The sequence below is a fragment of the Desulfurivibrio modestus genome (assembly GCF_044068625.1).
Classification (GTDB): Bacteria; Desulfobacterota; Desulfobulbia; order Desulfobulbales; family Desulfurivibrionaceae; genus Desulfurivibrio.
In genome coordinates this window covers 170,874-227,236 of record NZ_JBIPKH010000002.1, presented here as the reverse complement: position 1 = coordinate 227,236, position 56,363 = coordinate 170,874, and the positions used below count along the sequence as shown (strand labels likewise).

Sequence of the window (56,363 nt, the reverse complement as noted above, 5' to 3'; positions counted from 1 at the left end):
CCGGTCGGTGAACTGTTCCCAGCCCTTGCCCTGGTGGGAGCCGGCCATCCCCGCCTGGACGCTCAGAATGGCGTTGAGCAGCAGCACCCCCTGCTCGGCCCAACTTTGCAGGAAACCGTGTTTGGGGATGACGAAACCGACATCATCCCGGAGTTCCTTGTAGATATTGAGCAGGGAGGGGGGAATGGCGGTGCCGGGCCGGACCGAGAAACAGAGGCCATGGGCCTGGTTGGGGCCGTGGTAGGGGTCCTGGCCCAGGATCACCACCTTGACCTCTTCAAACGGGATCAGGTTGAGGGCGGCAAACATCTGGGGCCCTTTGGGATAGATGGTCTTGCCGACCGCCAGTTCCGCCAGCAGAAAGCTCTTCAGGTTGAGCATGTAGGGTTGGGAAAACTCGGGCAGCAACCGCTGTTTCCAGGAATCTTCCAGTTGAATTTGGTTGGCTTGGCTCATCTTGACCCTCCGGCTAAACCCTGCCGGGGGGAAAGAGGGCAGCGGCCTCGCGGACCCGGCCGTGCAGTTTATGGTCGATGAATTCCGCCGCCAGAGGGATCATATCATCGAGATAGTTCTCGATCTCTTTAGGGGTGGCGGTGGTCAGGGTTTGACAGAATAGACACTTGCGCTCCCCTCCCCCCGTGGAGGGCAGACCGAAATCTTCCAGCACGTGTCGAGTGATCTGCTGGTCGTCGAAATCGTCAAAGACCGGGAAGATGGTGCGGATGCCGAAACGGGATGAGAGTTCGGCGATCTTCTCCATGAAGATTGGAGTCTGTTCGGGATAGTAGTCCTGCCGCCGGGCGTAACCGGTGGCCAGCAGCGGCACCAGGTGCTCGACGCAATAGAGGATCGCCTTGGTGTGCATCCCGATCTTGCAGGCCACGCAGACCAGGTTTTTGCCATTGTAGCGCGGCATCAGCTCCTCAAAACGGTCCAGCCAGAGTCCCTGGAAAAGCCGGCCCATATCCAGCTCCACCATTTCGGTGTCCGGCATGGTTTCGGGTCGGCTGACCTTGGTGGCGAGAATCCGGCGGGCGGTGTCGAAGCGTTCGCGGGGAAAATCGTGAAAACGGCTCATGCCGTTGAGCATATGCAGCAGATGGATCTTGATCGGCCGGGGCAGCTCCGGGTGACGGCCGGCCGCGGCCAGGGCGTAAACGGCCAGGGAATCGGTGCCGCCGGAAAAAAGAATCGCCAGCTCCTGCTTGTTCATGCCTGCTCCTTTCCTGGTGGGTTCAGACCATTACTGGTCGGGATTTTTCTTGTAAAACTCCGGGTACAATTTACTGGCGCAGTCCGGGCAGATTCCATGACTCAGATCCGCCCGGGTATGTTTGCGGATAAACTGTTCAATCTGATTCCAGTAACCCCGGTCGTCGCGGATTTTCTTGCAGCTGGCGCAAATGGGGATGATTCCCTTTAGGGTTTTGATCTCAGCCAGGGCCTGTTGCAGTTCGTCGATCAGACCTTCCTTCTCCTTTTCCACCTGGCCGCGCTTTTCGATCATTCGGTCAAATGCCTGGCCTAAAATGCCTATTTCGTCGGAAGATCTAAGGTTTGCTCGTTTATCCATCTCCCCGCGCTCCACCGCTCGGACTGCCTCCACCAGGGTTAGAATCGGTCTGGTCATGATCAGGTCGAAGATTGTCACCGCCGCGCTGCCGACCACCAGTACCCCGATGATCATCCAGACCAGCAGCCGGATAATCGCATCCACATCTTTGCCAACCCGGGCCTCGGAGAGCCCGATCCGCACTTCGCCCAGGGTCCCTTGGAGCAAAGGGGCCGCTGTGTCGATAATTTTGCCCTGTTCGGTAAAAAGTTCCCGGGTGCTGGTTCGACCATCATCCGGGGAGAACCGGTTGGCCGGGAGCAGTTCCGTGGGGAAGCCGCCCGTGAAGGTATGGGCCAGTACGTTGCCCGAAGGGTCCAGAACAAAGATGTAGACAATATCGGCATCGCTGCTCTTCAGTTGGTGGAGCATCAGTTTCAGTTGAAAGTATTTTTCGGTCAGCACCGGATCGACGGCATTGGCGGCAATCTGTTGAGCGATGAGGGCTCCTTGCTGTTGCAGGGTCAGGATCAGCCTGCTGCGTACCGAGGTGTTGACCACCGCGAGCATGGCCAGACCCAGCAGCAGCACGGTGCTGAACATGGCGACAAAGAATTTTCCCCTAAGACCCAGATTCAGGTGCAGTTGCAACTTGGCTACCTCTCGGGTTCCGCTTGCGATTCCACCCAGGAGATCATCTCCCGGATCGAGTCGTAGGACCGGTCTTCCGTGGGGACAAACTGTTCAATCATCATCTTGTCCAGGATCGGCTTGCCTTGGGGGTCAAGGTGCGCCTCCTCGAAAACCAGGCGCAAGCGCTCACGAAGTTGGGGAGTGATGTTGGCCCGCACCACCACCGGGGGAATGCCGTAGGGTGTTGATTTAAGCAGAACCCTGGTGCGGGAGGTCAACTCCGGGTTGATCAGCAGCAGATATTCCCAGATCAGGCTGTCCACTGCGGCTCCGTCGGCCAGGCCCAGGGCCACGGCCCGGATCGACTTGTCATGGCTGCCGGAGTAGTGGTATTCCCGGAAAAAGGTTTCCGGGTCTTCACCCAGGCGGGCCAGCATATAGGTCGGCACCAGCCGGCCGGTGTTGGAGAGGGGGTCGGTGAAAACAAAGCTTTTGTCGCGCAGATCCCCGAAACTTTGAGCTGAACTTGCCTGGGGCACGATGAGGTAGGAGTAATATACCGTGTCTCCGTAAGCCTTGGGGGCCACCAGCAGATCCATGCCGAACCGGTCATGGCCGATCACGTAGGGACCGCCGCAGACAAAGGCCAGATCAACCTTTTCCTCCTGGATCAGTTGATTGATCTCGGCGTAATCTTCCCGGTCGATAAACTGGACCCGCAGGTCCAGTTGTTGGCCGAGATAATCGAGGAACTGTCGATAGTAGGCAAAGCCCTCCTTGGGCGTTATCATGCCACCGATGGCAACCCGGAGAACTTCCCGCTCCTCCGCCGCCGAATCAACCCCGGCGGGGCCCCTTTTTTCCAGGCTGATTTGGGTGGGCTCCTCCCGCTGGCCGCAGCCGAGCAAAAGCAGAAAAACCAAAACTATTCCGGCCAGGGTTGCGATGGAGCGCGGCACCACCCCTCCTCTTGCTGTGGTTGATCTCAAGGTTTGAGCACCCGATAATGGCAGAACAGCTCACCGCCGGCGGTTGGCCGGCAGTTCAGCAATTCCAGGTCCAGAAATGGTGTCCCCAGGGGCTGGGGGCCGCCGGCCAGGGTGGTGGCGCTTCGATCACCCGAAAGTTTGGGGGTGATGGTGATCAACAGTTCATCCACCAAACCCTGGCTCAGAGCCTGGTAGTTAAGCCCAGCCCCTCCCTCGACCAACAGTTGTTCCACCCCACGCCCGGCCAGAATATCCCAGGCTACCGCCAGGGATAAAACGCCATCTTTTTCCGGAATAATAATAATTTCGGCGTTAATATCGCTTAATTCCTTGAGGTTTTCGGCCCCCCGCGCCCCGGTGAAGATCAAGGGGGGCGGGCCGGTGTGAAAGATTTTCCGGCGGGATACCGGTGGTCTGCCCGAAGCGGTGATCAAGGCCCTGATCCGCCCTGTTGGCAATTGGCCCCGTGGGCCGCGCATCTCCACATCCTCGGCCCGCAGGGTCCCGGCCCCCATAACTCCGGCCTGGCTTTTTCCCCGCATCTCCTCGAGAAATTTCCGATCTTCCGGGCTGCCCAGGCCGGCGGGGCTGATCCGCCCGCAGAGGGTCATGGCCGCGATCAGCAGGGTTTTCATCGGCCAGGCTCGGCCGGCCGGTTACGGTGGTGGTAAAACATGGTTTCTCCCGGGCTTTCTTGGCTGTTGTTGCTTTTAGGCGCGCGTCCCGGTATCCTGCAAGGCGATATGATCGCCCCTGTAGTTTTGGGGCCCCGGTAGATGCCGCTTAGTGTCACTGCCAAGAAGATAGCAAGAGCCCCCATGACCCCGCAAGCCCAAATCCAGCAGATTTTGCTGCTCCAGATCGATCAGGATGATCTGGAGTTCCGCTTTTCCCCTCTGGCTCCGGTCTTGGAGGAGGATTCCGCGCTCGCGGACAGTGTGCGCCGGGTGGGAATTCTCCACCCACCCATCCTCAGGAAAAGGTTGGATGATCGCTATTTGATGATCTCCGGTCACACCCGGGTCCTGCTGGCTGGCCGTATTCTGGGCCTGGGCTCATTACCTTGCCTGGTGCTGCCGGCCACCTGCGATGATGCCCTGGCCCTGGAGGTGGCCTTTGAGGCCCTCTGCGCCCGCAAGGTGCCGACTCCCATGGAAGTGGCTTTTTTTTGTCAACGGATGGCGGCGCATTTGGGCATCGAGGAGATCGCGGCCCGTTTTTTCCCCCGGCTGGGTTTACCCCCCACCCCCTTTCTGGTAAGGCAGGCCATTGGTCTGGCCGGGATTGAGGAACCCTTTGCGGTGGCAATCCATCAGGGTCGTTTGCACGAAGCGGTGGGCCGGGAACTCATGGATCTGCCCCTGCCCGACCGCTTGGCCCTCTTTGAACTGATCGATCTGTTACAGTTGAGTGTCGGTAACCAGAAGAAGCTGGTCGCCGGTTGCCGGGAGTTGTCGGGGCGGGAAAACGTCTCCCTGCGTTCGATTTTGGGCAGTGCCGAAATCCGCGACATTTTAGATCATCAGGAGATGAATATTCCCCAGAAGGGCGCCGCTCTGATGCGCTATCTCACGGCCCGGCGTTTTCCGCAACTGACGGCGGCCGCAGCCGAGTTTGAGCAATTCCGCCGGGGGCTGGCCCTGCCCGACAACTTTAGTCTGGAGGCGACGCCATCCTTCGAAGATGACCGGCTGCGGCTGACCATCACCTTTGCCGGTCGCCAGGAGCTGAACCGGCGCCTCCCCGCCCTGCTGGCCGACGGCCATTAATCTTTGTCAACCCATCCCTTCACCGACAGGTAACTTTGATGAATGAACTGACCTTGATCCAGAAAATCGCGGTTTGGGCCCTGCCCCTGCTCTTTGCCATCACCGTCCACGAGGTGGCCCACGGTTGGATGGCCCGTCGCCTGGGCGACCCCACCGCCCACCTGCTGGGCCGCCTCACCTTGAATCCCGCCAAGCATATCGACCCGGTGGGGACCATCCTGGTTCCGGGAATTTTGCTGCTGCTGGGGGGCTTTATCTTCGGTTGGGCCAAGCCGGTGCCAGTGGATTGGCGCAATCTCCGCGATCCCCGCCGGGACATGATGCTGGTGGCCGCCGCCGGTCCCCTTTCCAATCTGGTGATGGCCGTTGGCTGGGGAATCGTCATGAAGATCGGGCTGGTGCTGGTGGAGGGGACGCCGATGCTGGGGATGCCGCTGGTTTACATGGGGGGGGCGGGGATCTTCATCAATTTAATCCTGATGGTGCTCAACCTCCTGCCCATCCCCCCCCTGGATGGCAGTAAGATCCTTTCGGGCCTGCTCCCGCCCCAGTTGGCCATGCAGTACAATCGCCTGGAGGGGATCGGATTTTTTATCCTGCTGGCCCTGCTGGCCACCGGCGTGCTGGGCAGCATCCTCGGGCCGCCCATCTATGCCTTGCGCCGCTTGATCTTCGCTCTGCTTGGCCTGTAAGCATTTCAAATGCGGGCCACCGCCAGAAAGATGCTGTGCAGGGAGATCACCAGGACCAGGAAGACCTTCCGGGCGGTGGCCGGGGTCAGGCCCGGCAGCTGGTAATGGATGATTTTTTGGGGGCAGCGGCCCAGGCAGTCGCCGCAGAGGGTGCAGGAGAGACCGGGTTGCCGACGCTCAAGGTCGGTGGGGGTGAGGGCGTCGTAGCGGCAGGTTCGGGTGCAGCTGGAGCAGTTGTTGCAGCCGGCGTCGATTTTTAGTCGGAAAGGTGAGATTTTCCCCAGGGTTCCAGCCAGCAGACCGATGGGGCAGTAGCTGACGCAATGGGTCATCATTCCGTTGCGGCGGGAGACCAGGAGCATGATCCCCACCCCCACCAGGCCGAAAGCGGCGGCGGTCAGCAGGGCCGGCAGCCAGCTGATTCCCAGCAGCCGCATCCCCAGGGCGGCGGCAACCACCAGGAGCAGGAGAGCTACCCGCAAGGTTCGCCGCCAGGGGGGAAGCGGGGTGGGTTTTTTCTGGGCCCTGCTGCTCCAACCTTCCCAGGCCCCGATGTAGCAAAGATAGCTGCACCAGGCCGGTCCCACCAGCACCACGGTGGAGAGAAAGAGGATGGGCATAAAGAATTCGGCCCCCCGGTAAAGGGGGCCGGCGATGATCAGGGCCGGCACCGGCAGATGGAGTTTGCCGGTCATCAACATCTCTTCGATCCCGGCCAGGCCCAGCAGCAGTTGGCCGAAAAACACCAGGGAAAAGAGCCCCCAGATCCGCAGGCGCCAGCGGTTGCTCCGGGCCGGATCGGTGAATTTACCGGTCAGCCAGGCGGCATAGAGGGCCATGAGCAACAGCTGGAGCCAGCCGGCGCCGGGCCAAAAACGTTCGGCCAGCAGGATGGGAAAGTCAAGACGATACTGGAGGTGCCCCAGAACGGCGGCGGTGATCAGGAAGGCGGCAATTGGCATGGCTTGGGGATCAGCGGCTAGGCCAGATAGCCCAGCACGCTTTCGCCGGCCTTGACCTTGTGGCCGACCTTGACTTCAAGTTGGGTGGCCAGGGGCAGGTAGAGATCGACCCGGGAGCCGAAGCGGATCAAGCCAAAACGCTGGCCCCGGCCCAACTGGTCGCCCGTTTCGGCCCAGCAGACGATGCGGCGGGCGATCAGGCCGGCCACCTGGACCACCGCCAGTTTCCGCCCGTTGCCGGCATCGGCCACCACTCCGCAGGATTCATTCTTCAGAGCCCCCCGCACGCTGTCGGCGGAGTAGAAGGCGCCGGGGGTATAAACGATCCGTTCCACCCGACCGGGAAAGGGGAAGCGGTTGACATGGACATTGAAGATGTTCATGAAGATGCTGACCTTATAAACGTGATCCTTAACGAAACGCTCATCAAAGATCCGTTCGATCAGGATAACCTTGCCGTCGGCCGGGGAGACCAGCACATCATCCTCGGGGGGGGAGACCCGCTCCGGGTCACGAAAAAACCAGAGGATGAAGATGGTAACGGCCAGCAGTAACAGGGTGGGCAAGCGAAAGCCCAGGATCGCCGCCAACAGGGTGGCAAATCCGGCCAGCAAGATAAAGGGCCAACCCTCCAGGGCGACGGGAATCCTGGGCTTGAGCATTACTGGGATTTCTTGGCGCGGGTGATGGCGATGCCGCCGGTGCGCACGATCTCCTGGATGCCGATGGGGCGCAGGATATCGATGATCGCCTGTACCTTGGTCTTGGACCCGGTCACTTCCACCACGTAGCTCTTGGGAGAGACATCCACCACCTTGCCCCGGAAGATATCGATCACCCGCAATACCTCGGCCCGGGTGCCGGCCTCGGCCTTGACCCGGATCAGAGCCATCTCCCGTTCGACATGGTCATGCTCCGCCATGTCGGTGACCTTGATTACGTCGATCAGCTTATGGAGCTGCTTGGTGATCTGCTCGATGATCGCCTCATCCCCGTGGGTGACCAGGGTCAGGCAGGAGACGTCCTTCTCCAGGGTTTCGGCCACGGCCAAACTGTCGATATTGAAACCGCGGCCACTGAACAGCCCGGTGACCCGGGAGAGTACCCCCGGCTTGTTCTGCAGAAGTACGGAAATGGTATGTTTCATGGTGATCTTCCTGTTCGTTTAAACTAAGAGCATTTCGGTGGTGGCTTTACCGGCCGGAACCATGGGGTAAACCCCCTCTTCGCGGGAGATAACAAAATCCATCATCACGGTGTTCTTGGTTTTGAGCGCCTCCTTGATCACCGGCTCGACATCGCTGGGCTTGGTGGCCCGCAGGCCCACCGCCCCGTAAGCTTCCGCCAGCTTGACGAAATCGGGGGCCACATCCAGGGTGGTGTGGGCGTACTTCTTGTCGTAGAAGAGCTCCTGCCACTGGCGGACCATCCCCAGGTAGTTGTTGTTGAGAATGGCGATTTTAACCGGACACTTGTACTGGCGGGCGGTGGCCAACTCCTGGATATTCATCTGGATGGAACCATCCCCGGCAATGTCGATGACAATCTGGTCGGGGGCGGCCATCTGGGCGCCGATGGCGGCCGGGAAACCGTAGCCCATAACCCCCAGACCACCGGAAGTCATGAAGTGGCGGGGTTTATTGAAGTGGTAGAACTGGGCCGCCCACATCTGGTTCTGCCCCACCTCGGTGGTGATGATGGCGTTGCCGCGGGTCAACTCATGGAGCTTCTGGACCACGAACTGGGGCTTGATCACCCCGGGCTCTTCCAGGTAACCCAGGGGGTGTTTGCTCTTCCACTCCTTGATCTGCTTGTGCCAGGCTTTGTGCTGCTCCTTGGCCGCCTTTTTGCTGAACTCCTTATTCTGGTCGAACCAGACGTTGATCGCGGTCAGGGCATGGCGGCAATCGGAGACAATGGGGATATCGACCCGGACGTTCTTGCTGATCGAGCTGGGATCGATATCGATATGGATAATCTTGGCGTGGGGCGCGAAGGCGTCGATCCTGCCGGTAACCCGGTCGTCGAAACGGGCCCCCACCGCGATCAGCAGGTCGCAGTTGGCCACCGCCATGTTGGCGTAATAGGTGCCGTGCATCCCCAGCATGCCCATGGAGAGCGAATCGGTGCCGGGGAAGCCGCCCAGGCCCATCAGGGTCATGGTGACCGGGATATCCAATTTCTTGGCCAGCTCGGTCAATGATTCGGCGGCGTTGGCGTTGATCACCCCCCCTCCCACGTAAAGCACCGGCCGCTTGGCTTTGAAGATGGTCTTGCAGGCCTTTTCGATCTGACCGGGATGGGGCTCGTAGGTGGGCTTGTAGGTCCGCATCCGGATCGGTTCCGGGTCGGGGAAATTGATCATCGCCCCGATCACATCCTTGGGCAGGTCCACCAGGACCGGACCGGGCCGGCCGCTGCGGGCCAAATGGAAGGCCTCACGGATGGTGGGGACCAGATCTTCCGCTTTTTTAACCAGATAGTTGTGCTTGGTCACCGGCCGGGTGATCCCGACGATATCAACTTCCTGAAAGGCGTCGTTGCCGATCAGCATGGTCGGCACCTGGCCGGTGAAGACCACCATGGGAATCGAATCACAGTAGGCCGAAGCGATGCCGGTAACGGTATTGGTGGCACCGGGTCCGGAGGTGACCAGGGCCACCCCCACCTCACCCTTGACCCGACCGTAGGCATCGGCGGCATGGACCGCCGCCTGTTCGTGGCGGACCAGAACATGGGTCAGTTTGGGGGTTCGCAGCAGTTCATCGTAAAGATCGATAACCGCTCCGCCGGGAAAACCGAAAATAACCTCAACTCCTTGTTCTTCCAGGCACTTTACAAAGGCCTGCGCTCCTTTCATTTTCATGGTTGTCTTTCCTGCGTTTGGTTTTGCCGCAAAAAAATCGGCCGCCGCCCTTTTGGTCGACGTCGCCGAATTCCTTAAGTAGCGACCGGAGATAACAACTGGTTCCGCGAGAGTCCCAAAGGAAAAATTCTTAATATAGTATGGCGGTCGGGCTTGTCAAGCAGCTTCGCTTCCGTCTGGTCTTTTTCAGGCCAATAAGCCGGCGGTGGAGAGTGGCGGCAGCAACCCGGCTTGCCGGCCGCGGCGGAGAAATTCGGTGATCGCCGCCCTGCCCTCATCGCCGAGCTCCATGGAAAAGTGATTGACATAAAGTTCGATATGCGAGCGCAGCACCTTCTCGTTCAGCTCGCCGGCATGGCGACGAATATAGGGCATGGCCGGCGTGGGATCGGCCAGGGCCGCTTCCACGCTTTGCCGGATGGCCTGTTCAATGGCGGTGAGTCGTTCCTTGCCCAGGGAGCGCCGGGCGGCGATCCCCCCCAGGGGAATGGGCAGGCCGCTGCTCTTTTCCCACCAGGCCCCGAGATCGGCCAGCAGCACCAGGCCGTGGTCGCGATAGGTGAAGCGGCTTTCATGGATGATCACCCCGGCGTCGATCTCACCCCTGACCAGAGCCGGCATGATCCGATTAAAGCGGATCACCTCCGGATTCCGGCACGCCGGCGCGAAAAGCCCCAGCAGCATGGCGGCGGTGGTATAGCGCCCGGGCACCGCCAGCCGGCGACCGGCCAATTGGGCCGGATCGATGGGTTCCCGGGCCACCAGCAGGGGCCCGCAGCCCCGACCCAGGGCGGCGCCGGCTCCCAGGAGAACGTACTGGTCCAGCACATGGCCCAGGGCGTGGAAGGAAAGTTTGCTCACATCCAGGCGGCCGGCCAGGGCCCATTGGTTCAGGGTTTCGACATCTTCCAGCCGGGGCGGGGCGAAAAGGGGAGCCTCCGGCACCAGGCCATGGACCAGGGCATGGAAGATAAAGGTGTCGTTGGGACAAGGGGAAAATCCCAGGGAGAGCGGCTGGGTGACATCTGTCATGCTCCCCTCCGGGTGGCCAGGGCCACCGCCAGTTGCGGCAGCAGCCGGGAGATAACTTCGGCCTGGCGGGCAACGGCCTCGGCCAGCCGCCAGCGGCGCGGATCCCGGTCCTCAACCAGGTTGCTGATACAGCGGATCTCCAGCAGGGGCAAACCCAGGCGTTGGCAAACCAGGGCGACGGCCGCCCCCTCCATGTTCTCGCAGAGTCCGTCATGGCGGTCCCGCAGGGCCAGGCCCCGCTCCCGGGTGGCGCTGGTGGCGTTCAGGGTCAGAAATACCCCCCGGTGAAAGGGGATGGCCAGTTCGGTGAGAATTTCGCCAGCCAGGCTGGTGAGGGCGGATTGCAGGGGGAAATCATGGGGGGCGGCGAAATTGCCACCGGTGAACGGTTCGGCCCCGTGGGGGGCGGCAATCCCGAAATCGGCCAGAATTTCCCGCTGGGCCAGGCAGATCTCCAGCAGGCCCGGCTCCCCGGGAGATCCGGTCGATTTCCGGGGATAGAGCCCCCCTACCCCACTCAGGACCACGCCGGTGTAAGTAGAGGGGCGAACCGCCAGATGGGCGGCGACGGTGGCGGCGCTGGCCACCGGGCCGACGTCGCAGCGCAGAAAATCAAAAGCAGTGGACGGGGCGGAATGCCCCAGGGCACGCTCCAGGGGGGCCAGCTCCATGTCGGTGGCGGCCAGGACCAACAGCCTGGTCTGACTTGGCGCCGGCGACCCGCCTGGTTGGGGAGGGGCAGGGGCCGTCGGACTCATGCTCCGGGATCGGCGGAACCGGCGGGCCCCCGGCGCTTGATCCGGTTCCGCTCATCGAGCACCACGATTTGCGGCTCATGTTTTAAAGATTCATCGGGGGGATAGAGGGCATAGCTGACAATGATGATCATGTCGCCGGCCAGCCCTTTACGGGCCGCGGCTCCCCGAAGGCCGATCATGCCCGAACCGGCCGGGGCCTTGATCACATAGGTTTCAAAGCGCTCGCCGTTGTTCATATTATAGACGTGGACCCGCTCAAAGGGGATCAGGCCCACCGCTTCCATCAGGTCGGCATCCACCGCCAGGCTGCCTTCATAGTGCAGTTCGGCGTCGATTACCGTCGCCCGGTGGATTTTGGACTTCAACATCGATCTCAGCATGGTTCGGTCACTCTCAAGTTAAAACAATCAGTTACCCAGGCGCTGTTCGGCCTGTTCAAGAAGCAGGGGGGGGGCCGCGGCCAGCTCCACCACCTGCTGGTAATGGCGGCGGGCCGCCTCGTCGTCGCCCTGCCGGGCCAGCAACTCGCCGCTTCCCAGCAGGCCCCAGGCTTCAAACCCTTGGGTGGTGGCCAGTTGCCGGTAGTGGTCGGCCGCCCGCTCATATTCTCCCAGTTCGGTGAGCACCTGGGCCAGATTCAACCGGACCATGGGGAAGCGGGGATCACGTTTGGCCATGGAATCCAGCAGCTCCTGGTAGGCCGCCGCCGCCGCGACCAAATCGCCGGCATCCCGTTCAATGTGGGCCAGTTCGATCCGGCTCCAGATCCCGGCTCCGGTTCGACGGTAGGAGGCCGCCACCTGAGCCAGGGCCTCCCGGCGGGCCTCATGGTCGGTCAGTTGCATGGCCTGGGCCAGCTGGCTGGCCGCCTGCTCGGTGCGGGAGGAGGTGTACTGTTTGCCAAAACTGAAACCCAGCACCAGGACGATGATTCCCACCAGCAGCCCCAGCAGCGGTTTGTACCAGACCCGGAGGAACTCTTCCGCCTGGGGCGGCAGATTCAACTCCTCCAGCACGCTTTTTCGGGGACTGCCGGCGGAGCTGACAATATTTTCGGGCTTGAAAATTTTTTTATCTGCCACGGATTTTACCTTGGTTTAATTGATTTACGGCGCGCCTTCGCCCGGAGCGGCCCTTTTTTATCCCTTTGCCGATCTCGGTCGGGTAGTATACTTATCTTTCGTTAAAAAATCATCCCGGATTTTCGCAACCGCCATGGAAAACCCCTTCGACAACCGCATCCAGACCGTCAGCGAGCTGACCCGCTCGATTCGGGGACTGCTGGAAACCTCCTACTCGATGGTCACGGTCACCGGCGAGATCTCCAACCTGCGCCGCCCCTCCTCCGGCCATCTCTACTTCACCCTCAAGGATAGCGATGCCCAGTTGCGGGCGGTGCTGTTCAAGGGGCAGCAGCGCTACCTGGCCTGCGTCCCCGCCGATGGCCTGGAGGTGCTCTGCCGGGGGAGGATCTCGGTTTACGAACCCCGGGGAGAATATCAACTGATCATCGATTTCATGGACGGCAAGGGCACCGGGCTGTTGCGGATCGCCTTTGATCGACTCAAGGCCAAATTGGAAGCGGAAGGGCTTTTTGACCCGGCCCGGAAAAGGGTTCTGCCCTACCTGCCCCGCCGGATCGCCCTGGTTACTTCACCCCAGGGGGCGGCGGTGCGGGATTTCCTGATCCAGGCTCGGCGGCTCTCCCCCGGCACCGCCATCGAGATTGTCCCGGTCAGGGTCCAGGGCGATGGGGCGGCGGAAGAGATCGCGGCGGCCATTGAACTGCTCAACCGCTTGGGCCGCAGCGAAGTGATCGTCCTTTGCCGGGGCGGCGGCTCTTTGGAGGATCTTTGGGCCTTCAACGAAGAGGTGGTGGCCCGGGCCATCGCCGCTTCGGCAATTCCGGTGGTTTCGGCGGTGGGCCACGAGGTTGACTTCACCATCGCCGATTTTGTGGCCGACCTGCGGGCCCCCACCCCCACCGCCGCCGCCGGGATGATTATGCCGGAACAGCGACTGCTTTTGGCCCAAATCAGGGAGTTGCAAAGGCAGTTGGCCACGGCGATGAAGCGGCAACTGGCCGCGGCCCGCCGGCAACTGGAGGCTGAACAGCGGCTGCTGCGAGATCCGGCCCGCCTGCTGGCCGGCCACGCCATGCGGCTCGACTACCTGCGGGCCGAACTGGCCCATGCCCTGCAGGCCAAGCTGGGAGCGGACCGGGAAAGAGTGAACCGTCTGAGCCACCAGCTGGGCCGGCTAGATCCCCGCAACCGTTTGCTGACCCACCGGGGGGAGCTGGGGGAAAACCGCCTGCGCCTCTTTTTTCTGACTCGGCGCTTGCTGACCGCGAAACGCAATCAACTCAACCGGCTGATCGCGTTTCTGGACGCGGTCAGTCCCCTGGCGGTGCTGAGCCGGGGTTACGCCATCGTCCGCCTCCCCGACGGTGGGGTGGTTCGTTCGGTCAAGCAGGTTGCCCCCGGCGTCGCCCTGCGCTTGACCCTCCACGACGGTAGTTTGAACTGCCAAGTGACCGACGAAACCACCTCTGATTCACCAACAAAGAGGGCCTGACCGGAAAAATCCGATCAGGCCCTCTTGCTTTGACAGTAACAACAGCCTTAATTAACGATCAAGGCTTACCCGGCGGGTGATATTGTGCAGATTGTAACGCATGCCGGGGTTGACCACATCATAGGACAGGTTGACTGTAACATCCACCGTCCGCACCCCTTCCGGCAGGACGAACTCAAAGGTGTCCTCCTTGGTGCGATAGGGCTGGATGCTGGTGTCACGAATGTTGGCCGTCTTGACCTGGGCGCCGTAGAGCATCTTGGAGCTCATCTCGTTGGTCGCCTGGGGATGGTAGTGGCGGGATTGCATCTCGATCTCTTTGCCGTCAACAGTTTTTGCGGTCACTTCCAGGACCACTCGCTGATGAGACGGTCAGCCATCGGGGATGCGGTGACCGGCACTGGAGTTGATTTTGGTGTTGACCACCACCTTGGGAACATGTTTTCCCGCCTGCAGCAGCCACTCATAGCCCAAGGTCTGGACATCCAGGCTCAGGGATTTCTGGTAGCGGGCGATGGTGCCCTCTTTGTCGTTGAAGTTGGGACCGATAAGGTGGTCGGCAATGCCGTTGATCGGCTGCATGTGACATTCCTGGCAGGTCTGGGTGCCGCCGGCCGGAATGTAGGCATGAAGGTAGCTGCCGTACAGGTTGGCGCACTGGACCGGATTCTCGAACTCCAGGTTGGGGCCGAGACCGTGACACTGGCCACAGACCAGCGGTTGCTGCATGATGTCGCTCTTTTTAACCGACTTGAAGACCGGGTCCGGATGGTTGGCAACATCCTTGGAGCCGTAGAGCACATTGGGCTCGGGATTGCCCACCGACAGCCGATGGACAATGGCCTTGGTGTTGTGGCAGACCAGGCAGGTGATCTGGAGTTTGCCGATCTTTTCCCGATCCTGAGCCACCAGGGCCTGGGCGTACTCAACCGCCACCGAATCTTCGGCGTGGGTCATCGCCTGGGGCAGGTGACACTTGAAACAGGGAAAGGTGGCGATGGTCGCCTTACTGGGATCATCGGGGGAAAAGGGGGTGGCGCCCTTCATGGCCAGGGGGGTGTCCTTAAGGCCGCCGGCCACGCCCATCATCGGGCGGGCGTGATGGGATTGCTCCCACTGTTCGTAAATTTGACTGTGACAACCTTTACAGCGTGACGAATCGAACATTTTGGCCAACTCGTCAATGGTTTTGGCCTTCGGGCCATCCAGAGCCGCCATTGCCGCTCCCGGCAAGGCAACAGCCAGGACGGCAAGCCCCAAAATCCAACGTTTCATACTTTCTTTCCTCCTCTCTTAGTTAAGAAATCCGACACTTTAAGCAAAATCTTTGTTCCCTCTGTTCCTCACCTCCTTTGGGGTTGTTTAATGATTATTCGCTTAAATCCATCAGCAACCACAAGCTATGGACAAGCCTCTCAGTAAAGCGCTGCTCTCCAGGGCGGGGCCGGGGCCGGCGGTTTTTACCCGCAGGCTGCCATTGACCCGACCCATGGCGAAGGGGCGAAAGCTGAGGGTAACCGTGCAACTTTCCCCCGGCCCTAAAGTGGGATTGCCCCGGCCGCAGGGGTTCTCTCCCCCGTTCAAGTCTAGGGTGAAATCACCTCTTTTGGCCAGGGTTATTTGCGAGATGGTCTGGGACAGCGCGCTTTTATTGTTGATGGTGAAAACAATGGGAGGCGAAGCGCTGCCCACCCCCATAAAGCCGAAGTCGTGGCGGGCGGGCGAGATGGTCAGAGGGGAGGCGGTTTCGCTTAGGGAAGGTTCAGGGCGGCAAAACAGGAAGAGGGCAAGAAAAAAAAGTAAAATGATTCTGCGGGTACTGGCAGATCGTCTGGCCATTATTTTCTGCTCTTTTGGTTAAAGCTGGATAGCACCGGCGAGACCGGCGACGGTTGGTCTCTGTTATTATTGCAGTACATTGTGGTATTTGCCGGGCGGGATGTCAAGGGGAAAATTACCTTTGCCGGTTGGCACCCCTCCCCTGCTTGTGGGCCAAAAAAAAGCCCCCGGGGGGATTAATCCCGGGGGCTCTCTGTGTTTTTGGTTATCCGGTTAAGGAGTTAGAACCGGTACTGCAGCATGGCGGTAACGGTGGTGAAGTCCTGGACGGTGGCGGTTTCCCGCTCAAAATCGGTCTCTGCCCACTCCAGGGTCAGGCGAATATCGTTACCCCGGAGGTAGTAGTTGACCCCCAGGGCTAGGCGGTCGATCTCCTGGTCGTAGATACTCTGCAGATTGGCGAAACTCCAGTTCTCATAACGGCCGAAGAACTGAAGCTGGCCGGGGCCCACCGGGTCGGCCAGCAGGTAGCCGCCCTGGAGGTAGTAGCCGTTTTTCTCGCCGTCGATCCCGTAGCTGACCGGATCCGGATCCCAGCCTTGGTAGTTGTCGTCAAAGGAGCTGTCCAGATAGGCCGCTTCCGCGGTAAAGGTGCCGATGGGGGTGGGCAGCTCGCCGAAGAGATCCACCGTCCAGGCGGAATAGTCGTTGGCGCCGGTCTGCAGGGTCTGGTTGCTGTAGGCGGCATCCTTCTCGAACTGGTAGCCGGCCCCCACGGTCAGTACCCGTTTGGCTCCGAAATAGGTGCCGAAGTAGAGGGGGATCGGTTCGGGATCGAGGAAGCTGTAGTGGGCCCGGGCGGTGTAGCGCAGATCGCTGCCCGGGGTGTTGGCCCCCTTGACCCCGGTGGTGATGGCCAGTTTGTACTGGAGCCGCTGATCCACCAGGTTGCCCCAGAGCATCATGCCGTAGTCCCGGGAGCGCCGGGGGATGGAGGTGTAGACAAACTCCGAACGATCCCGGGTAAGGTCGAAGAAGCAGCCGGTGTTATGGGCCCGGACCAGGGGGTCCTTGAGCAAACCCACCCGGAGGTTGGCGGCCTGGTTGAAGTTGGCCATGAAATAGGCGTCGAGGACCGAGAAGTCGCTGGGGGTGTTGTCCTGGACGTCGATGGCGTGGATCCGGCGGTTACCGGTCTGCTCCATGGCGAAATAGAAGCCGTAAGTCTGGTCGCTCATCCCCATCAGGGAGACCCGGTTGCGGCGGAAATAGACGTCGGTGGTGTTATCGGTGCCGTCGGCTCCGGAACCGGTATCCCGCCACTGGCCGTAGAGCTGCATCTCGTAGTTAAGTTGCAGCCAGCCGGCGTCGTTGGGCAGGTAGATAACCGGTCCCGCCGTCGCCGGGGACAGGCCAACTCCCAGCAGCAGCCCTGCTGTCAATCCAAAACCAAGCATTTTTTTATACATGAATAACCTCTTTAGCAAATGGTCTGTAAGACTTTGAAATTCCACCGTGGAATTAGTAGCCGGGGGTTGCGGGGGCGGTGCTGTCGCCACCGCCGACCACTCCCCCGCCGCCGATCCCGCCATCTTCCTGGGCAACCAGATCCGCACCGCCGTAGTAGGAGTTGGCGACAATCGAGGAGATGTAATCGGTGTCGGCATATTCAACCACTCCGGAGCGGGTCGAATTGTCGGTACGCCAAGGTGAACTGGGCGGAAGTGAGCCATGTTCGGCGCTGGTGGCCATTTGGCCCCACTGCACCCAGGCTCCGTCATAAATCTTGGTCGGCCAGCCCAAAACCCCGTCCAAGGCCAGAAAGATGGCTGCCGCCCGCCAACTGGTCTGGCAGTACGAGTAAACGGTCTGGCTGCCATCGGAATCGATTGCAGCCAGATCAGCGACAAGACCCGCCGGCGCCTTGAGTTTGCCGTCGGCGATCAGGGTGGTCCACTCCAGATGCTCGGCCCCTTTGACATGCCCCCCAAAGGCGACATTGCTCCGGATGTCGGTGCCATCATATTCCCCGGCCGTACGGGCGTCGGCAATGACCACGTCGGTGGGCAGAACGGTGGTGGCGGGCTGAACCGGTAAACCGCCGCCGGCCACCTGGAACATCTCCTCGAAGCTGGCCCGGAAGCGATCCACCGAGTCAGCCTGGGGGAGATTGCAGACGCTGTAGGTTGAAACCACCGGGTCCGGCTCGGTCGTCACCAGCGCGGTGCCGGTTTCGCTGGCGTAGTGGCTGGCCAGCCCATCCAGCACCCGCAGCCGTTCCTTGGGGAAGCCCCAGTAGCGGAAGTTGAAATAGGCCCGACCGACATTCATCAGGTGGCCCTGACCGACCAGCACGACAACGGTGTCCTCATCAATGCCGGTCCGTTGAATCAGGGCGTCCATCTGGGCCCGGGTGGGCATCTGAGAGTCGGTGGGTGCAATGCCATCGCTGCGGGTGGCCCGCAAATCGACCGCGGTGTCAAGGAGGAAGGCCCCCTCGATATGGCCGTTGGCGTAGCCGGTCGCCGTGTCCACGTGGATGACGACCAGATTGCTGTAGCCGGTATCGGTGGTGAATGTAGCCGGAGCAGCGAGCCATTCGGCGAGATCGGTGGCCGCGATCAAAATATTGTCCGGTTCGGGATCGAGTCCGCTTAAATCCTCCACTACGGCCGGATCACTGTCACAGACCGCCTTGTCCCACTCGTTGACCAGGTTGGCGTTGAGGCTGAAGGCGCTGACCTCGTCGGCCGGGATCGGCACAACCAGATCGTTCTTATAATTGATCATCCCGCTCCTTTCCGGAAGATCGGTTCGCCAGGGGGAGTCAGGCTCCAGCGGCCCACCGTAGCTCAAGTCGTTGCGGGCCATGGAGCCCCACTCCAGCCAGGCTCCGTCATAGATCTTCACCGGCCAGCCCAGGACCCCGTCCAGGGCCAGGAAGACGGGTGCCGCCCGCCAACTGGTCTGGCAATAAGTGTATACCGTGGTTTCGGGGCTGACATCGACCGCCTCAAAATCTTCCCGCAGGGCCGCCGGGGAAAGCAGGGCGGTGGGGTTTTCCGGATCGATGATGGTGTCCCATTCCTTATGAATGGCTCCGGCAAGGTGGCCGCCAAAGGTCACCGCCGCATTAACCGTGGTGCCATCATATTCACCTGCTGAACGGGCATCGACGATCACCTGGCCGGGATCGGCAGCCTCAACAACTCCGATCATCTCCTGCAGGGTGGCGCGCAGGGCGATGTTGGCCTGCAGTTGGGCCACACTGTAGCTGGAAGGAGCAGGCAGGGCCGGAGGGGTGGTGGCGAGGGCATAGCCGGCGGCATCCTGGTAGGTGGCAACCTTGGTGCCGTTCAGGACCCGCAGTCGCTCCTTGGGGAAGCCCCAGTAGCGGAAATTGAAGTAAGCCCGGCCGACACTCATCATATTACCATTGCCCACCAGCACCACCACGGTGCGTTCATCAATTCCGGTGCGCTGGATCAAAGCATCCATTACCGTCGCGCTGGGCACCTGACTGGCGGTGGTGGCAACCCCGTTGAAACGGGCCTCTCGCAGGTCGGTGACGGTATCGAGATTGTAGGAGCCCGGGATATGGCCGGCGGCATAACCGGCGGCGCTATCGACATCAAGGATCACCATTTTGTCAAAGCCGCGGGCATCGGTGCCGTAGCCATTGCTGACCCACTGATTGAGGGTGGCGGCATCGATCATGACCTGGGCCGGGGTGCTGGCCACCGTTTGCTGGTCGTAACTGCTGGATCCCCCACAGCCGGGAACCAGCAGGGCCACGGTCAGCAGCAGACTCAAGAGCACAAACAATCTTGGTCGCCATCTTTCTTTGAACTTACCTTTCACCATTCCCACACCTCCTGGTTGTGATTAGCTTGGGCCTCGGTCGGGAAGCAGCCGCCACCGCCGAGACCGAACGCCGAAATCGGGACTTGGCGTCCGGCGATTTCGGTTTTGGGGCCGGGCCGGGACTGGATCTGATCATCCCGGCCAAAGCCACCACGACCCACTTGCCTTTCAGTGATAACTTGTATCACAAGGTAGCATTCAGGATCAGTGGTGGAAAGGTTAACTTTTTCTTTAGAACTATTTGGGGCTGAAGCACCTGGCAATATTGTTCGTGAAACACCCCCACTCTTCGGTGAGGCGACTGAGTGGGATATAAATTGACAGAATGTCACACTATACATTTTTTCATGGTAGCGATCGGGCTCGTTGTTGTCAATTCAAATTTAAGGTAATCGCTGCCTTCGGCCGCATGGATCTCCAGCAACCAGCTATTCCTTGACAAAACCTTGGCCCTACTTCAATAATGGGCCTGGATCAGGAACCCCCTAATATTTTTTCGTCACTCCGCCCAGATCACGCTAAATGGCCAGCACCGAAATCTCCAGCCGCAGGGAGCAGTTCCTTGCCTTAACCATTGCCCTCTTGGCGGTAGTGCTGCCGCTTATTCTCCACAGCCTGCGTTCCCTGGACGACAACCGGCTGGTGAGCTGGGGTCAGGTCGCCAACCTGGTGCCGCCTGTTCTGCCCTTGGCCGGCCTCCTGCTCATGGTGCCGATAGCCTACGGGTTGGCCCGATTCCCGTTGCCCGGGCCACCGCTCCTTTTTCCCCTGGCTTTTCTGGCCTCCACCCTTTTTTGGGGGATGCCCGAGACCATCGTCGACGCGGCCCGTTACTTCACCCAGGCCAAACATCTGGCGGTTTACGGCCCCGGATTTTTTCTAGGTGAGTGGGGCAACCAGATTGATGCCTGGACCGATCTGCCGCTGCTCCCCCTGCTTTATGGTCTGATCTTCAAATATGCCGGCGAGGTCCGGCTCTACGCCCAGATACTCAACTCCCTGCTTTTCGCCATGGCGGTGACCACCACCGCCCTGCTGGCCACCGAACTCTGGGACCGGGAGATCGGCGATCTGGCCGGGGTTCTGCTGCTGGCGGTTCCCTATCTTTTCACCCAGACTCCATTGCTGTTGGTGGATATTGGGGCCATGGCCTTTCTGCTGCTGGCCGCCTACCTCTTTTTGATCGCCTTGCGGCGGGGGGGGCTGCTGCTGATCGGGGCCTCCGCCCTGGCGATCCTGCTGGCCTTCTGCTCTAAGTACTCGGTCTGGCCGATGCTCTCCATCCTCGGGGTGGAGTTTCTCCTGGTGCTGCGGGAAGCCCCGGCGGCCACCCTGCGCCGGGGATGGCTGATCGCCGGCTTGACCGGGCTTTTGCTTGCCCCCATTGCTCTCTATTATGCCGAGGTGATCGCGGGGCAATTGACCCTGCTGCGGGAATTTCAGCGGCCCGGACTCAGGGCCTGGGGCGAGAGCTTTCTCTCCACCTTTCTCTTCCAGACCCACCCCTTCGTTACCGTGGGCGCCGTAGCTTCGTTGGTCTTGGCCCTGTCGCGGCGCGATCCCCGCTATCTGGTGGCGGCCTGGCTGCTGCTGCTCTTTATTCCAGGCATGCAGGTCCGGCGGATCCGCTACCTGGTGCCCCTTTTTCCCCTACTGGCGATCATGGCCGCCTACGGCTTCAGCGCCATCGGCTCGGCCCGGCTCCGTCGCTTCGCGGCCTACTGTGCCGCCGGCGGTTCCCTGGTCATCGCCCAGACCGCTTATCTGCCCTTTCTGCAGAGCCACAGCCTGGCCAACCTTAAAGCTGCCGGTGCTTTCATGGATTCCCTGGCCGGCCAAACTTTCCTGGTGGAAACCACCCCGCCCCGGAGCGTGGTCAATCCGGCCGTGGCCGTGCCCCTGCTCGATCTTTACACCCGCAAAACCATCCACTACGACTACCGGGCCATGGGGAAGCCGGCGGAAGAGGATCTGGCCCGGCTCTCTCTCCGCTTCACCTGGAGTTACAGCAACCCCCCCTACTATCCACCCCCGGCCGGCTTGGCGCCCGATGCCCTGGTCATAATCTGGGGAGCGGGGGAAACCTATCCCCCCAAGTACCACTACAGCCTGGCAAAAAAGTTCACCCGCAGCGAAAAGATCTACAGCTTTCAGACCCATGTCGGGATTTTTCTGCCCCGGGAGCAGCCCGCCGAGGTACGGCCGGTGCCGGGCAGCGCCCCTGGATATTGAAGAATGGGGCCAAATTGAGAATTAAGACCTTGACTCCGCCGGTCGCTTTCCCTAGCATATTGGAAACCTACCAGGGCCTGATCGACTCCAACCAACAGGATTTGCCTTGAAAGTGCCGGCAAGTTAACCGAATCAAATTCATATTGAGGAGATTGAACCATGAAAAAATTGTCAATGGCGGCTATTACCCTGGTCATGCTGGGCGGGGGATCGGCCTGGGCCGGTTCCCACGGTCAGGTGACCTACAACGACCATATCAAACCGCTGATGGAGCAGAAATGCTTCGCCTGCCACGGCGAACGCTCTCCCAGCATCGAAGAGTTCGATGCCGATCAGAAGAAGTACACCTCCATGATGGTGGGACCCCGAATGACCACCTATCAGGAGCTGGTCGCCTTCGTCAAGGGTGACGATGCCGGGGCGATCATGCGCCGCCTGGATGATGGCAAGGCCACCCCCACTGGCAAGCCCGGTAACATGAATATCTATCTGGGGGGAAGTGCTGAGGAGCGGGCCAAGAACCTGGATCTCTTTAAACGCTGGGTTGGCCACTGGACCCTGAAGCGGCAGGCGGAGCTGACCGCCGAAGATCACAAGCTCTTCAAGATTTTGGAGAAGCGTTAACCGACGGTGGCGTTGAGGCGGACCTGCCCCGCCTCAACGCCACCGAACCTAAAGTTATTGGGTGCTTAAATTTTGTAGAAGTGTTCCTTTTCCGCCTGACATTTGGGGCAGACCCAATCGTCGGGCAGGTCGGCAAACGGGGTTCCGGCCTCAATCCCATTATCCTCATCGCCAACCGCCGGATCGTAAACATAACCACAGGGGCATTCGTACTTGTCCATCTTTTTCTCTCCCATTTTGGTTGTGAATTTGACCTACCACCTATTTGGTAATGATTGCTTTATCCATAAAGTTTTAGTTTGTAAAGACCATTTCGCCCCTAGCGATCTTGCACCACAATCGTGTGCCGGACTTCTCCCTCGCTGCCGTGGATATTGCAGTTGGCCTGGGCGATCAGTTGGGTGGTCCCCTCCATGGCGATGGTGACCTCGCGGCTGAATTCGTTGTTTTCCGGCCGATCGAAGGCGGAGAAATCCCAGCGGCCAATCTCCCCCTCCTCGGTTCTCAGGGTGACCCAGTTGGTATAGTGGATAAAGTTGTTGCCCCGGTGGGTTATCTGCAGGCGGATGGTTACCTGGGCGTTTCTGGCCGCCGTTGCCGGGGCCTCGATGGTTACCGCCGACTTGTTGGCCAGGGCCAGGGTGGGGGGATGGGCAACGGCGGCCACTGCCCCCGCAGCCATGATTTTGATAAACTCGCGACGTTTGAGCTGCATGATTCTCCTCCTGAATTTTAATGGCCGCCACCTCATTTATCCCAGTAAGCCCGGGGCTTGGGCGTAAAAGCAATAGGGGTCCCGGTCCCGGGCGGGATCAAGGCCGGAACTGAAAATCACCGCCTGGCAACCGCCGCAGGCCGGCAACAGTTTGCAGTTGCGGCAGCCGGCGCTGCCGGCCCGGTAGCGCCGGCCGGCTGGGGAATCATAGGCCCCGGCCAACCCTTCCTGGTAGATATTGCCGATAAAGGAGGGGAACTTGCGGCAGGCGTGGAGTTCGCCATCGGAGAGCAGGGTAAGGAAGTTGAAGCCGGCCCCGCAACCGAAACCGGTACAGCCGCCAAAGGGTTTGCGCCCCTCTTGCTCCCGGATGATATTGATCAGGTTGTCCTTGAGGCCCAGCACCGGGTTGTTGGCCGTCTCTGCCATATATTCCCGGAGAAAAGCCTGGTAGTCGGCGGGGTCGGGCATCAGTAGCCTGGCCCCCTCCCCCACCGCCGACAAGCGGTTGAAGGTGAAAAGGTCGGCCTTGTCGCGCAGGATCTCGCCCAAGGGGAGAACCTGGGCCATATTGTCCCGGGTCAGGGTGAGCATGACCTGGGAGAAGATCCCCAACTCTTTCAAAATCGGCAGAAACTCCAGCACCCGGTTAAAATAGCCGGCCTGGCGGACGAAATCGTTGTGTTCCGGCAGCCCCTCCAGGCTGACCTGATAGAAAGTGGGGGCCTGGATGGCCACCAGCTCCTCCAGACGCTGCCGGGAGGCGGGATTACCCAGAATGCTCACCGGAAACCCCCGTTTGACCGCTTCCAGGTAAAGGGTGTCGAAATGGGGATAGAGCAAGGGGTTGCCCCCGGTGAAAGTCACCTTGCCCCTGACCCGGCGGGCAGCGCAGAAGCTTTCCAGCTGATCCAGCACCTGGAAGGCCTGCTCCAGGGACATGGTTTGGCGGGAGCTGCGGTCGTAACAGTGCTTACAGTTCAGGTCACAGGCCTGGGTGATGTGCCACTGGAGGGTAAAGACCCGGGGTTTTACAAAGCGCTCAAAGATCTTTTCCTGGGGGACAAAATTTTCCGGATCCCGGACCAACAGAGGTTCGGGCGCCAGAATCAGCCCCTTGTTCCGGGCCTGTTCCACCACCCGATGCAGGTTGGCCACCGCCACCCCATGTTCCAGGGCGGTGGGGCCGATGGGCAATTTTTCCGCGATGATTTTCAAGGCCAGCAGATCGTCAGCGGCGGCCGGCTGGATGCGAACCCGGCCGCTACGGGGACCCAGCCAGACCAGCAGGGTTTCCGCCCCGGGGGCGGGGGCAGACTGCGGCCGCTCCTCGGGCCTGAGCATGCCGGCCAGATTGCGCCAGCTGCAATTTAAGATTCGCAAGGAGGGATTAAGGATTTTTGCCGCGGGCTGGAGGGGTAATTCCCCCTGCTCATGGCGGCAAGCCCAGGCTGCCGCCTCCAGCTCGGCCAACTCCGCCAGGTAGGGCGGCAGGGCCAGACTTTCGGTTTGGCCCCCGATAATTTCGGGCAAACCGGGCCATTGCTTCTCGCCTGTCAACTCCCCAACCAGCCGGCCCCACTTTTCAGGACCAACGAGGTGGTGACAGGCGGGAAAGATCTCTGGCAGCGGGGCTTCCGGGCTGTTCATCGGCATTTTGCAGGCATGGTGACTCCCAAAAAAAGGTGGCAGGAGACCCACGGCGGGTCTCCTGCCGGTGTGCTTCAAGGTTCTAGCAAAATGTTTGAGGACGCAACCTGCGTCCTTGGGCAGCTTTTATCAGCTGCCTGAGCCCTCTCAGCTGCCGTTGCCTTCGGCGCTCTCCTCCTCGGCTCCTTCCCCACCTTCGGGGCCGTCATCGCCTCCGTCGGCGGAACCGCTCCCCTCCTGGGTGGTCTTCCCCCCGGAGGCGCAACCACTGGAGCCCAGCGCCGGGGCGGGAGCCGCCAGGGTACCTCCGGCCAGCAACGCGGCCAGGCACAAGCCCGCCAAAAAACCCTTGGTGTCCTGGGACTTCATAAAATCCTCCTTTACTGGTTGTTGCGGGGCTGTAATGGCCCCGCAGCTTGATGAGGGTTGCTACATGTTGCTTGCGATAGCCAGTAAACCATGAATCATGGCCAGGATAACCGCCAGTATGCCGACCTTTTTATGGGTGGCAAATGAGGCCTTGATAAGCCGCAGGCCGGAGGTAAGCTGGAAGATCAGCAGTAAAAACAGGGTAATGCCCAGCAGCAGCACAACTGGTACGCCGGCAATGGTCATTTCAGCCTCCTTGTTTTACATCTTTTTCCTTGAACTGCTTGGGGATCGAGATCATGCCAGTTCCCTCAGTCTAGCAAATTGCCCCCTTGCAACTCAATCGCTAATTTGGACCAAACAACTCTTTTTACCTGTTGGAGGCTAGAGGCGGGCGGCCAGCCCCGAGGCTCGCTCCACCTTGCGCCCGATGGCGGTGGCGATCACGGCTTGGGGACCAAAGATTCGGGCCCGCCTGCGGGCCCGGGAGATGGCGGTGTAAAGCAGCTCCCGGGTGAGGAGCGGCGATGATTCCCGGGGCAGGACCACCGCCACTTGCTCAAACTCCGAGCCCTGGCTCTTGTGAACGGTCATGGCGAAGGCGGTTTCAAGGCGGGGCAGGCGGGAAGGCAAAAACCGCCGGATGGTGCCACCCACAGAAAAAAAAGCCCGCAACTGGTGGTCATCCTCCGGAGATTCCCAGATCACTCCCAAATCACCATTGAAGAGATTCAGGCTGTAGTCGTTGGCGGTGATCATGATCGGCCGGCCCCGGTACCACTCGCTGGTCGGGTGCAGCAGCCCTTTAGCGGCCAGCAGGCGGCGGCAGAAAAGGTTGAGACTTTCCATTCCGTTCCTGCCCCGGCGATGGGAACAAAGCAGGCGAAAATCGTTGAGCCGGGCCAGGGCCTCGTCGGGGCTGGTCGCCGTCAGACAGGGAGTAAAGCCGGTTAGCAGCAGTGCCTGAAATTCCCGATCATGCTCAAGGTTGATCGGATCAACCATGGCCACTTCCCCGGTCCGATCTTGCTCTAAAATCCGCAGAGCCTCGGCGCTGTCGCCGGCGTTGATCGCCCTGGTCAGGGCGCCGATGCCTCGCTGGGGATCGAAACGAAAACCCTGACTGAGGTTGATGACGCCGGCCGCCAGCTCATTGCTTCCCTCGCCATCGGCGGCGGCGGTGCAGATATCTCCCAGGATGGAGCCGGCCTCCACCGAAGCCAGCTGATCCTTGTCGCCCAGCAGAATCAGCCGGGCCTTGGCCGGCACCGCGGCAAAGAGTTTGTTCATCAGGGCGATATCGACCATGGAGGCTTCATCCACCACCACCAGATCGGCAGCCAGGGGATTGTCGGCCCGGTGGCGAAAGATGGTGGGGGTTTCGGCCTGATAGCCCAGGGCGCGATGGATGGTCATGGCCCCTTGGGGCAGGTCGGTTATGATCCCTGCCCAGGGTGAATCGGCGCTGATGGTGGTTTGCAGCCGCCTTACCTTTTCCCGCACCGCTTCACCCAGGCGGGCCGCGGCCTTGCCGGTGGGGGCCAGCAGCAGGATCCGGGAAGGTGGCTGGCGGCCGTCGGCCGCCAGCAGCCGGCTCAGGGCCAGGATGAAAAAGATGATCGTGGTCTTGCCGGTGCCCGGCCCGCCGGAGATCACCGACAACCGGTGAACCAGGGCGGCGGTGATCGCCCTTTGCTGTTCCGGGTCCAGGGTAAGGGCGGCGGCAGCGGCCAGGATATTAAGGCTGGCTGCCAGTTGGGCGGGCCCAAGGCCGGGCCCTTTGGCGACGGCCCGTTTGAGGATGGCGGTGGCCAACTCAGCTTCATACTGTTGGTAGCGCCGCAGATAGAGGCGGTTCCCTTCCAAGACCAGGGGGGTGATGGAGTTTAAGTCAGCCGGCTGCTCCCCCTGGTCGGGGCAGGCCACCAGGGGGGAGAGGCTCAATTCAGCCCGTAACTCTTGCGCGGCCGGAAAAATGAAGGGTTCGGCCTCCTCCGGCGTGGGCAGAGCCCGGCTGGCCAACCGGTCCAGTTCCAGGCAGAGATGGCCCTGGTCGATGGCCGCCCGGGCCAGGGCTCCCGCCAGCAATACCGCCGGGGAGGCCCGGGGGTCCAGCCGGGCCAGCAGCTCAAGCCAGTGGCGGTCAAATTCACCCAGCACCTCCTCCCGCACCCAGCAGGTCAGCAACTGGTCCATTGCGCTACTCATCACGGTTGCTCCCGATTTATCAGGTGGCTGGTAGAGTGGCGGGTAGATAGATGGTGAAGGTGGTGCCCCGCCCGGGACTTGAGCTCACCTCGATCCGCCCGCCATGCTTTTCAATCACCGAATGGCAGATGCTCAGACCAAGGCCGGTGCCCTTGCTGGCATCCCGCTCCTTGGTGGAGAAGTAGGGGTCGAAAATTTTGGCAGCCACTTCCGGTTCCATCCCGTGACCGTTGTCCTGAATGGCAAGCCGCAGATAGGGGCCCGGCGGCAGCGACAGGATATTGGCGGGGGAGATCTCCTGGTTGCCGCAGGCGATCTCCAGCTCACCCCCTTCGGGCATCGCCTCCTTGGCGTTGAGCAACAGATTGTGGAGCACGTTGCCCACCTGGGCCCGGTCGATATTCGCTTCCCACAGATCGGTCGGAATCTCCAGCTTGAGCCGATGGTGCGGGCCGCTGAGGACAAAACGGCCGATCTCTTCGATCAGGTCGCCAATGGGCTGGACCCGCCGCTTCAGATGTCCGCCGGTGGCAAAGGTGAGCAGTTGCCCGGTGAGGGCCCGGGCCCGGTCGGCTGATTTTTCGGCCAGTTGCAACGAGCCCAGCGCCGGATGCCCGGAGGGCAGGGAGAGCGCCGCCAGGCTGATCTGGCCATAAAGGGCCGCCAGTAAATTATTGAAGTCATGGGCCACCCCCCCGGCCAGAACACCGATGGACTCCAGTTGCTGCTGTTTAAAAAAACGCTGCCGCATGATCTCCTGCTCGGTCATCGCTTGCCGCAGCTGATCACTTAAAAATTCAAATTCGAAGACTCCCCGGTAGTTCGGGGTCTGGTCCTGGCGCAGGGAGGAGATGATCTCCCGAATCGGCTTTTCGATCTGGCGTTTGAAAAAAAGCACGCTCAACAGGGTCCAGATCAGCAGCAGGGCGATGGTGACGTAATAGGCCCGGTGCAGGCGGCGCAGGGCGCCCTGATAGATACTGCTCTCCTTGAGGACAAAGATCTCCCATTGCCAGGGAGAGAAGGTTTGCCGGGTGGCGTAATAGCTCTCACCTTCCCAACTTAACCGACCGACTCCCTCAACGGGGAGAGTGGCCAGGAGTTGGAGATCCGGCGCTTGATGATCCGCGGCCGAGCCATGGCCGAGGCCTTGCTTATCTCCGGTCAGCAGCGGTTGGCCGGCGGAAAAAATCAGTACTTTAATCTGGCTGCTGTGCATGAAATCTTCAATCATGCCCAGGGTGACCGCCCTTTTGATCCTGGCCTCCGGGCTATTTTCCCCGACCCCGGTTTGCAGCAGATGGTGGTAGCTCTGTTCGCAAATCCGCTGGATATCCTCGGCGGCGCCCCGCACCGAGCCGTGAATGACCCGGTGGATGAACCCTTGCAGGGGGTTGAGCAGCAGCAGGTAAAAGCCGCCCCCGATCAGCAGCACCAGCAACAGGCAGCTCAAATAGTAGCGGCAGCTGATGCTGGTTTTGAACCGGGCAAAACAGGAGGGCATCATAACCGCGGCTCCCTGGTCATCAGGCTGCGGGGCCAGACCACCTCCAGGTTAAGATTATGCCGTTGGGTCACGATGGTAAAGTTTCTGATCTGACGACCGGTGGCGTCGACCCGGAAGCGGCCGGTGAGACAATGGAAATCCAGTTGGGCCAGGATGGCGCGTAGCTTTTCCCCTTCCAGGCTTCCAGCCAACGTCACCGCCCGTTCCATGATCCGACCGGCGGAATAGGCGGAGGCCGCGAAATAGCTGGGGGGCTCCCGGTGGAGCTCCTGGTAGGCGGTGACGAAATCCGCACAGATTTCCCGGGGGGCTCCCCCCAGATATTGCCACTGCTCGGTGCCGAAGACCCCATCGGCCGCTTCGCCCAACTGCTGGACAAAGGCCTCGTTGCCCGGGCCCTGGGTGGCGTAATAGATCCGGGGTTGCCAGCCGGCTTCCAGCATCGCCCGGCGCAGCCCCACTGCCTCGGGCAGGTGGCCACTCATCATTACCACCTGGACTTCCGCCTTCCGGGCCCGTTGCAGCATGGCCTGATAGTCCGGCCTTTCCCGCTCGAAAAGTTCAACAAGATCGATCTGCAACCCCAGGCGCCGAGCCCACTTCAACATCCCGGCCGCCGCTTGGCGGGAAAAGGGGTCGTCACTATGGAAAACCGCCAGGTTGTCGATCCCGAGACTCACCAGCATCTCCAGGAAGGAGAAGCTGATGTTGCCGGCCGGGGTGAAAATTCCGAAGATATAACGATAGCCCCGTTGCCAGATCTCATCCGCCGCCGCCCCCGAGGCCAGCAGCGGATAGCGATGCTGTTCGGTTAGCGGCAGGACCGCCAGGGTTATTTCGCTGGAGTAGGGGGCAAAGAGCAGCTCCATCCGCTCCTCTTCAATAAACCGCCGGTAAATGGTCAGGGCGGTGGCGGAGCTGCTCCGGTCGTCAACAACCGTCAGCTCCACCGGCCGGCCCAGTAACCCTCCCCGCTCATTGACCTGCCGCTCCCACAAGCGAAAGGCATGCAACTGATTTTGGGCCATGGGGGCATATTTGCCGGTCAACCCCAAAGAGACACCGATTCGCACCGGCTTTGGTGGCTGCGACCCGGCCTGGGCGGGCCAGAGGATCAGCAGGGTCAGCAGCACGAGCAGCCAGCCCGGCCGGCGGCGGCGATCACCCGTTCGAACCGGTGGCCTATGGGGGGCTGGGAACCCCTCCACCCTACGACTTGCCCGCCAGTTTAGCTTTGAGCAGGTCTCCCAGGGTTCCCATGGAGCCGCCGGTTTTCTTGCCGGCATATTCCTGAAAGTCCCGCCGGTGGTCATCGTCGGCCGCCGGTTTTTTGCCGGCCCCCTTGCCGCGACCGGTGGTTTTTGCCGCCCCCTCCTCCCCGGCCTCGCCGCCGGCGGGAGGGGTAAGGGCCAGGGATATCCGGTGGTTTGCCGGATCAATGGCCTCGATCTGAACCTCCAACTCATCCCCTACTTTGGCTACCTCCCGGGGGTGGTTGATCCGCCGGCCGGCCCCCAGCTTGGAGATATGGATCAGGCCGTCAATCCCCGGCGCCAGGGTGACAAAGGCGCCGAAATCGGTGAGCCGGACAACCCGTCCCCGGTGGGTGGAACCCTCCGGGAAGAGGGTCGGGGTCTGCTCCCAGGGATCGGGCAGGGTCTCCTTGAGACTGAAGGAGTAGCGATCGGCCTCAAAATCCAGGCTCTTGATCACCACCTCAACCTGGCTTCCCGCCTCCAGATGGCTGTGCAGATCCTCCACCCGGCCCCAGCCGATCTCCGAGGCGGGGATCAAACCCTCAATGCCGTCGATATCGACAAATGCCCCGAAGTCACGAACCGAGGTGACGGTACCGGTCACCCGGTCCCCCACCTTAAGGGAGTTGCGCAACTCCTCCTTGCGCGCTTCCCGTTCCTGCTCCAGCAACTGGCGGCGGGAGAGGAGAATGTTTTTGCCTCCCTCGCGAAACTCCATGATCAAAAAAGAGTAGTTTTGACCCAACAGGCTTTCCGGATTATCCACCCGGCGCAGCCCCATCTGGGAGTAGGGGCAGAAAGCCCGGGCGGAGGCCCCCCCGATCTTCACCAGGAAGCCACCCTTGGTTTCCGCCTCCACCGTGCCTTCAACCGGCACCCGGCCGTGGAAAGCCTCTTCCAGGTGGGCCTGCACCGCACTGCCGCCCACTCTGGTGGTGAAGAGCTTTTCCTGATTTTTGTCGGCCAGAAAATAGACCTCCACCTCATCCCCCACCGCCACGGTGCAGTTGCCCGCGGGGTCAAGAAATTCGGCCTTGGCCACCGCCCCTTCGCTCTTGCCGCCGAGATCGATAAAGATCCACTCCCGGGCGATTCCCACCACCCTGGCCTTGATCTTCTGACCGGGCTGAAGTTTTTGGTCTTCGACGCCGCTTTGTTCAAAAAGTTCAGCAAAACCGCTCATTAATTTAAACTCCTTAGCTTGTTTGTCATTATTGTCGGCCCAGTTCCCAGGGTTAATCCGCTGGTTTTACCGCCAATGGCATATCAAGGTCAACCGCTTTACCCTCAGCCCGACTGTTCACCCGAAGATATCCCGTGAGAGGGTTTCAACCAGGGCCCCGGGGGGGCGATGGGCGAAAACTCCGGCGGCCGGACCCAGTTCCGGGTGCATTCCCCGCAGGAAAAGGTAAAAGACTCCCCCGATATGGCGCTGGTAATTGTAGCCCGGCAGCCGGGCCGCCAGGTAGCGGTGCAGGGCCACGGTGTAGATATGGTACTGGAGAATATAGTGGTGGCGGCTCATCGGTTCCGCCAGCCGGGGGGAACAATAGTCGCCGAAGGAGGACCCCAGCAGGTTGCTCTTGTAGTCGATGATATACCAGCGTTGGCGCCACTGAAAAACCAGATCGATAAACCCCTTGAGAAAGCCCGCCAGGTCGACAAACTGCAGAGTTCGTAGCAGCTCGGGATAACCCGGGGGTAACTGGCGCTGATGTTCGGCGAAGGCCGCGGCCAGCCGAGCCGGCCCCAAAACCCCGCCTTGCCGGCCCACGGGAAAGATGAAGGGCAGCTCGTTGAGTCGCTGACCATCGCCAATCTCCGCCAGGCAGAAAGGCTCCTCGTCGGTCAGCGGGGTATGCAGCACCGCGGCCACCGCCCTTTCCAGGGTTGTGGTCGCGGGGCCCCGAGCCCCGAAACCGAAGGCTGCTGTTTGGGCGGTGATGATCTCCCGGTGGGCGCTGGCGTCGGTAAAGGAGATCAGTTCAAAAATCCGATGGATCAGGTTGCCCGCGGCCAAGCCGGCGGGAAACTCGGCCAGGGGAACCCGGCTGGCGAGCAGGGGGTGCGGGGGAAGCGTCGCCGCTTTGGGGGTGATGGTGGGGCTGGCAAGTGCCAGGCTGTCCCCACCATCGTAATCGCGCCCACCGCTGGGATCGCGTTCGCCGGGGTGCTGGGCGGCCGCCAGCTGGGAAAAGCTCCCCACCCGCCAGCCGGGGGCGATGGGTCGGGACAAACTCCGGCAGGAGGGAGCGACGGTTTGGACTTCATCTTCCGGGTTGCGCCAGCGTCCCAACGATTCCGGCAGGGGGAACCGGCGGATTCCCCAGTGGTTTTCCCCCGCCACCCGTTGGGTCAACATGGCCAGGATCTCCTCCCGCCCCAGGGCGGCCAGGTCGCCACCATGCAGCAGATAGGCCAGGGCCGAGTGCTCATAGTCGGTGGCCGCCTCCCATGGCACCAGGCAGCAGTGCCGGGCCCGGGTCACTGCCACGTAAAGCAGGCGCAGCTCTTCGGCAAACTCCTCTTCCCGGCGGCGCAGGCGCTGGTCGGCATTGGGATCGATCACGATTTTACCCACCCGCTGGTCCGCCGGATCGTGGAAGGTGAACAGCCCTTCCCGCCGCCCGGACCGCCGCCCCTCCCCCTTCCAGAGGTAGGGGCAATAGACCACGGGAAACTCCAGCCCCTTGCTGCGATGGATGGTCAACACCCGCACCGCCGCCTCATCGCTTTCCAGCCGCAACTCATCGGCATCACCGCCCTGGTTGCCGCCGGCGATTTTCGCATCCAGCCACTTGCCCAGGGCGGCGGGTCGCAGGTGCCCTTGCCGCTCCTGTTGATGGAGCAGTTCGAAGAGATGGCGGTAGTTGGTGAGCCGTCTTTCGCCGTCGGGGGAGGTCAACAGGCGGGCCGCCAGCCGTTTCTCCGCTCCCAGGGTGCGGGCCATGGCCATGAAGCCCCGCTCCCGCCACAGTAAACGCCAGCGGCTGAAATTATCCAGCCAGACCTGCCAGTTTATCTCTTCGTCGGTCAGGTCGGCCAACTCCCGGGGGGTGGCGGCCAACAACTCGGTGAGCATGGCCCCCCGCCGCTGGGGATCCCCCGCGCCCTCCTGCAGACCATGAAGCAGGATGGTCAACTGGCGGGCTTCTTTACTCTGAAATACCGAAGCGGGGCTGTAGACCACGGCCTTGATCCCTTGCTCCCGCAGGGCGGCTTGCATGGCCTCCGCCTGTCGATTGCTGCGGACCAGGATGGCAATATCCGGGGGACGCAAAGGGTGAAAACCCCCGGGGAGGTTGATTCCGGCGCCGCCGGCAAGCAGGCCGGCGATATCCGCCGCCACCAGCGCCGGGAGCAGTTTTTCCACCTTACCCTTCACCGGCCGGTTGCTGGTCACTCCGGCAACGTGATCGGCCAGTTGCGGCGGCAGGGTCAGGAACTGCAGGGGCAAGTCGCCGCCGAAGTCGCCCCCCTGCCAGCAATCCCCCGCCTCCGGCCGGGGCTCCACCCTGGGAAAGCCGATCTCCGGCACCAGAAAAGGGTTGGCCACCCCACCGAAGAGGGCATTGACCGCCGCCACCATCCCTCCATCGGCCCGCCAGTTGACGGTCATGGTGTAGCGTTGCCCGCCGCTGTCCCGGGCGGCTCGCAGGTAGGCGAAAATATCGGCCCCCCGGAAACCGTAGATGGCCTGCTTGGGGTCGCCGATCAGAATCAGCCGCGTGGGGGGGGAGGGCTTCGGTTGGCCGTAGACGGCCTGGAAGATGGCGTATTGAACCGGATCGGTATCCTGAAACTCATCGATCAGGGCCACCGGATAACGGTTGGCCATCAATTGAGCCAGGGGGTAACCCTTGGCACCCGTCAGGGCTTGGGCCAGTCGGTGGAGCAGATCGTCGAACGATTGCAGCCGGGCCGCGTAGAGCCGAGCCGGCAGTTGCCGGCGGGCAAACTCGATCAGGCCTTTGCTGGTATGAAGACGGTAATGATGGGCAAGCCGGGCCGAGGCCGTCAGATAAGCACTCCAGAGCGGGAAAAAGGGGTGTTCCGGCACCCTGCCCTTGGCGATCGCCCTTTTGGGGCAAACCTTGGCCTCGGGATCCCTGAATTTTTCCGGGGTCAACCGTTCACTGCCCTCGGGAACCAGAAATGAATCCGGCTGGGGCTCGGCCAGATAAGCGGCCAGTTGCCCCAGGAGGCCGGCATCGATTCGGCGGCTGACCTCCACCCTGAATTCGCCCTGTTTAAGGATCGCGACAATGGTTTCCTCGTTTTCCCGCCAGCACTGGCGGGCCAGGTTGAAGGCCGCCAGGGCCGCGGCAATCAGCTTGCTTATCTCCCCAGCGGCGGGAGCGGTCTCCTCCCCCGCCGGTCGCAAACCGTTCAGCACCGGAAAATCGCGATGCCGGGTTGCGATCTCGGCGATCCGCCGCCAGGAGTCCAATCCCTCACCCAAGGGCAACAGGGCCAGCAGACGCGAGTCATCGCCATGGAAAACGGTGGCCAGATAATCGCGGACGATCTCCTCCAGCAGGAGGTGGCTTTCGCTGACCAGTTCCAACTCAAAGGGCATGCCACTCTCAAAGGCCCCTTGCTGCAGCATCTGGTGGCAAAAACTGTGGATGGTGGTTACCGCCGCCTGATCGATCTCGGTGAGGGCTTTTTGCAGCAGCAACCGATCCCGTTGCCGATCACCGCTGTTGGCCAGCAGGCCGTTGAGGAAATGATCGCGGGAGCCGATTCTCCCCTCAAAGAGGGCCAGGGCCGCCTGGAGCCGGGCGCGCAGACGTTCGTGCAGTTCGGCGGTGGCGGCCTCGGTGAAGCTCAGGACCAGGATACGCTCCACCGGCAGCTCCCGCTCCAGGATAAAACGCAGATAGAGGGAGGAGATGGAGTGGGTTTTGCCGGTTCCGGCACTGGCCTCGATCAGTTGGATTGGGGCCTCCGGCAGGGTTTCGGGGGCGAATGGCAGACTGCCGGTTGGAGAGGAAGATGGTGGGGTATGGTTTTCCCTCTGAACTTTCATGACTTAGCACTCTAAGCGGCTAGCTCGGATTAAGCAATACCATTGTGCCGGCAACGATTGCAATTGACGGACAACGTGAAAACAGCTAGAAAATTAAAGTTAAGTTCAAGTTAACCAGTGGCCGCACCACCTGTCAAATCACCACAAGGAGCATACCATGAAACTCTCTTTGCGTATGAAGGTCATGATAATTCCCCTGACTCTGGTGGTTGCCGCCATCACCATGCTGATCGCGGTTTCCCTCTGGGTGGTCAACGGTCTCTGGCAGGAGGAGATCGAGACCTTGACCCAGACCCAGGTGGCCCTGAACGAGAAGAGTATCCAAAACCTGGAAAAGAGGGCCCTCAGTCTGGGGCTGCTGGCCGCCGGCTACCCCGGGGTGCAGGAAGCTTACCAACTGGCCCATGGCGGGGATGAGGCCCAGGGGCGGATGGTGTTGCGCCGGAGCTTCGACCTGCTGCAAAGGGATGCCCAGCGGCTGCTGGGCGGTACCCTTGAAACCCAGGTCCATTTTCACCTGCCGCCGGCCAAAAGCTTTCTCCGCACCTGGCGGCGGGCCGGGGAGCGGGATGGGGGTGATGATCTGGCCGCTTTTCGCCATACCATTCTCAAGGCCTCCCGGGATCAGGCCGTGGTCTCCGGGGTGGAGGTGGGGGATCAGGGGTTCGCCCTGCGGGGCATTGTCCCCATTGTCAACCAGAACGGCCGGTTCCTCGGCACGGTGGAAGGGATTTTCTCCCTGCAGAGCATGGTGGACACCGCCCTCTCCGGAGCCGGGGACAACCTGGCCATCTATCTGCTGGCCCGGGACCTTGATTTCGCCCGGGCCGCCAAGGCCGCCAACCCGCCGCTCACCGGCGACATGGCCCGGATCTTCACCACCGCCGCCGCCGAGACCGACCCCTTCGTCGACAACGATTTTCTCCAGGCCGTTCAAAAAGGGGTAACCACCGCCCAGATTGAGGGCCGGCTGCTGATCGGCCAACCCGTGTTCGATTATGCCGGCGAAATGAAAGGAGTGCTGGTCTTTGTCCGTGACGTTCGTGAGCAAATCGGGATGATCCAGGCTCTGCGCTGGGGTCTGGCCCTGGGCGGGGCCGCCATGCTGGCGGCCCTGGGCGGCCTGCTCTACTTCTTCAGCTCAAACATTGTCTGCAATATCAGCCGGTTGGCCAGAGGGCTCGACGACGGGGCCCTGCAGATCTCCTCCTCCGCCGATCAGGTGGCGGCCAGCGGCCAGGAACTGGCCGAGGGCGCTTCCGAGCAGGCGGCTTCCCTGGAGGAAACTTCGGCCTCCCTGGAAGAGATTGCCGCCATGACCAAGCAGAACGCCGACAACGCCGGCCAGGCCGATGCCCTGATGCGGGAAGCCAGCACCATCGTCAACCGGGCCGGGGAGTCCATGGCCGCCCTCACCACCGCCATGCAGACCATCAACCGCTCCAGTGAGGAGACCTCCAAGATCGTCAAGACCATCGACGAGATCGCCTTCCAGACCAATCTCCTGGCCTTGAACGCGGCGGTGGAGGCGGCCCGGGCCGGTGAAGCCGGGGCCGGGTTCGCGGTGGTGGCCGACGAGGTCCGCAACCTGGCCATGCGGGCGGCGGAGGCCTCCAAAAACACCGCCACCCTGATTGATGACACGGTGAAACGGGTTCAGGAAGGCTCGCAACTGGTGAGCAAAACCAATGACGCCTTTGCCGAGGTTTCCACCAGCACCGGCAAGGCCAGCAGCCTGGTGGGCGAGATTGCCGTGGCTTCCAGCGAGCAGGCCAATGGGATCAGCCAGCTCAACACCGCCATGGGCGAGATGGACACGGTGGTTCAGCGTACCGCCGCCAATTCCGAGGAGTCGGCGGCGGCGGCCGAAGAGTTGAGCGCCATGGCCGCCCAGATGAAGGATTATGTGCGCGAACTGGCCGCCCTGGTGGCCGGCGACCATTGTCCCGGCGAGCAGACTCTGCAAAAGGCGCCGGTACATCTGGCTAAAAAAACCGCGCCCCCGCGTCCCGCCGTGGCGGCTCCGGCGCTAACTCCCAAGGCAAAGCAGGAGAAAAGCGCTCCGGCCAAAAGTAAACAGAAGTCGGCGGAGGTAATCCCATTTGATGATGACGATTTCAAAGATTTTTAGAGTGGCTGGATGAAGATCGCGATTAGTGGCAAAGGAGGGGTGGGCAAGACCACGATCATGGCCTTACTGGCCCGCCATTTCAGCGAGCTGGGTCGGGAGGTGCTGGTGATCGATGCCGACTCCAGCCCCCATATGGCCCAGAGCCTGGGGGTGCGGGAGGTGGAGAAGATTATCCCCATCTCCGAGATGAAGGAGATGCTCAAGGAGCGCTCCGGACGGGTGGAGGGCTCCCCCTTTTACAACATCAACCCCAAGGTGGATGATCTGCCGACCCGTTTCATTGTGGAAGCGCCGGGGGGGATCAAGCTGATGGTCCTGGGGGCGATCCAGAACGCCGAGGGTGGTTGCGCCTGCGCTGAAAGCACGGTGCTGAAAAGGTTGCTGACCAGGCTGCTGCTCGATCCCGCCCAGGTGGTCCTGCTGGATATGGAGGCCGGGGTCGAACACCTGGGCCGGGGAACCATCGTCGGGGTGGACCGGCTGTTGATCGTGGTGATCCCCTCCCAGTCCGGCATTCGCACCGCCTTGAAGATCCGGCAACTGGCCGAGGAGTGTCGGATCAAAAACATATCCTATGTGGGCAATCTGGTTCAGGACAGCGAGGATCGGCAGTTTCTCCGGGAGGGGCTTAGGGAGGAACCGATCGCCTTTTTCCCCGATTCCCGCGCGATTCGTCGGGCCGAACGCAGCGGCGCGGCGGTGGTGGAGGAAGGTGCGGCGGTGGCGACCACCACCGCCGAACTGGCGGAAAAGTTGCTGCAAGTTGCCCAGGCTCCATGATCAACGTTTTCTGTGCCGATATTGGCGGAACCAACAGCCGGTTTGCCCATTTTACCCTGACTGGCCGTGATCTCGCCGGGCTTGAACTCAAAGCGGTCCGGTGGCTGGCCACCGCGCCGGCCGGTTCGCTGGCCGGTCAGCTCCGCGCCCTCTATCAGGGTGATTTCCCCCTCGCTCCCACCAAAACCGATCTGGCGGTACTGGCGGTGGCCGGTCCGGTCAGTGAAGGCCGCTACAGCAAACTGCCCCTGGTGGGCTGGGAGGTGGATCTGGCCGCCATCGGCCGGGAGTTTTCCTTTGCCGAGGCCCACCTGATCAATGACTTCACCGCCCAGGCCCTGACGGTATTGGCGCCTCCCGGGGCCGCCGCCCGAAAAATCATTCCAGGAGAGGCGGCGGTCGGAGGCGCCGTGGCGGTGATCGGGGCCGGCACCGGCCTGGGCAAAGCCCTGCTGCGGCCAAATATCGACGGCCGGGGAACCCCCCTGGTAGTTCCATCCGAAGGGGGCCACGCCGACTTCCCCTTCGCCGGGGGCCGAGAGCGGGATTATCTTGATTTTTTGCTCGCAAAAAACCGGGAGGAGAGGATCAGCGGCAACAGCGTGGTTTCCGGCTCCGGCCTGAGCTCCCTCCACCAGTTTCTCAGTGGCGAGGAGCTCTCCCCGGCGGAAGTAACCCGCGGTTTTCCCCGCCACCCCCGGACCCTGGAGTGGGCTGCCCGCTTTTACGGTCGGGTTTGCCGCAACTACGTCCTGGAAACCCTGGCCACCGGTGGCCTCTATATCGCCGGCGGCGTCGCCGCCAAGGCCCCGGAACTGCTCACCCACCCGGAGTTCAGCCGGGAATTTCATGCCTCCTCCAGCATGGGCGAATTGCTGGCCAAAGTGCCGGTTAAACTGATCATGGATGAAAACAGCGGCCTTTGGGGGGCCGCGACCCAGGCCTGGCTGCTACTGAGAGACCGGCCTGGGTTGGGGGTCGGTGGCCGATGAATCTCCTGCTGGGCACCTTTGTCGGCCTGCTGCTGGTCTATCTCATCGCCTACACCGATTTTGTTCTTTCCCGCAGGTTGAAGGAGCGGGTTAAGGCCATCAACACCACCGGCTGGCGGCAATTCTCCTTCCGCCCCCTGAACTGGCCTTTGGCCGCCGCCCTGGCCCTGCTCTTCTGGGGGTTGCCGGTTTTGCTGCCGGCGGAAGATCTTTACCTGGAATACAAGCTGATCCTGGCCCTGTTCCTCTGGTCACTGGCGGCTGGCGGTTTTTACGGTTATCTCCGGCACCGCACCTCGGCCCGACTGGCCGGGCAAGCCCTGCCCCTGCTGCTGCTCTTCGCGGTGGCCTGCGGGGTCCTGTTGGGGCCGCTTTTCTCCATCCTGAAAAAAATCATGTTTTGACCGGCGTAAACCCATGAACATTAAAAAATTTCCCCATCCCCAAGCCATGGCCCAGGCCGCCGCCAACCTGATCATCGACCGGGCCCGGGCGGCGGTGACGACTCGCGGCTTTTTCTCCCTGGTCCTGGCCGGGGGCTCCACCCCCCTGCCCCTCTACGAATTGCTGACCTCCCCTCCCCTGGTCCGGGAGATGCCGTGGGCCGCGACCCATATCTTTCAGGGTGATGAGCGTTGCGTGCCACCGACCGATCCGGCGAGCAATTTCGGCCGGGCCGCCGCGGTGTTGCTGCCCCCCGGCCTGATCACCCCGGCCAATATCCACCGGATGGCCGGCGAACTTCCCCCCGCCGTGGGCGCCGAGCGGTACCGGCGGGAGCTTGCCGGGTTCGGTCACGATTTCGACCTGGTTCTCCTGGGGATGGGCACTGATGGCCATGTCGCCTCCCTCTTTCCCGGCTCTCCACTGCTGGCGGTAAAGGACCAAACCGTGGCCGCCGAAGAGCAGCCGGTGGGCTCCCCCCCCCTGCCCCGGCTCACCCTCACCCTGCCGGCGATCAATCGAGCCGCCACGGTGATTATCATGGTCACCGGTGGCCGGAAGGCCCGAATCGTCCAAGAGATCAAAGAGGATCCCCGGGCCGGGGCCGCCAAGTATCCCGCCGCCCTGGTACGGCCCCGGCAGGAACTGTTGTGGCTGGTCAGCAAAACGGATAAACTGCCAACCCCGGAGGATGAAGCCGGGCAATTGATCCTGGCCGCCGGGGGCATCGTGGAAAAAGGGCGCGGAGAGGAGACCAGGATTGCCGTGGTTTATCGGGCCCAGTATGACGACTGGAGCCTGCCCAAAGGGAAGCAGGATCCCGGCGAGACCCTGGCGGATACGGCCCTGCGGGAGGTACGGGAGGAGACCGGACTCTCGGTTCGCTTCACCGGGTTTGCCGGGGTGGTGCATTACTACCACGGCCCTTTGCCCAAGGTGGTGCTTTACTGGAAGATGGCTCCCACCGCCGAGGGCGAATTTATGCCCTCGGCGGAGATTCAACGCCTGCGTTGGCTGACCCCGGGCGAGGCCCTGGCCAGGGTCAGCTATGAAGATGAAAAAAAACTGCTGCGGCAAACCTATCAGCTTTAGCTGGGTGGCGGTGGCCGCTCTTTTTTTCCCACCAAATCCGATCGTGTCGTGTCAATAAAACTGCCCATCCACCAGGTGATCCCCGAACTGCGCTCCCGCCTGATCACCGGCAGCGCGGTGATTCTTACGGCGCCGCCGGGTTCCGGCAAGACCACGGTAACCCCCATCGCCCTGCTCAACGAGCCCTGGCTGGCCGGTTCCACCATTCTGATGCTGCAACCGCGCCGGTTGGCAGCCCGCCTGGCGGCAACCTTTATGGCCCGGCAACTGGGCGAGGAGGTGGGCCGGACCGTGGGCTATCGGGTCCGCTTTGACAGCCGGGTTTCGGCGGCCACCCGAGTGGAGGTGGTAACCGAAGGGGTGTTTACCCGCCGCCTGCAAAATGATCCTGAATTGCGCGGCGTGGGGCTGGTTATTTTCGATGAGTTTCACGAACGTAGTCTCCAGGCCGACCTGGGTCTGACCCTCTGCCTGGATGTGATGACCGCCTTGCGGGAGGACCTGAAAATCCTGGTGATGTCAGCCACCCTGGATACAGCCGCTCTCAGCGCCCTGCTGGACCGGGCCCCGGTGGTGCGGGCTGCCGGGGTCCAGCACCCGGTGGAGGTGGCTTACCGGCCAGTCAGCCAGAGGGCCGGTGGCGCGACCCTGGTGAGCTGCCAGGCCCGGGAGATCGCCGGCCATACGGCCACGGCGGTGGGCCAGGTTCTGGCGGAACAGCCCGGCGACCTGCTGGCTTTTCTGCCCGGAACAGCGGAGATTCGCCACTGCCAGCAGCTGCTGGCCCAACGTTTGGCCGCCGCTGCGGCGGTTATCCATCCCCTTTACGGCGACTTGAGCCTCAGTGCCCAAACGGCGGCCGTACAGCCCGATCCCGGCGGCCGCCGCCGGGTTATCCTGGCCACTTCCATCGCCGAAACCAGCATCACCATCGAGGGGGTCCACTGCGTGGTGGACAGCGGCTGGCAACGCCGCCCCCGCTTCGATCCCAACAGCGGTCTTAACCGGCTGGTCACCCAGCGGATCTCCCAGGCCTCGGCCACCCAACGGGCCGGCCGGGCCGGGCGGCTGGGGCCCGGTTACTGCCTGCGACTCTGGAGCCCCCACGAGGATCGTGGCCTGCGGCCCTTCGATCCGCCGGAGATACTCAGCGCCGATCTCAGCCCGCTGCTGTTGGAACTGGCCTGCTGGGGAATCACCGATCCCGCCGCCCTGCGCTGGCCCAACCCGCCGCCACCGGCCAATCTCAATCAGGCCACGGAACTACTGCAAGCCTTGGGATTGTTGGACTCCCAAGGGATGGTCACCGAGCTGGGGCGTCGGAGCCAGGAGTTGCCGGTCCACCCCCGCCTGGGTTTGATGTTGCTCCAGGCTCCGGCGGGGCTCCGGGGTTTGGCCTGTGATCTGGCCGCCCTGCTGGGGGAACGGGATATCAGCAAGGGGCGAGAACGCTCGGTGGATATCGAGGAGCGCCTGCAACTCCTGACCCTGTTGCGGCGGGATGGGGCGGCGGCGGTTCGGGCCCGGGCGGCGGACCCCGAGGCTTGCCGCCGGGTTCTGCGGGTTGGCCGTCAACTCCGCGAGCAGTTGGCAGCCCCCGATCCGGCGCCCAAGGACCAGCCGGTTTGGCCCGGAGTTGCCGGAGAACTGCTGGCCGTGGCCTTTCCCGACCGCATCGGCCAGCGCCGCCCCGGCCGGCGGGGCCAGTATAAGCTCAGCTCCGGGCGGGGCGCGGCGCTGGCTGGCCACGATCCTCTGGCCGCTCAGGATTATCTGGTGGTACCGGAGCTTGATGCCGGCCGCAGCGAGGGCCGGATCTTCCTGGCGGCGGCCCTGGGTGAGGATCAATTGCGTTCGATTTTTGCCCATCGCCTGCGGCAGCGGGAGGAGGTGTTCTGGGATCGCCAGGCTGGAACCGTCAGGGCTCGCCGGCAGCTTACCCTGGCCGAGCTGGTGCTGGAGGAGGCCCACCTGATCGATCCCGACCCGGAGCAGGTTACCCAAACCTTGCTGGCCGCCATTCGGGAGCAGGGGCCGGAGCTGTTGCCTTGGAACGATCAGGCTCGGGAGCTGCAGGCCCGGATCGCCGCCGTTGGCTGCTGGCAACCGGAGGCTGGCTGGCCGGAGGTGGATGACAACTATCTTCATGGCCACCCGGAGCAATGGCTGACGCCCTGGTTGGAGGGGATCAGCGGTTCCGACCGGTTGCGGCGCTTGAACCTGGCGGAGATTTTGGCCGCCAGGTTAAGCTGGTCCCAGCGCGACTATCTGGCCCGGGAAGTACCCACCCACCTCACCGTGCCCAGCGGCTCCAGGCGCAAGCTGAGCTATCGCCCCGGTGAGCCGCCGGTGCTGGCCGTCCGCCTCCAGGAGCTGTTCGGCCTGGCCGATACGCCCAGAATTATCGAAAACCGGGTGCCGGTGCTCCTCCACCTGCTCTCGCCAGCCGGTCGGCCGGTACAGATCACTTCAGACCTGCGGGGCTTTTGGGAGAACGCCTACCAGGAGGTGAAAAAAGAGCTCAAAGGGCGCTACCCCAAGCATCACTGGCCGGAGGATCCCTGGCAGGCCCAACCCACCGCCAGGGTTAAGCCCAGACGGCATAATTAACCATATAAAAAGGAGATAGGAGTCCCACCATGAAAAGTTATCGCAAGGAGTTGTGGTTCGAGGTGCCGGGCCGGCGGGCCTTTATCAATATCACTCCCCAGGTGGTTGAAGCCCTGCGGGCCGCCGGAGTGAAGGAGGGTTTGGTGCTGGTCAATGCCATGCATATCACCGCCTCGGTATTTATCAACGACGACGAAGCGGGTCTGCACCATGATTATGAGGTCTGGCTGGAAAAACTGGCCCCCCACGAGCCGGTAGCCCAATACCGCCACAATGGGTACGAGGACAACGCCGACGCCCACCTGAAACGCCAGGTGATGGGCCGGGAAGTGGTGGTGGCGATCACCGACGGCAAGCTTGACCTCGGACCCTGGGAGCAGATCTTCTACGGCGAATTCGACGGCGGCCGCAAAAAACGGGTGCTGATCAAAATTATCGGCGCGTAGCGGTTAACCGAAGTTGAGGCCGCAATCGGGGCATTCGCTGGAAGTCGGCGGGAAGCGGTGGCCGCAGGCCGGACAGGTGGTCTCGGCGGCCTCGGGATTGAAAACCGCGTCTTTCGCCACCGGCTGATGCTGGTCGAGCCTGGTTTGGCGGCGATATTCAGCCTCGATGATTTTGGCCGCCTCCGCCGCGTCGTCCCGGCTTACCTCCAGGAGGAAATTGGTGGGGCAACAGCCCTTGCCGCAGGTTTGCTCATCGGCGCTGATGCGCACCGCGATCCGCTCCTCCCGGAGCAGGGCTTCGAGCTGGCGCAGATCCCCCAGCGGTCCGCGATGGAGGGTAACCAAATCCTCGCCGCCGCTGAACTCCCCGCTGCGGCTGTTGCGCCGGGCCTGCCGTTCGGCATCCCGGCTCTGCATCTCGCCGCCGGAAAGCAGGGTGACCTCGCAGACTCCGCAACTCTGGATTTCGGCCCGGAACTCACCCCCGCACACCGGGCAATATTTCAACATCAGATCGTACATGTCTCCACCCCAGCCCTTCCGGTTGCTATAAGATAAAGCGGCTCAAATCTTCGTTTGCCACCACTTCCGCCAGTTGCCCGCGAACATAATCCGCCGTGACCTCAAAGCTCTTTTCTCCCAGATCCGGAGCTTCGAAGGAGAGCTCCTCCAGCAGCCGCTCCAGGATGGTATGCAGGCGCCGGGCCCCGATATTTTCCGTGCGCCCGTTAACCTGGGCCGCCAGCCGGGCCAGCTCGTGGATCGCCTTGTCGGTGAAACTCAATTCGATCCCTTCGGTGGCCATCAGGGCGGCATATTGTTTGAGCAGGGCATTTTGCGGCTCGGTGAGAATCCGGTAAAACTCCGCCTCCCCCAGGGCGCTCAATTCCACCCGGATGGGGAAACGGCCCTGCAGCTCCGGAATCAGGTCGGAGGGTTTGCTGACATGGAAAGCGCCACTGGCGATAAACAGGATATGGTCGGTACGGACCATTCCGTGCTTGGTGGTCACCGTGGCCCCTTCAACGATGGGCAGCAGATCGCGCTGAACCCCCTCCCGGGAAACCTCGGGGCCGTGGCCGCCGCCCCCCTTGGAGGCGATCTTGTCGATCTCATCCAGGAAAATTATCCCCGACTGCTCGGTGCGGCGAATGGCCAGGCGGGTTACCCGCTCATGATCGATCAGCTTTTCCGCCTCGCTCTTGCGCAACACCTCCAGCGCTTCCCGGACCTTGAGCTTTCTCTTTCTCATTTTGGCCGGGAAAATTTTGCCGAACATCTCCCGGAGATTGCCCTCCATCTCCTCCATGCCGCCGGGGGAGAAGACCTCCATCATCGGCATCGGCCGGGACTGTTCCACCTCCACCTCCACCTCCCGCTCATCCAGCTTGCCCTCCCGCAGCATCCGGCGGAATTTCTCGCGGGTAGTTCCGTTGCCATCCCCCTGATCCTCGGGAGTCATCGATGAAACCGGGCCGGCCGCCGACCGGGCGGTGCTCCCGTTGCCCGATTCCCAGTGGGGTACCGGCAGAACGTTGCCCCCGGAGGGAAATCCCGCTCGCGAGGAACGCTCCCCTCCCCCGGTGGCATTTCGGGGCGGCGGGGGAACCAGGAGGTCGAGAATCCGCTCTTCGGCCAGGGTCTCCGCCCGCTGCATCACCTGCTCCCGCTCCTCCCCCCGGACCATGGCGATGGCCAGTTCCAGCAGGTCGCGAACCATGGACTCCACGTCTCGGCCCACATAGCCCACTTCGGTGAATTTGGAGGCCTCCACCTTGAGAAACGGGGATTGGGCCAGTACCGCCAACCGGCGGGCGATCTCGGTTTTACCCACTCCGGTGGGGCCGATCATAATGATATTCTTGGGGGCGATCTCATCACGCAACGGGGGCGGTACCTGCTGGCGCCGCCAGCGGTTACGCAGGGCGATGGCCACGGAACGTTTGGCATCCCCCTGGCCGACGATGAAGTCATCCAGTCTTTGCACGATTTCGCGGGGAGAAAGGGAGTTTACCGTGACCGCGGCGGCCTCGGCCTCTTCCGTATTGATTTGCGCTTTCATAATCATGGGAAAAATAACAGGCTCCGGTTAGATGATTTCCAGGTGGATATTGGCATTGGTGTAGATACAGAGGCCGCCGGCGATCTCCAGAGCCACCCGGCAGATCTCCGGGGCTTCCAGTTGGGAGTGGCCCACCAGGGCCTGGGCGGCGGCCTGGGCGTAAGGACCGCCGGAACCGATGGCCAGAATGCCGTCGTCGGGCTCGATCACGTCGCCGGTGCCGGAGATCAGCAGTGAGCGTTCGGCATCCGCCGCGATCAGCAGGGCTTCAAGCCGGCGCAGCATCCGGTCGGTACGCCACTCCTTGGCCAGTTCCACCGCTCCCCGCAGCAGGTTGCCGCTATGTTTTTCCAGCTGTTGCTCCAGCTTGTCGAAGAGGGTAAAGGCATCGGCGGTGGCCCCGGCGAAACCGGTGACCACCTTGCCGTGATAGAGGCGGCGGATCTTGCGGGCCTGGTGCTTGACCACCACGTTACCCATGGTAACCTGGCCATCGCCGGCCATGGCCACCTTGCCCCGATGCCGTACCGCCACCACTGTGGTTGAACGAATCTTCATGGTATTTCCCATCCAAATGTTAGCCACCCGCCAGGGGGTGGGATTTGTCGTACACCGCCGTCAGATGATCCAGATTGAGGTGGGTATAGCGCTGGGTGGTCGAAAGGCTAGCATGGCCCAACAGTTCCTGCACCACCCGCAGGTCGGCACCCATCTCCAGGAGATGGGTGGCAAAGGAGTGGCGCAGGGCATGGGGGCTGACCCGGGCGGCAATGCCCGCCCGCTCGGCGTACATCTTCACCAGTCGTTCGATGCTGCGGGTGGTGATCCGGCCGCCCCGACTGTTCAAAAAGAGCGCCCTTTCGGCCCGGCCACTCTGCAGCAGAACCGCCCTTTGGGGCAGGTAGGCTTCAATGGCGGCCACCGCGGCAGTGCCCATGGGTACCAAACGCTCCTTATTGCCCTTGCCGTGGACCCGGACCATCCCCTCCCCCAGATCGACCATTGCCAGATCCAGGGCGGCCAACTCCGCCACCCGCAGGCCGGTGGCATAAAGCAACTCCAGCATGGCCCGGTCGCGGGCGGCAAAACGGTCCCCCGGGCCGGGCATCTCCAGCAGGCAAAAGACCTCATCCACGCTCAAGACCACCGGCAGATAACCCTCCCCCTTGGGGGCGGCGATGGCGGCGGCGGGATCACTCCCCAGCACTTCCCTTTTCAGGAGAAAACGGAAAAAGGTTCGCAGGGCCGAGAGCTTTCGGGCAACCGACGAGCTTTTGTTGCGGGAGTGCAGACTGTAAACAAAGGAGCGGACCCGTAAAGCATCCAACTGGCTGACCGTGAGTTCCCGCCCGCTTGCGGCCGCGGCCTGGGCGGTAAACTCGTTCAGATCGCGCCTATAACTTGCGACGGTGTGGGAAGAGTACCCCTTTTCCACCTCCAGCCACCGCAAAAAGGCTTCGATATGTTCTCGCATCCCGTCGGCCATCGCCACCACCTCAAATTGCTCGCACCCTACCACAGGGCGCTTTTTTTGGAAAGAGATTGCCCAATGGTTCGCCTTCAATTATTCTGAGTGCTTATCAATCGCGCAAAGGAGAGTGATTCCCGATGGCAAAACAAAACTTCGAAGAAGCCATGGCCCGGCTGGAGAAGATCACCCGGGAACTTGAGGAGGGCGAGCTGAGCCTGGAGCACTCCTTGAAAAAATTCGACGAAGGTGTCCGCCTGGCCGATTTTTGCAGCAAGACGTTGGATGAGGCGGAAAAAAAGGTCGAGATCCTGTTGAAAAAGGAGGGTGAAGTAGTTGCCGTTCCTTTTGCGGAGCAGGAAGAAGAGTAGAGGTGCCCCACCCCATGGAGATCAAGCAATACCTGAACCGGCGGCGTGAGCTGGTGGAGCAGGCCCTGACCGAGCTGTTGCCGCCGCTTACCGGGCCGCTGGCCGGCCATGTCGAGGCGATGCGCTACAGTCTGCTGGCCGGGGGCAAACGGGTGCGGCCCATTCTCTGCCTGGCCGCCGCTGAAGCTCTGGGGGCCGAGCCCGAGCCGCTGCTGCCCCTGGCGGCGGCCCTGGAGTGTATCCATACCTATTCGTTGATCCATGACGATCTGCCGGCCATGGATGATGATGACCTCCGGCGGGGGATGCCCACCAGCCACAAGAAGTTTGGCGAGGCGGCGGCAATTCTGGCCGGAGACGGCCTGCTCAGCTTCGCCTTTGAGCTGCTGGCTCGGCCCCTGGCCGCCGCCACCCTGGCCCCGGCCGATCAGTTGCGGATCGTTAATCAGGTGGCGGTGGCCATTGGCCCCATGGGAATGGTGGGCGGTCAGGTTCTCGATATCGAAGCGGAGGGCCGGGGGGAAGGTGTTGGCCTGGAGGAACTGCAGCGGATTCATCGTTGCAAGACCGGAGCCCTGATAACCGCCGCCGTCCAGGTCGGAGCCATTGCCGGCGGAGCCGATTCCCGGCAACTGGCCGCCCTGACCACCTATGGCGAGCAGGTGGGCCTGGCCTTCCAGATTGTCGATGATCTGCTCAATGTCACCGGCGATACCGCCACCCTGGGTAAAGCGGCGGGTAGCGACGCCGCCCGGGGCAAGGCCACCTACCCCGCCATTCTCGGCCTGGCCGTCACCGAAGAGAAGGCCAGGGAAGCGGTGACCGCGGCGGTGGCCGCCCTGCCCCCCGAGCTGTTCGACCATCGCGCCGATCCCCTGCGGGATCTGGCCCACTACATCTACTCCCGGAAAAGATAACAACGCCATGAACGCGACCGAAGCAAACAACTCTCTGCTGGAGCGGATCGACTCCCCCGGCGATCTGCGCAAGCTGCCTGTGGAAAAACTACCCCAGCTGGCCGCCGAACTGCGGGAAATGATTGTGAGTACCGTCGCCGTCAACGGCGGCCATCTCGCTCCCTGTTTGGGGGTGGTGGAGCTGACTCTGGCTCTGCACTACATCTTCAACACCCCCGCCGACAAGATTATCTGGGACGTGGGGCATCAGTGTTACGCCCACAAACTGCTCACCGGCCGCCGGGATCGCTTTCATACCCTGCGGCGCTACCAGGGGGTCAGCGGCTTTCCCAAGCGGGAGGAGAGCGAATACGACAGCTTCGATACCGGCCACAGCAGCACCTCGATCTCCGCCGCCCTCGGCATGGCGGTGGGAGCCGAATTGAAGGGGGAAAACAACAAGACCATCGCGGTGATCGGAGATGGCTCCATGACCGGCGGCCTGGCCTTTGAGGGTTTGAACCAGGCCGGTCATCTGGATAAAAATCTGATCGTGATCCTGAACGACAACGAGATGTCGATCTCGCCCAATGTCGGGGCACTCTCCAGTTTCTTGAGCCGCAAGCTCACCGGTCGGACCATGGTGCGGATTAAAAAGGAGATGGAGCATTTCCTGAAAAATTACCGGGCCGGGGAGAATATCCTGCACCTGCTCAAACGCAGCGAAGAGAGCTTGAAGGGCTTTTTTACCCCCGGCATGCTGTTTGAGGCCTTAAAATTCAAATATGTGGGGCCGATCCCCGGCCACAAACTGGATCTGCTGCTGGAAACCCTGCGCAACGTCCGTGATTTCAGTGAAGGGCCGGTACTGATCCATGTTCTGACCACCAAGGGTAAGGGGTATGCCCCGGCCGAGGAACATCCCGGTGATTTCCATGGGGTTGGTCCTTTTGATATCGCCACCGGTAAGCCGGTGCCCAGCCCCGGGCCACCCTCTTACACCAAAGTTTTCGGGGAAACCCTGGTGGAATTGGGGCAGGTCGACCCCCGCTTGACCGCGATCACCGCCGCCATGCCCATCGGCACCGGCTTGGGCGCCTTTGCCGAAAAATTCCCCGACCGCTTCTTCGATGTGGGGATTGCTGAACAGCACGCGGTGACCTTTGCCGCCGGCCTGGCCTGCGAGGGGCTGCGGCCGGTGGTGGCGGTCTATTCCACCTTTCTGCAGCGGGCCTTCGACCAGGTGATCCATGACGTCTGCCTGCCCAATCTGCCGGTGATTTTCGCCATTGACCGGGGGGGGGTGGTGGGGGATGACGGACCCACCCATCATGGGGTGTTCGATATCTCTTTCCTGCGCATGATTCCCAACCTGCTGTTGATGACCCCAAAAGATGAAAACGAGTTACGCCATATGCTGTACACCGCCCTCCACTGTCCGGGACCGGTGGCCATTCGCTATCCGCGGGGGAGTGGCCTGGGGGTTGAACGGGATGGCGATCTGCGCAAGATCCCCTTCGGTAAGGGTGAATTGTTGCGGGAGGGCAATGATCTGCTGCTGCTGCCGGTGGGCAATCGGGTCAGCACGGCCCTGGAAGCCGCCGAGGGGTTGGCCAAAATGGGGATTGCGGCGGCGGTGATAAATCCCCGCTTTATCAAGCCCCTTGATGGTGAGCTGATCTGCCACTGGGCCGAGAAAACCGGCCGGGTGGTAACGGTGGAGGAGAATGTCCGGGCCGGGGGGTTCGGTTCGGCGGTGCTGGAGCTGCTCAACCGCCGGGGGATCAACTGCCCCCGGGTGAAGATCCTGGGGCTGCCCGATCGTTTTCTGGAGCACGGCGATCAGGAGAAGCTTAGGCAACTGGCCGGAATCGATGCCGCGGCCATCAGTGCCGCCGCCGTGGAGATCATGAACTGAGGTGGTGGAGGGGGACGGCTCCCCTCCACCACGGGATTTACCGTTACTTGAGACGTTTATCCAGTTCCTGACGGACCTGTTCGCTGATATCCATGGCCTCGGCGGCGTAAAGCAGGCCGGTGCGGCTTCGCAGCCCCTTCATGGTGTATTCCAGAATCAGGTCATAATTGCGCTCACGCCCGAATTCGGCGATGATCTCGTCCAGCTTCAGCAGGACCGGTTCCATCAACACCTTTTCCCGCTGCTGAACGGCCAGCTGGGCGTCTTCATTGAGGCCCTCGAAGGCCCGGACGCGGCGCTGAAACTCCCGCTCCCGGTCAGCCCGGACCTGGTCGCTCCAGACCGAACTCTTCTTTTCTATCTCCTCCCGCATCTCCTCCAGGGCCGTCTGCTCCCGCTGGAGGGTGGCGCGCTGCTTCTCGATCTCAGCTTCAATCTTCCCCCGGGCCTCCCGGGCGACGACGGAGCGATCAAGAATATCCTGGATGCTGATCACGGCGATCCGGACCGGCTCAGCCGCGGCAACGACCGGGGCCAACCCGAGGTTCAGCAGCAGGAGGGCGGCCAGCAGCGGGGTAAAAAGGCTTCTACTCATCATAATCAACACTCCTTGCAAAGATGGCGGAACTAAAAAAAATCCGGGACGAGTTTCCCCGCCCCGGATCGGCTTGCCTCCTGGACTGTTTATGGGGCATTACCTGAGAAGAACGAAGTCGGCCCGTCGGTTCAGGGCCCAGGATTCCTCATTCTGTCCAAAGGCGATGGGGCGCTCCTCCCCGTAGCTTACGGTCTCCAGGCGGCCGGCAGCGATGCCCATGTCCATCAGGTATTTCTTGGCGCTCATGGCCCGGCGTTCACCCAGGGCCATATTGTATTCGCGGGTGCCGCGGTCATCGGTATTACCTTCGATCCGCACCCGGACCCGCATGTTGTCCAGCAGGTAGTTGCCGTTCTCGGTGATCCGGCCTTCCTGGTCGGGCCGGATATTGGAACGATCAAAGTCGAAATAAACCGGGAACAGCGGGGTGCTGGTGCGGCCTTCCCGCAGCGCCAGTTCGCGGGCGCCGGTGTCGGTCAGGGCTTCCTCCTCGGCGGGTCCGGGCCAGGCTTCGGCGGGCTCCCAGGGAGCATGGTCGGGGCGATCGGCCTCGACCGTGGCGGCAGGAGCGGTCGTTGTCGGCGCGACGGGTTCAACTTTGACCGGTTTGGAGCAAGCGAAGGTGAACAGCGAAACTGTACAAACAATTGCCACTGCGGTAAAAATCTGCCCCATTCCTTTTTTCATCTGGCCATCTCCTTATTTAGGGTATACTTTCCAGGTTAATCACGCACGTCGATGGAATCATCGTTTCGTGACGCTTCGGTGAAGCAGTGTATAGAAAAGGACCTGGAAATTCAACACATTTTTTCCAACCGACCCATACTTTAGTTAACCCAAACAAGGTTTATCATGACAACGACTAAGAGGGCATGTGCCGAGGATCTGCTGGCCACCGGCCCCCATGGCCGCTTTTTCGGGGTTTCCCAGGAGTGCTTCGACCGGGTGTGGCGAACCCTGACCGCTCCTGAAGGTAACTCAACCACCTACGTAACTATGGAGATCGGGGCCGATCGGGATGTCTATCACCCCATCAAGAAACTACTTCAGGAGGCCGCCGCCCGGGAGGATCTCGCCGCCGATCTGCCGCCGGAGGCTGGTAGATTTCTCAGCGGACCCAGTAAAATTCCCATCTACAGCGGAGGATTGGGGGTTCTGGCCGGTGATACCCTGAAGAGTTTTGCCGACTGTCATATTCCAGTGGTGGCGGTGTCCCTGCTCTACCGGCGGGGTTACTTTTCCCAGCTGGTTGATATGAATCTGGGTCAGGTGGTCTGGTCCCGGGAGTGGAAGCCGGAGGAGACCCCCGGCCTCTATCTGCTGCATCAGCCCGGCCGACCGACCGAGCCGCTCACCGTCGAGGTGGATTTCCATGATCGTGATGACCAGCCGATCAAGGCGGTGGCCCGGCTGTGGATGAAGATGGAGGTCAGTTGCAACCTCGATTTCTTTGTGCCGGAACTCCTGCTCGATTACGATCAGCCCCAATCACCGGACTGGATCCGTAAAGCTTCCCATCAGCTTTACGACAGCAGCTCGGAGGCGTCCAAGGTGATTCAGCGCCGGCTGCTGGGGGCCGCGGTGTTGCCGGCCATGCGCGCCCTGGGCCTGACCTCCAAGACCATCCATTTAAATGAACAGCATGGGGTGATCCTGGTTCTCTCCCTGATCTCGGAGATTTTACACCGGCAACTGGGGGACAATTACCGCCAGCAGGCCAGCGACCAGGATATTCTGGCCGCCGCCGAGCAAGCGGCCCGGCACGTGGTTTACACCATCCACACCCCGGTCAAAGCCGGTCACGACCGTTTCCCCCATGCCCTTTATCATGGTCTTGAGCACTCATTCTTGCGCCGTATTCTCCATCTGCTGGCCCTGGATGAGCAGGATTCGACCGCTTACAACTTTACCGCCCTGGCAATGCGGGTCAACCGGGCCACCAACAGCGTCAGCCGTTTGCACCGCGAGGTGACCCAGGCCCAGTTTCCCCAGTTCAGGGAGCGGATCAGCGCCATCACCAACGGGGTTCATCACCTCACCTGGATCAGCGACGCCAAGGCGGCGGCCTATGACACTGTTCCCGAACTGGCCAACTGGCGTCTGGAGCCCTGCGTCTTCAACCGGGCCGGCAAGGCTTTGAACAGCAAGAAGTTTCGCCGGAGCTTCACCGAGGCCTGGCGGCAGGATACCTCCATTCTGGTGGCCTATCTCAACGGCATGCTCTCCCGCCATCGACACCAAAGGGTTTCCACCTGGATCGACCCGCCCAACTACCTGTCATACCTGGGAGAGAGCGAAGGTCGGCTTGATGGCCAGGCCTTCACCTTCGGTTTCGCCCGCCGTTTCTCCACCTACAAAAGGGCGGACCTGGTCTTCGAGGACCTTGATCGCCTGGCGGAGATCCTGCTGGCTTCCCGCTGGCCGGTGAATTTCATCTACGCCGGCAAGGCCCATCCGGCCGATGAACCCGGCAAGGTGCTGATTAAGAGCATCATCGATATCCAGGAGGAGTTGTATCGAAAAACCCAAGGGCTGGCCCGGTTGGTCTTTGTGCCCGATTACGACATGTCGGTGGCCAAGATGATGGTGGCCGGCTGCCACGCCTGGCTCAACAGTCCCAAGCGCCCCCTGGAGGCCAGCGGCACCAGCGGCATGAAGGCGGCGATGAACGGCATTCCCAACGTCAGCATCATGGACGGCTGGTGGGTGGAGGGTTACCACGACGGCAAGACCGGCTGGAAATTCGGCTACGAAGGTCCGGTGAAGGCGGAACTGCTCAGCGAGAACCCTTCCGAACTGCTCTACCGGGAGGATGCCGCCTCATTCTACGAGATGCTGCCGGACCTGCTGGGCACCTTTTACCACCCCGAGGGTCTGGACCAGTATCTGGATCGCTGCCTCAACAACCTGATCCTCAACTGTCCGATCTTCAACACCCACCGGATGGCGGCGGAGTATGTTGAACGCTACCAGTTGCTGCTGCCGGCTGAAATTGAAGAGCGGATGAGAAAATTCCGTGCCCTGTACCAAAGCGATTTGGACGGTTAAAGTTTTCCCCTCTTCCTGCCGATGGGAGTAACAAGGAGGGCCCGGTCGCCCTCCAGCCTTTTTATAGCTTCCCTTGCTCCCATCTGCCAGGAGTCGGATCATGAATGAGTTTGCCACCTCCCCCCTGCCCGCCCCTTTGCCCCCCGGCCTCGGCCGCCAGGCTGCCACCTCGGTCTCCGGAGATCAAAACTTCTCTTACCAGCAAGCGGTTCTGCTGGCCCGGCAAAGCTCAATCTCCCTGACCACCGCCGAGGGTGACCGGGTCAGCATCTCCGCCGACTGGAGCAGCGCCACCAAGTTGGGCACTGGTCAAGTCCAGCGGGGCGGCGCCCTGCTCAACGCCTACAGCTTGAGCAATTTGGAAACCCAATCCTACTCCCTCAGCGTTGAGGGCGATCTCAACACCGAGGAGTTGCGGGATATTGAACGGTTGATGGAGCAACTGACCGGCATCGCCTACGATTTTTTCAACGGGGATCTGGAAAGAGCCCTGGAGGGGGCGCTCAATTTGGGGGAGTTGGGCTCAATCCGTGAGCTCTCCGCCACCTTTCTCCAGGCATCCTACAGTTCGCAACAGCTGATCAGTCGTGGCCCCAGGGCCGTGGGGCACCTGCCTTCTTCGACCGGCGGTCAGGCCGCCCCCCCGGATCAACTGCCGACGGCCAGCCGGGTTTATCGCTACCACGACATTATCCAGGCCCAATGGCAACAGCTTAAGGAGTGGTTTGAAGCTGAAACGGCCGGTACCGGCCAATCCTCCCTGCCGCCGGCCTCGGACGGGAGCAAGGAAGGTGGCCATGCGCCATCGGCAAGAATGGTGGCGGCGCTGGAGGAGACCATGGGCCGGCATCCCCGCTTAACCCCGCTCAGTCGGGCCCTGGCCGAAAGGGCCATGGAACGGGCGGCGGAACTCTTTACCCGGGAGCATCAGGGCAATCCCCCATTGCCGAGGTCGATGGCGGAACTGCGGCACAACCTGGGCCAACGGCTGGATCGCTGGCTGCTGGCCTAGAATTAACTCGAAGCAGCCGTTATTCAGCCAGGAGTTGGGGGTCCCCCTCCCCTGCCCCGTTCATTCCACCGATGGCCCGCATCAGATTGCGAACCGTCGCGTTCATCATCTCCGACTGAGCGCTCAGCTCCTCGGCGGCGGCGGCCGACTCCTCCGAGGTGGCCGCGTTCTGTTGGGTCACGCCGTCAATCTGGCTGACAGCGATGCTGACCTGGGAGATCGCCTTGGCCTGTTCGCCGGTGGAACCGGCAATCTCCGCCACCAGGGAGGAGATCTGGCCAATCGAGCTGGCCGCCTGGCCAAAGGCGTCGCTGGTTTCGTTGACCAGCTCCGAGCCGGACTGAACCTTCTGTACCGTCCCTTCAATCAAGGCAGAGGTGTTGCGCGCGGCTTCCGCGGCCCGCATCGCCAGATTACGCACCTCGTCGGCCACCACCGCGAACCCGGCTCCGGCTTCCCCGGCCCGGGCGGCCTCCACCGCCGCGTTCAGGGCCAGCAGGTTGGTCTGAAAGGCGATTTCATCGATGGTTTTGACAATTTTCTGGGTTTCGCTGCTGGCCTGGGATATTTCAGCCATCGAAGAGATCAGTCGCGCCATGGAGCCCTCGGCCTGGCGAACCACGGTGGCGGCATTGCTCATCACCCGATTGGCCTGATCGGCATTTTCGGCATCCCGCTGGGTCATGCTGGAGACCTCTTCCAGCGCGGCCGAAGTCTCCTCCAGGGAGGCGGCCTGCTCTGAAGCCCCCTCGGCCAGGTGTTGGCTGGATGAGGAGACCTGGGCGGCGGCCGAGGCCACCTGGGCCGAGCCTTCGGACATCTGCCGGGCAATCCCCCGCAAAGTGGCGGCGATCCCCCGGTGGGTCTGGAATGCCACCAGGACCACCAGACCGATGATCAGCAGAGAGGCCAGGGCCAGGCTGGAGCGCAAGCCTTGGGCGGTGTCCAGCATCGCCCCCTGATTTTCCTGACCGATAATCTGCCCGATTCCCCAGTAGTTGATCAGGCCAAAAACGATCATCAACAGGATGATAAGGCCGAATGCCCCGGCAATCTTTTGGGCGATGGTCATTTCTCGCAGATTCATCCCTTTCCCTCCTCAAGGAACATATGGTACACCCTTTTGTTGTTGCCAAAACCATCAGGAGACAACTACCATTCGGTTGCGAGACCGGGTAAATCATTTGCCAACGCTACCAGAACCGTACCTGGCCAACAAGAGGAAATGCGAGATGTGGAGCTCCAAAGATATCTATTTTGTTTCCGACAGCACCGGGATCCTGGCCACCAATCTGGGGCATGCCATGATCCGCCAGTTTCCCGAGGTCAGCTTTCATGAGGAGCGCTTCCCCTTTATCCTGACCAGGGAGGAGGCCCAGAAAACCCTGGCCTATATCCTGAAGCATTCCGGCGGCCGGCGGCCCAT

The 56,363-nt window shown here is 61.8% G+C and carries 52 protein-coding genes (2 of these 52 cut by a window edge); 18 read left to right on the top strand and 34 right to left on the bottom strand.

Going from position 1 to position 56,363, the window contains the following annotated elements; translation table 11 throughout:
- The 5 genes in view from ung to ACHHRT_RS02615 are tightly spaced (at most 30 nt apart) and all read right to left on the bottom strand, a layout consistent with a single transcriptional unit that may run on beyond the window.
- On the bottom strand, positions 1–456 hold the 5' portion of the coding sequence (gene ung / locus ACHHRT_RS02635; RefSeq protein ID WP_395497407.1) for a uracil-DNA glycosylase. It extends 261 nt beyond the left edge of the window; 456 of the gene's 717 nt are visible here — the first part of the coding sequence; its start codon is at positions 454–456; its stop codon lies off the left edge, out of view.
- 13 nt (positions 457–469) lie between these two features.
- Complete coding sequence (locus ACHHRT_RS02630; RefSeq protein WP_395497405.1) at positions 470–1,216, bottom strand: hypothetical protein; 747 nt, start codon at positions 1,214–1,216, stop codon at positions 470–472.
- Between the two features lie 30 nt (positions 1,217–1,246).
- A complete protein-coding gene (locus ACHHRT_RS02625) occupies positions 1,247–2,206 on the bottom strand; it encodes a HAMP domain-containing protein (RefSeq protein WP_395497403.1) in 960 nt (319 codons plus the stop codon).
- Between the two features lie 5 nt (positions 2,207–2,211).
- Positions 2,212–3,147: a substrate-binding domain-containing protein gene (locus ACHHRT_RS02620; protein WP_395497401.1), complete on the bottom strand. Its 936-nt coding sequence runs from the start codon at positions 3,145–3,147 to the stop codon at positions 2,212–2,214.
- 26 nt (positions 3,148–3,173) lie between these two features.
- Entirely contained in the window at positions 3,174–3,812 is a 639-nt protein-coding gene (locus ACHHRT_RS02615; RefSeq protein WP_395497399.1) for a RibD family protein, read from the bottom strand.
- 183 nt (positions 3,813–3,995) lie between these two features.
- Here ACHHRT_RS02615 and ACHHRT_RS02610 point away from each other — a divergent pair, with 183 nt between their 5' ends.
- Both ACHHRT_RS02610 and ACHHRT_RS02605 read left to right on the top strand, forming a co-directional pair.
- On the top strand, positions 3,996–4,946 hold the full coding sequence (locus tag ACHHRT_RS02610) for a ParB/RepB/Spo0J family partition protein (RefSeq protein ID WP_395497397.1): 951 nt from the start codon (positions 3,996–3,998) through the stop codon (positions 4,944–4,946).
- A 38-nt stretch (positions 4,947–4,984) separates the two neighbouring features.
- Positions 4,985–5,638, top strand: coding sequence for a site-2 protease family protein (locus tag ACHHRT_RS02605; RefSeq protein ID WP_395497395.1), 654 nt, complete (start codon positions 4,985–4,987; stop codon positions 5,636–5,638).
- Positions 5,639–5,643: 5 nt separating this feature from the next.
- Here ACHHRT_RS02605 and ACHHRT_RS02600 read toward each other — a convergent pair whose 3' ends face one another.
- The 8 genes from ACHHRT_RS02600 to ACHHRT_RS02565 all read right to left on the bottom strand — a co-directional run bounded on the left by ACHHRT_RS02600 (position 5,644) and on the right by ACHHRT_RS02565 (position 12,338).
- Positions 5,644–6,600: a 4Fe-4S binding protein gene (locus ACHHRT_RS02600; RefSeq protein WP_395497393.1), complete on the bottom strand. Its 957-nt coding sequence runs from the start codon at positions 6,598–6,600 to the stop codon at positions 5,644–5,646.
- Between the two features lie 17 nt (positions 6,601–6,617).
- Positions 6,618–7,262 carry a phosphatidylserine decarboxylase family protein gene (locus ACHHRT_RS02595; RefSeq protein WP_395497391.1) on the bottom strand — a complete coding sequence of 215 codons (645 nt, stop codon included), beginning with the start codon at positions 7,260–7,262 and terminating at the stop codon, positions 6,618–6,620.
- Positions 7,262–7,747 (bottom strand): acetolactate synthase small subunit, encoded by a 486-nt coding sequence (gene ilvN, locus ACHHRT_RS02590; protein WP_395497389.1) that lies wholly within the window; start codon positions 7,745–7,747, stop codon positions 7,262–7,264. Before ilvN ends, ACHHRT_RS02595 begins: the two co-directional genes overlap by 1 nt.
- Before the next feature lie 18 nt (positions 7,748–7,765).
- Positions 7,766–9,466, bottom strand: a complete 1,701-nt coding sequence (gene ilvB, locus ACHHRT_RS02585) for a biosynthetic-type acetolactate synthase large subunit (protein ID WP_395497386.1) — start codon at positions 9,464–9,466, stop codon at positions 7,766–7,768.
- Positions 9,467–9,652: 186 nt separating this feature from the next.
- Positions 9,653–10,498: a 1,4-dihydroxy-6-naphthoate synthase gene (locus ACHHRT_RS02580; protein WP_395497384.1), complete on the bottom strand. Its 846-nt coding sequence runs from the start codon at positions 10,496–10,498 to the stop codon at positions 9,653–9,655.
- Positions 10,495–11,256 carry a futalosine hydrolase gene (gene mqnB / locus ACHHRT_RS02575; protein WP_395497382.1) on the bottom strand — a complete coding sequence of 254 codons (762 nt, stop codon included), beginning with the start codon at positions 11,254–11,256 and terminating at the stop codon, positions 10,495–10,497. The genes ACHHRT_RS02580 and mqnB overlap by 4 nt, the downstream gene beginning before the upstream one ends.
- Entirely contained in the window at positions 11,253–11,636 is a 384-nt protein-coding gene (panD, locus tag ACHHRT_RS02570) for an aspartate 1-decarboxylase (RefSeq protein ID WP_395497380.1), read from the bottom strand. The genes mqnB and panD overlap by 4 nt, the downstream gene beginning before the upstream one ends.
- A 27-nt stretch (positions 11,637–11,663) precedes the next feature.
- The gene (locus tag ACHHRT_RS02565; protein ID WP_395497378.1) at positions 11,664–12,338 is read right to left on the bottom strand and encodes a YfgM family protein; all 675 of its coding nucleotides are present in this window, start codon (positions 12,336–12,338) and stop codon (positions 11,664–11,666) included.
- Between the two features lie 133 nt (positions 12,339–12,471).
- Here ACHHRT_RS02565 and xseA point away from each other — a divergent pair, with 133 nt between their 5' ends.
- Positions 12,472–13,833, top strand: coding sequence for an exodeoxyribonuclease VII large subunit (gene xseA / locus ACHHRT_RS02560; RefSeq protein WP_395497376.1), 1,362 nt, complete (start codon positions 12,472–12,474; stop codon positions 13,831–13,833).
- Positions 13,834–13,884: 51 nt separating this feature from the next.
- On the opposite strand, the gene extKL is transcribed toward xseA, so the two are convergent.
- The 4 genes from extKL to extH form a co-directional block, all read right to left on the bottom strand.
- Positions 13,885–15,108 (bottom strand): multiheme c-type cytochrome (seleno)protein ExtKL, encoded by a 1,224-nt coding sequence (gene extKL / locus ACHHRT_RS02555; protein ID WP_395497374.1) that lies wholly within the window; start codon positions 15,106–15,108, stop codon positions 13,885–13,887.
- A gap of 111 nt (positions 15,109–15,219) precedes the next feature.
- A complete protein-coding gene (locus ACHHRT_RS02550) occupies positions 15,220–15,672 on the bottom strand; it encodes a hypothetical protein (protein WP_395497372.1) in 453 nt (150 codons plus the stop codon).
- Positions 15,673–15,893: 221 nt separating this feature from the next.
- Complete coding sequence (gene extI / locus ACHHRT_RS02545; protein ID WP_395497370.1) at positions 15,894–17,081, bottom strand: selenite/tellurite reduction operon porin ExtI; 1,188 nt, start codon at positions 17,079–17,081, stop codon at positions 15,894–15,896.
- A 52-nt stretch (positions 17,082–17,133) separates the two neighbouring features.
- On the bottom strand, positions 17,134–19,476 hold the full coding sequence (extH, locus tag ACHHRT_RS02540) for a selenite/tellurite reduction operon rhodanese-like protein ExtH (RefSeq protein WP_395497368.1): 2,343 nt from the start codon (positions 19,474–19,476) through the stop codon (positions 17,134–17,136).
- Between the two features lie 522 nt (positions 19,477–19,998).
- On the opposite strand from extH, the gene ACHHRT_RS02535 reads away from it, so the two are divergent.
- Together ACHHRT_RS02535 and ACHHRT_RS02530 are read left to right on the top strand one after the other, a co-directional pair.
- The gene (locus tag ACHHRT_RS02535; RefSeq protein WP_395497366.1) at positions 19,999–21,708 is read left to right on the top strand and encodes an ArnT family glycosyltransferase; all 1,710 of its coding nucleotides are present in this window, start codon (positions 19,999–20,001) and stop codon (positions 21,706–21,708) included.
- Positions 21,709–21,867: 159 nt separating this feature from the next.
- The gene (locus ACHHRT_RS02530; protein WP_395497364.1) at positions 21,868–22,332 is read left to right on the top strand and encodes a cytochrome C; all 465 of its coding nucleotides are present in this window, start codon (positions 21,868–21,870) and stop codon (positions 22,330–22,332) included.
- A gap of 65 nt (positions 22,333–22,397) precedes the next feature.
- On the opposite strand, the gene ACHHRT_RS02525 is transcribed toward ACHHRT_RS02530, so the two are convergent.
- The 10 genes from ACHHRT_RS02525 to recB form a co-directional block, all read right to left on the bottom strand.
- Entirely contained in the window at positions 22,398–22,553 is a 156-nt protein-coding gene (locus ACHHRT_RS02525) for a rubredoxin (RefSeq protein WP_275805976.1), read from the bottom strand.
- Positions 22,554–22,651: 98 nt separating this feature from the next.
- Positions 22,652–23,047, bottom strand: a complete 396-nt coding sequence (locus ACHHRT_RS02520) for a desulfoferrodoxin family protein (RefSeq protein WP_395497361.1) — start codon at positions 23,045–23,047, stop codon at positions 22,652–22,654.
- A 36-nt stretch (positions 23,048–23,083) separates the two neighbouring features.
- Positions 23,084–24,697, bottom strand: coding sequence for a thio(seleno)oxazole modification radical SAM maturase SbtM (sbtM, locus tag ACHHRT_RS02515; protein ID WP_395497359.1), 1,614 nt, complete (start codon positions 24,695–24,697; stop codon positions 23,084–23,086).
- A gap of 147 nt (positions 24,698–24,844) precedes the next feature.
- Positions 24,845–25,066 carry an SbtA family thio(seleno)oxazole RiPP natural product precursor gene (sbtA, locus tag ACHHRT_RS02510; protein ID WP_395497357.1) on the bottom strand — a complete coding sequence of 74 codons (222 nt, stop codon included), beginning with the start codon at positions 25,064–25,066 and terminating at the stop codon, positions 24,845–24,847.
- Between the two features lie 60 nt (positions 25,067–25,126).
- Positions 25,127–25,312 (bottom strand): hypothetical protein, encoded by a 186-nt coding sequence (locus tag ACHHRT_RS02505; RefSeq protein WP_395497355.1) that lies wholly within the window; start codon positions 25,310–25,312, stop codon positions 25,127–25,129.
- A 138-nt stretch (positions 25,313–25,450) separates the two neighbouring features.
- Complete coding sequence (gene recD, locus ACHHRT_RS02500; protein WP_395497353.1) at positions 25,451–27,274, bottom strand: exodeoxyribonuclease V subunit alpha; 1,824 nt, start codon at positions 27,272–27,274, stop codon at positions 25,451–25,453.
- A gap of 19 nt (positions 27,275–27,293) precedes the next feature.
- Positions 27,294–28,781 carry a two-component system sensor histidine kinase NtrB gene (locus tag ACHHRT_RS02495; RefSeq protein WP_395497351.1) on the bottom strand — a complete coding sequence of 496 codons (1,488 nt, stop codon included), beginning with the start codon at positions 28,779–28,781 and terminating at the stop codon, positions 27,294–27,296.
- The gene (locus ACHHRT_RS02490) at positions 28,778–29,914 is read right to left on the bottom strand and encodes an amino acid ABC transporter substrate-binding protein (RefSeq protein ID WP_395497350.1); all 1,137 of its coding nucleotides are present in this window, start codon (positions 29,912–29,914) and stop codon (positions 28,778–28,780) included. Before ACHHRT_RS02490 ends, ACHHRT_RS02495 begins: the two co-directional genes overlap by 4 nt.
- Before the next feature lie 76 nt (positions 29,915–29,990).
- A complete protein-coding gene (rpsA, locus tag ACHHRT_RS02485; protein WP_395497348.1) occupies positions 29,991–31,220 on the bottom strand; it encodes a 30S ribosomal protein S1 in 1,230 nt (409 codons plus the stop codon).
- Positions 31,221–31,337: 117 nt separating this feature from the next.
- Entirely contained in the window at positions 31,338–35,069 is a 3,732-nt protein-coding gene (gene recB / locus ACHHRT_RS02480) for an exodeoxyribonuclease V subunit beta (RefSeq protein ID WP_395497346.1), read from the bottom strand.
- 157 nt (positions 35,070–35,226) lie between these two features.
- On the opposite strand from recB, the gene ACHHRT_RS02475 reads away from it, so the two are divergent.
- From ACHHRT_RS02475 to ACHHRT_RS02445, 7 genes are read left to right on the top strand one after another with little or no spacing between them, the layout of a single operon-like run.
- Positions 35,227–37,200: a methyl-accepting chemotaxis protein gene (locus tag ACHHRT_RS02475; RefSeq protein WP_395497345.1), complete on the top strand. Its 1,974-nt coding sequence runs from the start codon at positions 35,227–35,229 to the stop codon at positions 37,198–37,200.
- A gap of 9 nt (positions 37,201–37,209) precedes the next feature.
- Complete coding sequence (locus tag ACHHRT_RS02470) at positions 37,210–37,980, top strand: ATP-binding protein (protein WP_395497343.1); 771 nt, start codon at positions 37,210–37,212, stop codon at positions 37,978–37,980.
- A complete protein-coding gene (locus ACHHRT_RS02465) occupies positions 37,977–38,972 on the top strand; it encodes a glucokinase (protein ID WP_395497341.1) in 996 nt (331 codons plus the stop codon). Before ACHHRT_RS02470 ends, ACHHRT_RS02465 begins: the two co-directional genes overlap by 4 nt.
- On the top strand, positions 38,969–39,376 hold the full coding sequence (locus ACHHRT_RS02460; RefSeq protein WP_395497339.1) for an MFS transporter: 408 nt from the start codon (positions 38,969–38,971) through the stop codon (positions 39,374–39,376). Before ACHHRT_RS02465 ends, ACHHRT_RS02460 begins: the two co-directional genes overlap by 4 nt.
- Positions 39,377–39,389: 13 nt before the next feature.
- Complete coding sequence (pgl, locus tag ACHHRT_RS02455; RefSeq protein WP_395497337.1) at positions 39,390–40,508, top strand: 6-phosphogluconolactonase; 1,119 nt, start codon at positions 39,390–39,392, stop codon at positions 40,506–40,508.
- A 48-nt stretch (positions 40,509–40,556) separates the two neighbouring features.
- Positions 40,557–43,118 (top strand): ATP-dependent helicase HrpB, encoded by a 2,562-nt coding sequence (gene hrpB / locus ACHHRT_RS02450; RefSeq protein WP_395497335.1) that lies wholly within the window; start codon positions 40,557–40,559, stop codon positions 43,116–43,118.
- A gap of 29 nt (positions 43,119–43,147) precedes the next feature.
- Positions 43,148–43,564 (top strand): secondary thiamine-phosphate synthase enzyme YjbQ, encoded by a 417-nt coding sequence (locus ACHHRT_RS02445; protein ID WP_395497333.1) that lies wholly within the window; start codon positions 43,148–43,150, stop codon positions 43,562–43,564.
- A gap of 3 nt (positions 43,565–43,567) precedes the next feature.
- On the opposite strand, the gene ACHHRT_RS02440 is transcribed toward ACHHRT_RS02445, so the two are convergent.
- Genes ACHHRT_RS02440 through xerC form a run of 4 tightly spaced genes read right to left on the bottom strand, consistent with a single transcriptional unit; the run spans position 43,568 to position 47,112 of the window.
- On the bottom strand, positions 43,568–44,086 hold the full coding sequence (locus ACHHRT_RS02440; RefSeq protein ID WP_395497331.1) for a zinc ribbon-containing (seleno)protein DG: 519 nt from the start codon (positions 44,084–44,086) through the stop codon (positions 43,568–43,570).
- Positions 44,087–44,111: 25 nt separating this feature from the next.
- The gene (hslU, locus tag ACHHRT_RS02435) at positions 44,112–45,626 is read right to left on the bottom strand and encodes an ATP-dependent protease ATPase subunit HslU (RefSeq protein WP_395497329.1); all 1,515 of its coding nucleotides are present in this window, start codon (positions 45,624–45,626) and stop codon (positions 44,112–44,114) included.
- 27 nt (positions 45,627–45,653) lie between these two features.
- A complete protein-coding gene (gene hslV, locus ACHHRT_RS02430; RefSeq protein WP_395497327.1) occupies positions 45,654–46,184 on the bottom strand; it encodes an ATP-dependent protease subunit HslV in 531 nt (176 codons plus the stop codon).
- Positions 46,185–46,203: 19 nt separating this feature from the next.
- Complete coding sequence (gene xerC, locus ACHHRT_RS02425; protein WP_395497325.1) at positions 46,204–47,112, bottom strand: tyrosine recombinase XerC; 909 nt, start codon at positions 47,110–47,112, stop codon at positions 46,204–46,206.
- Between the two features lie 122 nt (positions 47,113–47,234).
- Between xerC and xseB the strand changes: the two genes are divergently transcribed.
- Genes xseB through dxs form a run of 3 tightly spaced genes read left to right on the top strand, consistent with a single transcriptional unit; the run spans position 47,235 to position 50,279 of the window.
- Positions 47,235–47,465, top strand: a complete 231-nt coding sequence (gene xseB / locus ACHHRT_RS02420; protein WP_395497323.1) for an exodeoxyribonuclease VII small subunit — start codon at positions 47,235–47,237, stop codon at positions 47,463–47,465.
- Positions 47,466–47,479: 14 nt separating this feature from the next.
- Complete coding sequence (locus ACHHRT_RS02415) at positions 47,480–48,382, top strand: polyprenyl synthetase family protein (RefSeq protein WP_395497321.1); 903 nt, start codon at positions 47,480–47,482, stop codon at positions 48,380–48,382.
- 7 nt (positions 48,383–48,389) lie between these two features.
- The gene (dxs, locus tag ACHHRT_RS02410; protein ID WP_395497319.1) at positions 48,390–50,279 is read left to right on the top strand and encodes a 1-deoxy-D-xylulose-5-phosphate synthase; all 1,890 of its coding nucleotides are present in this window, start codon (positions 48,390–48,392) and stop codon (positions 50,277–50,279) included.
- 43 nt (positions 50,280–50,322) lie between these two features.
- Here dxs and ACHHRT_RS02405 read toward each other — a convergent pair whose 3' ends face one another.
- Both ACHHRT_RS02405 and pal read right to left on the bottom strand, forming a co-directional pair.
- A complete protein-coding gene (locus ACHHRT_RS02405; RefSeq protein ID WP_395497317.1) occupies positions 50,323–50,877 on the bottom strand; it encodes an OmpH/Skp family outer membrane protein in 555 nt (184 codons plus the stop codon).
- A gap of 96 nt (positions 50,878–50,973) precedes the next feature.
- A complete protein-coding gene (pal, locus tag ACHHRT_RS02400) occupies positions 50,974–51,564 on the bottom strand; it encodes a peptidoglycan-associated lipoprotein Pal (protein ID WP_395497315.1) in 591 nt (196 codons plus the stop codon).
- A gap of 165 nt (positions 51,565–51,729) precedes the next feature.
- Here pal and glgP point away from each other — a divergent pair, with 165 nt between their 5' ends.
- The gene (glgP, locus tag ACHHRT_RS02395; protein WP_395497313.1) at positions 51,730–53,925 is read left to right on the top strand and encodes an alpha-glucan family phosphorylase; all 2,196 of its coding nucleotides are present in this window, start codon (positions 51,730–51,732) and stop codon (positions 53,923–53,925) included.
- A 100-nt stretch (positions 53,926–54,025) separates the two neighbouring features.
- Complete coding sequence (locus ACHHRT_RS02390; protein ID WP_395497311.1) at positions 54,026–54,937, top strand: hypothetical protein; 912 nt, start codon at positions 54,026–54,028, stop codon at positions 54,935–54,937.
- 19 nt (positions 54,938–54,956) lie between these two features.
- On the opposite strand, the gene ACHHRT_RS02385 is transcribed toward ACHHRT_RS02390, so the two are convergent.
- The gene (locus ACHHRT_RS02385) at positions 54,957–56,024 is read right to left on the bottom strand and encodes a methyl-accepting chemotaxis protein (protein WP_395497309.1); all 1,068 of its coding nucleotides are present in this window, start codon (positions 56,022–56,024) and stop codon (positions 54,957–54,959) included.
- Between the two features lie 145 nt (positions 56,025–56,169).
- Here ACHHRT_RS02385 and ACHHRT_RS02380 point away from each other — a divergent pair, with 145 nt between their 5' ends.
- On the top strand, positions 56,170–56,363 hold the start of the coding sequence (locus ACHHRT_RS02380) for a pyruvate, water dikinase regulatory protein (RefSeq protein WP_395497307.1). Its footprint extends 640 nt past the window's final position; only the first 194 of its 834 coding nucleotides appear in the window; its start codon is at positions 56,170–56,172; its stop codon lies beyond the right edge, outside the window.

Excerpts from the sequence above, each read along its gene's own strand:
- ACHHRT_RS02495 (WP_395497351.1), bottom strand. The coding sequence starts at position 28,781 with ATGATGCCCTCCTGTTTTGCCCGGTTCAAAACCAGCATCAGCTGCCGC.
- ACHHRT_RS02465 (WP_395497341.1), top strand. The coding sequence starts at position 37,977 with ATGATCAACGTTTTCTGTGCCGATATTGGCGGAACCAACAGCCGGTTT.
- extI (WP_395497370.1), bottom strand. The coding sequence starts at position 17,081 with ATGTATAAAAAAATGCTTGGTTTTGGATTGACAGCAGGGCTGCTGCTG.
- ACHHRT_RS02440 (WP_395497331.1), bottom strand. The coding sequence starts at position 44,086 with ATGTACGATCTGATGTTGAAATATTGCCCGGTGTGCGGGGGTGAGTTC.
- ACHHRT_RS02600 (WP_395497393.1), bottom strand. The coding sequence starts at position 6,600 with ATGCCAATTGCCGCCTTCCTGATCACCGCCGCCGTTCTGGGGCACCTC.
- ACHHRT_RS02405 (WP_395497317.1), bottom strand. The coding sequence starts at position 50,877 with ATGATGAGTAGAAGCCTTTTTACCCCGCTGCTGGCCGCCCTCCTGCTG.
- ACHHRT_RS02580 (WP_395497384.1), bottom strand. The coding sequence starts at position 10,498 with ATGACAGATGTCACCCAGCCGCTCTCCCTGGGATTTTCCCCTTGTCCC.
- xseB (WP_395497323.1), top strand. The coding sequence starts at position 47,235 with ATGGCAAAACAAAACTTCGAAGAAGCCATGGCCCGGCTGGAGAAGATC.
- ACHHRT_RS02460 (WP_395497339.1), top strand. The coding sequence starts at position 38,969 with ATGAATCTCCTGCTGGGCACCTTTGTCGGCCTGCTGCTGGTCTATCTC.
- extH (WP_395497368.1), bottom strand. The coding sequence starts at position 19,476 with ATGGTGAAAGGTAAGTTCAAAGAAAGATGGCGACCAAGATTGTTTGTG.
- ACHHRT_RS02385 (WP_395497309.1), bottom strand. The coding sequence starts at position 56,024 with ATGAATCTGCGAGAAATGACCATCGCCCAAAAGATTGCCGGGGCATTC.
- pal (WP_395497315.1), bottom strand. The coding sequence starts at position 51,564 with ATGAAAAAAGGAATGGGGCAGATTTTTACCGCAGTGGCAATTGTTTGT.
- mqnB (WP_395497382.1), bottom strand. The coding sequence starts at position 11,256 with ATGAGTCCGACGGCCCCTGCCCCTCCCCAACCAGGCGGGTCGCCGGCG.
- ACHHRT_RS02530 (WP_395497364.1), top strand. The coding sequence starts at position 21,868 with ATGAAAAAATTGTCAATGGCGGCTATTACCCTGGTCATGCTGGGCGGG.
- xerC (WP_395497325.1), bottom strand. The coding sequence starts at position 47,112 with ATGGCCGACGGGATGCGAGAACATATCGAAGCCTTTTTGCGGTGGCTG.
- ACHHRT_RS02610 (WP_395497397.1), top strand. The coding sequence starts at position 3,996 with ATGACCCCGCAAGCCCAAATCCAGCAGATTTTGCTGCTCCAGATCGAT.
- hslU (WP_395497329.1), bottom strand. The coding sequence starts at position 45,626 with ATGAAAGCGCAAATCAATACGGAAGAGGCCGAGGCCGCCGCGGTCACG.
- ACHHRT_RS02470 (WP_395497343.1), top strand. The coding sequence starts at position 37,210 with ATGAAGATCGCGATTAGTGGCAAAGGAGGGGTGGGCAAGACCACGATC.
- recD (WP_395497353.1), bottom strand. The coding sequence starts at position 27,274 with ATGAGTAGCGCAATGGACCAGTTGCTGACCTGCTGGGTGCGGGAGGAG.
- ACHHRT_RS02525 (WP_275805976.1), bottom strand. The coding sequence starts at position 22,553 with ATGGACAAGTACGAATGCCCCTGTGGTTATGTTTACGATCCGGCGGTT.
- panD (WP_395497380.1), bottom strand. The coding sequence starts at position 11,636 with ATGCTGAGATCGATGTTGAAGTCCAAAATCCACCGGGCGACGGTAATC.
- xseA (WP_395497376.1), top strand. The coding sequence starts at position 12,472 with ATGGAAAACCCCTTCGACAACCGCATCCAGACCGTCAGCGAGCTGACC.
- pgl (WP_395497337.1), top strand. The coding sequence starts at position 39,390 with ATGAACATTAAAAAATTTCCCCATCCCCAAGCCATGGCCCAGGCCGCC.
- ACHHRT_RS02520 (WP_395497361.1), bottom strand. The coding sequence starts at position 23,047 with ATGCAGCTCAAACGTCGCGAGTTTATCAAAATCATGGCTGCGGGGGCA.
- rpsA (WP_395497348.1), bottom strand. The coding sequence starts at position 31,220 with ATGAGCGGTTTTGCTGAACTTTTTGAACAAAGCGGCGTCGAAGACCAA.
- ACHHRT_RS02475 (WP_395497345.1), top strand. The coding sequence starts at position 35,227 with ATGAAACTCTCTTTGCGTATGAAGGTCATGATAATTCCCCTGACTCTG.
- ACHHRT_RS02630 (WP_395497405.1), bottom strand. The coding sequence starts at position 1,216 with ATGAACAAGCAGGAGCTGGCGATTCTTTTTTCCGGCGGCACCGATTCC.
- ACHHRT_RS02595 (WP_395497391.1), bottom strand. The coding sequence starts at position 7,262 with ATGCTCAAGCCCAGGATTCCCGTCGCCCTGGAGGGTTGGCCCTTTATC.
- ACHHRT_RS02390 (WP_395497311.1), top strand. The coding sequence starts at position 54,026 with ATGAATGAGTTTGCCACCTCCCCCCTGCCCGCCCCTTTGCCCCCCGGC.
- ACHHRT_RS02615 (WP_395497399.1), bottom strand. The coding sequence starts at position 3,812 with ATGAAAACCCTGCTGATCGCGGCCATGACCCTCTGCGGGCGGATCAGC.
- recB (WP_395497346.1), bottom strand. The coding sequence starts at position 35,069 with ATGAAAGTTCAGAGGGAAAACCATACCCCACCATCTTCCTCTCCAACC.
- glgP (WP_395497313.1), top strand. The coding sequence starts at position 51,730 with ATGACAACGACTAAGAGGGCATGTGCCGAGGATCTGCTGGCCACCGGC.
- dxs (WP_395497319.1), top strand. The coding sequence starts at position 48,390 with ATGAACGCGACCGAAGCAAACAACTCTCTGCTGGAGCGGATCGACTCC.
- ACHHRT_RS02605 (WP_395497395.1), top strand. The coding sequence starts at position 4,985 with ATGAATGAACTGACCTTGATCCAGAAAATCGCGGTTTGGGCCCTGCCC.
- ACHHRT_RS02550 (WP_395497372.1), bottom strand. The coding sequence starts at position 15,672 with ATGGCCAGACGATCTGCCAGTACCCGCAGAATCATTTTACTTTTTTTT.
- ACHHRT_RS02445 (WP_395497333.1), top strand. The coding sequence starts at position 43,148 with ATGAAAAGTTATCGCAAGGAGTTGTGGTTCGAGGTGCCGGGCCGGCGG.
- ACHHRT_RS02535 (WP_395497366.1), top strand. The coding sequence starts at position 19,999 with ATGGCCAGCACCGAAATCTCCAGCCGCAGGGAGCAGTTCCTTGCCTTA.
- ilvB (WP_395497386.1), bottom strand. The coding sequence starts at position 9,466 with ATGAAAATGAAAGGAGCGCAGGCCTTTGTAAAGTGCCTGGAAGAACAA.
- ACHHRT_RS02415 (WP_395497321.1), top strand. The coding sequence starts at position 47,480 with ATGGAGATCAAGCAATACCTGAACCGGCGGCGTGAGCTGGTGGAGCAG.
- hslV (WP_395497327.1), bottom strand. The coding sequence starts at position 46,184 with ATGAAGATTCGTTCAACCACAGTGGTGGCGGTACGGCATCGGGGCAAG.
- sbtM (WP_395497359.1), bottom strand. The coding sequence starts at position 24,697 with ATGAACAGCCCGGAAGCCCCGCTGCCAGAGATCTTTCCCGCCTGTCAC.
- ACHHRT_RS02505 (WP_395497355.1), bottom strand. The coding sequence starts at position 25,312 with ATGACCATTGCCGGCGTACCAGTTGTGCTGCTGCTGGGCATTACCCTG.
- ilvN (WP_395497389.1), bottom strand. The coding sequence starts at position 7,747 with ATGAAACATACCATTTCCGTACTTCTGCAGAACAAGCCGGGGGTACTC.
- sbtA (WP_395497357.1), bottom strand. The coding sequence starts at position 25,066 with ATGAAGTCCCAGGACACCAAGGGTTTTTTGGCGGGCTTGTGCCTGGCC.